This window comes from Mammaliicoccus sp. N-M50, from assembly GCF_022386995.1.
Lineage (GTDB): Bacteria > Bacillota > Bacilli > Staphylococcales > Staphylococcaceae > Mammaliicoccus > Mammaliicoccus sciuri_A.
Genome location: NZ_JAJNJA010000004.1, coordinates 57,672 through 115,342, shown reverse-complemented (window position 1 = coordinate 115,342; position 57,671 = coordinate 57,672). Strand labels below are relative to the sequence as shown.

Sequence of the window (57,671 nt, the reverse complement as noted above, 5' to 3'; positions counted from 1 at the left end):
CCACTATTTCAAAAATGATAAATGTACCAGTAGGCTTATTAATTTTAGATAATTATATTGAACCATATGAAGAAAAATTAGATTTTAGGACAATTAATTCATCTGATATTGAAGAGATGAGTAGTGAACTTAAAGATACGATTAAAGAAATGAGAGTTAAGCAAGATTTCTTGAAAGATGAAGTAGAAAATCATTTAGATTTTATAAACAAATTTAGTATCAATGATAATTATCAACATGTAGCAGAAGAGATTAGAAAATATTTAAATATAAATATTAATTACTTTGAAAATATCGATGATAATCCGTTTACTTATTTCCGTAATAAAATAAGTCAGATTGGTGTTTTTATTTTCTTGAATGGTAAGTATAAAGACAATACTCATAGAAATTTGAATATTAATGAATTCAGAGGATTTGTTTTAGCTGATCAAAAAGCACCTATTATTTTTATTAATCAAAAAGATTCTAAAAAAGGACAACTATTCACACTTGTTCATGAGCTTGTCCATTTATTTATAGGCTACGATGAAATATATAATATTAAAGAAATTAATGATAATAAATTTGATAAAGTAGAAGCCTTTGTAAATAAAGTTACAGCTGAAATATTAGTACCAAGTAAAATATTTGAGAATATAGGTGATAAGCCGGTAGATGAATTATTAAAAATATTTCCGGTTAGTGAATATGTCCTTATAAGAAGACAATACGATTTTAACTTTATTACGCATAATGAATATAAAGAACAGGTTAAAGTATTAGAAGAAAACTATCAAGAAATCAAGAATATTGTTAGAAATAAAGGTGGAAACTACAGAAATAACTTGAACTTTAGGATGGATAAAAACTTTTTTAATTATGTTGAAAATGCAGTTAAGTCAGATAAAATTTCGTATACAGATGCTTTTAAAATATTAGGAGTAGGATATAAAGGTTATAAAATATTAGAAGGAGAGAATAGCCTATGAAAAAATATATTCTTGATACCAATATCTATATTAATTTTTATGAAAGATATTATAACATTGACTATTTTCCTTCGTTTTGGCAAAATATCTCTCCTATATTAAATAAACATGTAATTGTCCCAGAAATTATTATCTCAGAGAATTATCAAGATAAGTGGTTTAGAGATTGGCTTGAAACTAACTATAAAGAAGATATAATCAATCACAAATTATATGCATCAGATTGGACTACAGTACTCCAACATGTTTCATTAAGTAATATGTATAGAAATGAAGCTTTAACCTCAGATAAGGGATGGGCTAAAGAATCGATTGCTGATCCATGGATTATTGCAATTGCTTTAGCAGAGAATTATACAATTGTGACTAATGAGAGAAAAAATAATGGATTAAACAGTAAAAATCCAAGTAAATCAGTTAAAATTCCTGATATATGTCAAGATTTGAATGTGAAATGTATAGATATGTTAGGATTCTTTAAAGATGTAAATTTAAGCGTATGACAACGGATTTCAACAAGTATAATATATTCCATAACCTTACAGACTAAAAGGGGACTTTTCGATGTACAAACATATTTTATTTGATTTGGACAATACGTTATTAGATTTTAATGCTGGTGAAAGGGAAGGGATTAAGGCGGTTTTTAAATCTGAGAGTATTGTGTTTAATGATTTGAATTTTAAGCAGTATCAGGATATTAATAAGCGTTTATGGTTAGATCTTGAGCAAGGCAAGGTTTCTAAGGATGATGTATTAACGAGTCGCTTTAAGGAATTCTTTGAGCTATTTGATTTAACTGTTGATGCGCGTGCTAAAGAGGCTATTTTTAGAAAGACGTTGAATGATAATCATGAGCTGGTTGATGGTGCGAAAGATATATTAAGTTATTTGAAAGAAGCAGGTTATCATCTTTATAGTGCTTCTAATGGTGTTTATGAAACTCAGATGAAACGCATGCATGATGCAGGTATTTTTGATTATTTTGATGATCATTTTATTTCAGAGAAAATTGGATTTGAAAAGCCTCATAAACAATTTTTTGATCATTGTTTAAGTGGTGTTAAAGACGACGATGTTGCACATTATTTAATGATAGGAGATACGTTAACATCTGATATTGCTGGTGCGCATGAATATGGAATTGATTCATGTTACTTTGACCATCAAAATCTTAGTAACGGCGATATTGCGACATATGTTATAAATCATTTAGAAGCGTTAAAGGATATATTGAAATAAGCTGAGACGTGATGTCTCAGCTTTTATAATGCTTATATTTAGTTCTCTTCGTTGATATACATTCTATAATAGAATCCTTGTTTCTCTATAAGTGTATCGTGATTACCAGATTCTATAATGCCTTCTTTTGTTAGGACGTATATGTTATCTGCATTTCGAATTGTTGATAATCGATGTGCGATAACGATAGTTGTGCGATTGAGTGTCAGTTGTTCCAATGATTGTTGAACGACTTTCTCACTTAAATTATCTAAAGCACTTGTGGCTTCATCTAAGATGACAACTTCTGGGTTTTTTAGAAACATTCTTGCGATACTAAGTCTTTGCTTTTGTCCGCCAGAAAGTTTAGCACCTTTTTCACCAATTTGTGTGTGATAACCATTTGGCAGTTGTTGAATAAATTCATGTGCATTGGCTAATTTAGATGCATGAATGATTTCATCCATTGAAGCTTCAGGATTACCATATTTAATATTCTCGTAAACGGTACTTGAGAATATATAGACATCTTGTTGAACGATACCTATTTTTTGTCTAAGTTCTTCAAGAGGGATCGTTCTAATATCTTGATGATTAATCGTTATGGATCCTGATGTGACATCGTAAAATCTTGGTAGCAGATTGGCGATGGTTGATTTACCTGAACCTGATGGGCCAACTATCGCAATATATGCACCGGGTTCGATTGTTAAATTTAAATTATGGATAATATATTCTTGGTCATATTGAAAGTAAACATGATCAAATTGAATAGCACCATTTGAATGTTGTGTTTGTTGTTGGTGAGTATTCTCTGAAGTTATATCCGGTTTAAGTTGCATTAATTTAAAGAAGCGGTTAAAACCTGAAATACCTTCATTATATTGAACAGACAGCTTAACAAGTACTTCAATAGGTGTTGCGATATTACCTACATACAGTACGAATGCTAACAAATCCCCAATAGAAATTTCTTTTTTCATAATTAGTAATGCACCAAGCACAATGATGATGACAGGCATTGCTTGAATGATGGACCCTATAATCTCATTATATAGAGCTTCATATTTATGAACTTTCTTTTTAATTTCAATTGCTTTTTTATTAAGTGATTTATACTGATTACTTTCAAATGATTCATTCGTAAAAGATTTTGTAACTTTAATTCCTGATATCGTATTTTCTAAAAATCCATGAATTTCAGCATTGGTAGCTTTATCTTGTTCATAGATAGAAGAGAGCTTTTTGATGTAATACCAATAAACCACAATCATAATAGGAATAAATAACATCATCACAATTGTTAATTCTACATTGATATACAAGAGAATGATGACAGCACCTATAAAACGAATAATGTACATTAAGATATCTTCAGGACCGTGATGATATAACTCTGATAAGTTCTCAAGATCACCCGTTAATCTCGACATTAAACCACCCGTACTATTTCGGTCGAAAAAGTGATGAGGTTGGCTTTGAATATGTTCATATAACTCTTCGCTCATATCTTTCTCCATCTTTGCACCCATAACGTGACCATAATAATCTATAAAAATATGGCACAAAAATTGAATCAATATGAGCAATACCATAGCAGCACCTAGTAAGTAAATTTCTTTAACATGCGCTACAGAGAAATGTTGAATTAAATTCTCTGTGATATAACGAATAATCAATGGTATTACAAGCGTTATAACCGTAACAAGTAATGAACAAATTAAAGTTAAACCGAAAATTCGTTTATAAGGTCTGTAGTATGATATGAATTTTTTAAATTTCACAATAATAGCTCCTTAAGTTTTATTGGTGTCGTTTACCAATAAACTTAATACATTTCACTTAAAGGTAAACGACCTCAGTGGCAGTAGTTAAAAGGATACGATTATTATTTTTTCTCATGGTAATCTCCCTCTCTAGTGTAAAATTACAGTAAAGACTGTTACTGAGAGTATAAGTTAAAAACGAGTAAAACTCAACACGGATGAGAAGTACTTGATATAACCCGTTTTTATCGAAAAACGATAATTTTTATTGATAAACAATAAAAAAGATGTTAAACTTTTATTGAAAAACGATAAAAAGGAGAGGTTTTGATGAGTAAAATTAGTAATACTGAAAAACGTGGTTACATGATTACATTAATTACAATGATCCTTAATATTTTGATACTAGGTGTTATTCTTGTGAAATTCTTTATCAAAGTTCCTGTAAGTACAGCATTTGATTTAAGGGATGGCGTATTCTATTACTTAATATGCTTTACTATTCAATCGTTGTTAACAATAGTTTTCTTTATATTTGTTCTAAGATTTGTAAAAAATATAAAGAAAAAGGACTTTTTTAATTCTGGGAATTATAATAAAATATTTTATTCTTCAATCATTATTATGATATATGCTACATTCAATTCAATGAAGAGTTTAATTGGTGTAGACATCATATATAAAGATTTATTAGATACTGCGCCGTTTACTACGGTATTATTGTTGAATATTGCTTTAATGATGTTAAACTTCCTTGCGATTTATGATGAATCTGAATCAATGAAAGAAGAACATGATTTGACTGTTTAAGGGTGACAAGATGATAAAAATTAAATTAGATGAAATATTAAAAGAGAGACATGTTTCTCTGACTGAACTTGCTCAAGAGGTAGATATTACGATTGCAAATTTATCTATTTTAAAGACTGGAAAAGCAAAAGCTGTTAGATTTAGTACACTAGAAGCAATATGTGAATACTTGGATTGTCAGCCTGGTGACATCATGGTTTATGAAAAGGATGCAGAGTGAAATTAAACTTTGTTATTTTTGCACTTGAATCATATATAGCGTATTCTAAATGTAATAAATGAATGAAGGTGATATATATGATTGAAAAGTTACATCAAGTCATGTTATATGTTGATGATCAAGAAAAAGCTGTTGAATTTTGGAAAGATGTAATGAACTTTGTTGTGAAGTCTGAAGATGAGTTGCCTGAAGGTTTCAAGTCTGTAGAAATTGCACCTAGTGAAGATGCTGAAACGTCATTTGTATTATTTGATAAAGCTTTTATTGAAAAGTACAGTCCTGAAGTGAGTTTAGAAACACCTTCTTTAATGTTTAAAGCTTCGAATTTTGATGAATTATATAAGTCGTTAAAAGAACAAGGATTAACTGGTCATGATATTATAGAAATGCCTGAGGGTAGAGTATTTAATTTTCATGATAAGCAAGGTAATTATTTTGCAATTACTGAGTAAAAACGGAGGGAATTGAAATGATAGAAACGCAGTTCCGAATTTCTTATAGTATGTTATCTGATGTTGTCAAAGATATAGATGAGAAACAAGCGGATTTTCAACTGGAGTTAGCGAACAATAATATTAAATGGCAACTTGGTCACGTAATTGTGGCAAATGAATCATTTGTCTTTGGTACAAGTGAAGAAGATAATATACTCGGTGAAAAGTTAGGTAAATCATTCTCACCAGGTACTTCACCACAAGATTTTACAGGTGTAGAACCAACTTTCCAAGAATTAAAAGGCATATTAAATCAACAACTAGAAAGAATATTAAATGCACTTGATGAACAAATGGACAAATCAAGAAAAGCACCGATAGCGAATATGGATACTTTTGCAGAAACAATTTCATTTGGCATATTGCATACGAATTATCATACTGGTCAAATTAAGTTGATGAAATCAATGTTAGATAAATTAGATCAAGGCGTATAAAAATATAGAGAGAAAAGAAACGATTATGTTTCTTTTCTCTCTTTTTCATTAGAACAGTCAAAGCATAATAATGTTTTGTCTTCTTGCACGACACCTTCTATAAAGCCACTATTACAATAAATATCTGTTTGGCATTTGGCACATTTACCTACGAATTCTTTTTCCATAGAATCACACCTTAAAATTCATTTTATGTACTTAAAAGTGATATGATAATTATGTATATACTAACATATTTTTATGGAGTGATAGAAATGGCTTTAGAGATGAAACCAAATTGCGAAAAATGCGGATATGAATTTCATAAGAAAAGTAATGCTTTTATATGTGTTCAAGAAACAACATACTGTAGAGAATGTGCGGAAAATTTATATTATGTATGTCCAGAATGTAATGGAGAACTTGTCGTTCGTCCGAAAGCAAAAGCTGATACTAAAACTGTAATGGGAGACCGTTAAGGATAAATGAGGTGATGGATTGAATATTCGAAGATTACAACTCAATGAGATAGAGAAAGTTGTTGCTGTATTTGATGACTATCGTGTTCATTTTGGACAACAATCAGATATAAAGATGACGTATGAATTTATATATAGAAATGTTTCTCGTGAAGATGCTGTTATATTTATAGCTGAAGCGAATGAGCAAGTGATAGGATTTGTACAGCTATACAAGATGTTGTCATCAATGAAAATGTCAAACCTACTTATTATTAATGATTTATTTTTAACAGCAGATGCGAGAGGTCAACGAATTGGTGAGCAATTAATGAACCAAGCATTTACTTATGGGAAAGAAAATGGATATGAGACAATATATTTAGAAACCGAAAAATCAAATAAAGCTGGTAATCGTTTATATCAAAAATTAGGCATGCAAATCGATGATGAACATAACTATTATCATAAACATTTATAAACAAGAGGTGACTTTTAGATGAAAGCAATTGGGTTTAGTAACAGTTTTGATTTGAAAGTATCAAATGAATTTGAAGAAAGAGATATACCAGTTCCAGAAGCTAAAGGAAGAAATCTTTTAGTGAATGTGAAAGCAGCGAGTATAAATCCTATAGATACGAAATCAAGAAATACATCAGATGGAGAATTTAAAATATTAGGGTATGATGCAGTAGGTGTTGTAGAAGCGGTTGGAGAAGAAGTAGAATTGTTCCACGTAGGTGATGAAGTATATTATTCTGGTACAAATACGAAGCAAGGATCGAATGCAGAGTATCAATTAGTTGATGAACGACTTGTGGGCATTAAACCAGAACACTTATCTTTCGTTGAATCAGCAGCTTTACCTTTAACTGCACTAACGTCATTTGAAGCATTATTAGAAGGCCTTAATATTTCATCTAACCCTGAAGATAATAAAGATAAGAAGTTACTAATTATTAATGGTGCAGGTGGTGTAGGTTCTGTAGCTACTCAAATTGCGAAACATTTGGGCCTAACAGTAATCACGACAGCTTCACGTAAAGAAACAAGAAGATGGTCAGAGAAAATGGGTGCTGACATCGTACTCAATCATAAACACCACTTACCAGATGAATTAAGAGCACATAAAATTAATCAAGTAGATTATATCTTTAATACACATAGTAGTGATGCATACTTTAATGTAATGGCAGAAATGATAAAGCCAAGAGGAAAAATCGTAGCACTTGTTAATTTTATGGATAAAGTAGATTTAAATTTATTAAAAGATAAAAGTGTGACATTCTCATTTGAATTTATGTTTACTAGACCAAAATATGAAACAGACGACATGATCGCACATCATGAATATTTGAGAAAGTTAACATATTTATTGGATAGAGGTACGATTAAAACGACAGTAAATAAGACACTAAAAGGATTAAGTGTAGAAACAATTACAGAGGCACATCGTTTAATAGAAGAAGGAAAAAGTATTGGTAAAATAGTTATAGAATATTAACAGTACTAATAGAAATGACGTTACGAACACTTCTGGTCAAATTTGTTCATAACGGGGGAGTTAATTACAAAAGTCGGCGGAAGTGTAACTATGGGGGTCTATAGTAACAAAAGTCGGCGGAAGTGTAACTAACGGCGCCGTCTCCAAATAAAATAATCTACAAAAAAGCACAACCTCACGCGAGGTTGTGCTTTTCTACATCTTAATAGTCGTTTTCGTTTGCGATACGTCTTAAGTGTGGATATTTAGAACGTATTACATATACAAGTAATGTTAGTGCTGCGAATACAATTGCGATAAGTCCTATAATAAGCATTGATTGTCCATAAGTTACGTCGCTTGTGAAGTTAAAGATATTTTCTCTTAATGCTTTAATTACATAACTCATTGGAGAGAATGGGTGTAAGTCTTGGAAGAACTTACCTGATAATTCTATTGGGAATGTACCTTCACTTGATCCTAATTGTAAGATCAATAGTATAATCGCTAAGAATTTACCGATATTACCTAATACAACTGTAAGGAATGTCACAATCATATATGCTGCAATACTCCATAAGATAAGTGTTAAAGTGAAGTGTCCTGGATTAGCGATATCAATTTCAAATCCGTATAAACATAGTACTGCTAGTGCTAATGCTGATCCTAAAGCTTGCATCATGAATATTGCAAACTTACTTAACCACCATTTGAATCCTGTAGAATCACCAATTCTTTTATCGATAGGGTAAACTGCTGAGAATGCAACTGCACCTACATATAAACTTAATGATAGGATATATGGTGCAAAGCTTTGACCATAGTTATTAACTTCTGTTAAATCATCTTCGTTTGATACGACTGGATTATTGATTGCTTTAACATTTTTATCTTCAAAGTATTTATCATCTGATTGTTTAATAGCTTTATCAATATTTGCTTTTAATTTGTCATTATTAGCTTGTAAATCACTTAAACCTTGAGATACTTTCATACTGCCTTGTAAAAGTTGTTGTCCTTCTGCGCCAGCCATTGGAGCAAGTTGTTCTAATCCAGATTCAACTTGTTTATTACCATCAATGAGTTGAGATTCTGCATCTGACATTTGTCCAAGTGCTTTAGAAGTATCTTTATAACCATCAGTTAATTTATTCATTCCTTTAAATGATTCTGAAATATATTTCTCACGAACAGATTCACTTAAATTATCTTCAACAGCTGTAATAGCTTTAGATGCGATTTGTGAACCAGTGTAACTATAACCAGGGTTCGTTTTGACATTTAAGTCGATTTTTTTAGGATTTTTGTCTAACATAGAACCTGCATTTTTAGTGGTTTCAGCTGGTATTGAAATGACAGCATAAGATTCACCATGTTCTAAATGTTTGTCTGCAGTTTCTTGAGAAACAAATTCCCATTTAAATTTATCATTGTCTTTTAATTTATCTACTACGTCTTTACCGATATCTGCCTTTTCACCATTGATTTTTCCACCGTTATCACTATTCACTACAGATATCTTTAATGAATCCGTCTTTCCGTATGGATCCCATAAAGAACCTACAAATACTGAACTATAAATAAGTGGAATAAGCATAATTGCTATAAGTGATACGAGTAGAAACTTATGTGTCCATAAATTTTTTATATCATCAAACATGATTAACATTGTCCTTTCCTGTTATAAGTTTATTTGCTTTCTCTAATTGTTTAACAAACGTTATAATTTCTTCGTCTGAAAAGTGAGAAGACAGTTTACGATTAAATGTTTCGTAAATAACATCTTCAGTACGCTTTACAAGTTCTAAACCTTTATCTGTAAGCAAAACAGATTTCTCTCTCTTATCTTCGCCTTGCTGAATAGCAATGAGGTCTAGATGCTTCAATTTATTAATTCTGTTTGATATTGCAGTCTTAAAGACACCTTGTTTAGAGGCAATAAAACTGTATGTGCATCTAGGAAAATCTTTAATAATTTTTAAAGTTTGATATTGTTCTTTAGAAACAACTTCATCTAACCCAGAATTATTTAAAATCTTTGCAACTTCACTGTGTATATTAATGATGGATTCTTGGAATAGGTTAAAAGCTTTTTTTAATTCTTCTTCCATGATTAGTACACCTCCTGTACTTAATACAAAGAGTATAGTACACCCTATGTACTATAATTGCAAGAGGTTTAACTCAAAAAAGATACAATCGTTTGCATGTAAAGGCTTTCTTTTGAAAATATATGGCTTATATTGTCGTAAATTATTAATGCAATCGTTTGCATAAAATTGTTGACTTTTTAACTTTTTACACATATGATAAATCTATATTAAATTTTGAAAGCGATTACAATTATGGAGGGTTTATCTATGGCTGAAATGAAATTAGAGAATATAAAGAAGACTTACGACAAAGGTAATACTGTAGTACATGATTTTAACTTACATATTAAAGATAAAGAGTTTATTGTTTTCGTTGGTCCATCAGGGTGTGGAAAGTCAACAACTTTGAGAATGATCGCAGGATTAGAAGACATTACATCAGGAAATTTTTTTATTGATGATCGAAGAATGAATGATGTCGCACCAAAAGATAGAGATATCGCAATGGTCTTTCAAAATTATGCTTTATACCCACATATGACAGTATATGACAATATGGCATTTGGACTTAAACTACGAAAAATGAATAAAAAAGAAATAGATAAAAGGGTTCAATACGCAGCTGAAATTCTTGGATTGAAGGAATATTTGCCAAGAAAACCTAAAGCTTTATCAGGTGGTCAAAGACAAAGGGTTGCATTAGGTCGAGCAATTGTAAGGGATGCGAAAGTATTCTTAATGGACGAACCTTTATCTAATTTAGACGCGAAATTAAGAGTTCAAATGAGAACAGAAATATTAAAGTTGCATGAACGATTACAAACTACAACGATTTATGTCACACATGACCAAACAGAAGCTTTAACGATGGCAACACGTATTGTTGTCTTAAAAGATGGCGATATTATGCAAATAGGTACACCACGTGAAGTATATGACGCACCAGAAAATGAATTTGTTGCACAATTCATTGGATCACCTGCAATGAATATTTTTGACGCAAAAGTTAATAAAGACGAGTTAGTGATTGGCAATCAAGTGATTAAATTAAATGAAAGTAAAGCACGCATGTTAAATCATAACGGCTATGATGGCAAGACGATACGATTCGGTATTCGACCAGAAGACATTCATGATGAACCTGTATTTATCAATGCTAATAAGGATGTAACTTTCAAGACTAAAGTACTTGTTAGTGAATTATTAGGTTCTGAAATTATGATTCACGGATTATTTAACGATGAAGAAATATGCGCCAAGTTAGATGCTAGAACAGTTATTCATCCAAATGATGAAATTGAGCTTGCTTTAGATTTAAATAAATGTCACTTCTTTGATAAAGAAACTGGAGAGAAAATTAAAAATTAATTGATTGAGTGAATTAACAATTAATGAAAGAAGGGGATTAGATGAAACATTTACTAAAAATTTGCTCAATATTACTCGTGACATTATTGCTTGCAAGTTGTGGTCCTAATCGAACACAAGAAGATATTGATAAAGCACTTAATGATGATGAAAAAACAGCCAAACCTAAGTCACTTACGATGTGGGTAGATGGCGATAGACAAATGGCTTTTTACAAGAAAGTAACGGAAGATTATACAAAAAAGACAGGTATTAAAGTCATTCTTAAAAATACAGCTCAAGATGATCAAGTAGATAACTTATCACTTGATGGTCCTTCAGGTAATGGACCTGACTTATTCTTCCAACCGCATGACCGTGCAGGAGATGCTTATTTACAAGGATTAGCGGCAGAAATTGATTTTACAGATGAAGAATTAAAAGGTTATTCCAAAGAAGCATTACAAGCTTTAAATTATGAAGGTAAACAGTTAGCATTACCCGTTATCGTAGAATCAACAGCTGTTGTCTATAACAAGAAACTCGTTAAGACACCACCAAAGACGATGGATGATGTTGAAAAAATCGCAAAAGATGTAACGGACAAAGATAAAAAGCAATATGGATTTATGTTTGATGCAAAAAACTTCTACTTTAATTATCCATTTTTATTCTCACAAGGCGGATACATATTTAAAGAAGAAAAAGATGGATTTAATACAAATGATGTTGCTGTAAATGATCCATCTGTCGTGAAAAATGGAGAGAGATTACAATCTTGGTATGACAAAGGTTATATTACGAAGTCAGCTAATCAAGATGTTATTGTAGGACTGTTTAAAGAAGGTAAAGTAGGCATGTTTGTAACAGGTCCTTGGCAAACGAATGAGTTTAAAGAAGCACTTGGCGATGATTTCGGAACTGCAACTTTCCCAACTGATAATGGTAAAGAAATGAAACCATTCTTAGGGGTAAGAGGTTGGTTTATATCCGAATATAGCGAAGAGAAGTACTGGGCTAAAAACTTAATGCTGTATTTAACAAATAAAGATAATATGCAGAAATATACAGATGAAATGCAAGAAATTACAGGTCGTACAGACGTTTCTTCTAAAAATGAATTATTAAAGCCATATGAAGAACAAGCTCAAAATGCCATTCCAATGCCAAACATTCCAGAGATGAGTCAAGTATGGGATCCGATGGGAAATGCAGCGACATTTATGTCCAACGGTAAAGACCCTAAAGAAGCACTTGATGAAGCGAAAAATGGTATTGATGAACAAGTAGAAATTATGAATGCATCTAAAAAATAAAAGAAGGTGTGAAAATGAGAAATCCAAAATTAGCAGCCATACTATCGATTATTCCAGGTATTGGCCAATTCTATAATAAAAGATATATAAAAGGTAGTATATTTATCGTATTTTTTATTAGTTTCATTTCAGTATTTTATCAATTTATGAATATTGGATTCTGGGGATTATTCACTTTAGGTACAGTGCCTAAACTAGATGATTCAAGGGTTCTATTAGCACAAGGTATCATTTCGTTATTATTAATTGCATTTGCGATCACTTTATATGTCGTAAATATCATAGATGCTTATCGTAATGCAGATCAATATAATAAAGGATTTGAAATTAAAGATCGTAAAGGTCGAATGACGGCAACATGGGATAAGACTTTCCCATATTTATTAATATCACCGGGTATCTTTTTATTAATCTTTGTTGTCGTATTTCCACTTTTATTCATGTGTTTTTTAGCTTTTACAAATTACAATTTGTATAATGCACCACCTAGACATTTATTAGAATGGGTAGGATTTGATAACTTTAAGTCTTTAGTTACAGTACCTATTTGGAAGACAACATTCTTTAACGTATTAACTTGGACGATTGTTTGGACTTTAGTAGCAACTACTTTACAAATCGCGTTAGCGTTATTACTCGCTATTATTGTTAATCATCCACTTATTAGATTTAAAAAGCTTATTAGAACAGTATTAATCTTACCTTGGGCAGTTCCATCGTTCGTGACAATATTAATCTTTGCGGCCATTTTTAATGATGATTTTGGTTCGATTAATAATGATATCCTACAACCATTATTCGGCATTGCACCAGCTTGGTTAAATGATCCATTCTGGGCAAAGGTTGCTTTAATCTTAATTCAAGTTTGGCTTGGATTCCCATTCGTATTTGCTTTATTCACAGGTGTTCTGCAAAGTATTTCATCAGATTGGTACGAAGCGGCAGATATGGACGGCGCATCAAGTTGGCAAAAATTTAGAAATATTACGTTTCCACATATTTTATTTGCGACTGCACCATTACTAATTATGCAATACGCAGGAAACTTTAATAACTTTAATTTAATTTACTTATTTAATAAAGGTGGTCCACCTGTTTCTGGTCAGAATGCAGGTAGTACAGATATCTTAATTTCATGGGTTTATCGATTAACATTTGATATGCAAAATTATAATATGGCTGCAACGATTTCATTAATTATTGGTGTGTTTATTGCCATTATTGCATTCTTACAATTTAGAAAGACAAGTACTTTTAAAGATGAGGGGGATATTTAATGAATAAGAAGAATAAAAATATATTAAGAGCGATTATCATGTATGGCATTTTGATTATTATGTTTATTATCATTATTTATCCATTACTGTGGACTTTAGGGTTATCACTGAACTCAGGTTCCAATCTTTATGGTTCTTCGATGATACCGAAAGATGCATCTTTGAAAAATTATATTTATTTACTAACTGATCCTTCAAGTGACTACCTTACTTGGTATAAGAATACTTTAATCGTGGCGACGGCTAATGCATTATTTTCAGTGATCTTTGTTGGTTTAACTTCATATGCATTTTCAAGATATCGTTTTGTCGGTAGAAAATACGGACTGATTGCATTTTTAATTTTACAAATGTTCCCTGTATTGATGGCAATGGTAGCAATTTATATCTTATTAAATACAATAGGCTTATTAGATTCACTATTCGGTCTTACGTTAATTTATATAGGTGGTTCCATTCCGATGAATGCTTTCTTAGTAAAAGGATATTTCGATACAATTCCTAAAGAATTAGATGAATCTGCTAAAATAGATGGTGCAGGACATATGAGAATATTTTTCACAATTATGTTACCGTTAGCTAAACCGATTCTAGCAGTTGTTGCATTATTTAATTTTATGGGACCATTTATGGACTTTATTTTGCCAAGAATTTTATTAAGAAGTCCTGAAAAATACACACTAGCAGTCGGATTATTTAATTTTATAAATGATAAATTCGGAAACAACTTTACAGTATTTGCTGCCGGGGCAATGATGATTGCAATACCAATTTCTATCGTATTCTTATTATTACAAAGATACTTAGTGACTGGTTTAACGGCAGGTGCTACAAAAGGATAATAAAGGAGTGATCTCGTGGTTACAATAAAAGATGTTGCGAAAGAAGCAAATGTTGCACCATCAACAGTATCAAGAGTGATTAGTGGGCATAAAAGTATAAGTGAAAAGACATCAAAGAAAGTAAAAGCTGTGATGAAGCAATTGGGCTATCAACCTAATATTGCCGCGAGAACACTTGTAACACAAAAATCTAAAACGATTGGTTTAATTTTAAAATCAGCTTCTAAAGAAATGACGCAAAATCCATTCTTTACAGATGTTCTGATGGGGATATCAATAGCCTGTAAACAAAGAGAATATTCAACGATTATGACAACGTCTGTTGAACAAGCTGACTTATTAGTTGAAGTAGAAAATCTCATTAAATCTAAATCGATAGATGGCTTTATTATGCTTTATTCAAAAGAGAATGATCCGGTTACACAACTACTCAAAAAATATCAATTTCCGTTTGTTGTTGTAGGTAAACAACTAGGCGAAAGAGAAATTATTCATATCGACAATGATAATGTCGAAGCAAGTCAAATGATTACAGAATTTATGATTGATAAAGGGCATGAGCATTTAGCTTTTATAGCTGAACCAGATTCATATGCTGTTGCATTAGACAGGGTAGAAGGCTTTAAGAAAGCTTGCGATAAACATGGTATTAACCAATATGACATTTACCATGCAAATCCTAACAGAGATGAAATATTAGCAATCATTAAAGAAATGAAAGAAAGTGCGACTTTTCCTACAGCGATTATTACATCAGATAGCATGATCAATATTAATTTATTAAGTGCATTATATGAACTTAATATAAGAGTGCCAGATGAAGTGATGACAGCAACTTTTAATGATTCATTTATTAATACTTTTGCATCACCACCTCAAACGGTCGTGAATATTTATCCTGAACATTTAGGTGAGGAAGCGGGTATAGCTTTAATTAAACTGATTGAGAATCCTAATATTTTAAGAAAAAATACGATTATTCCAACAGATATAATAGAGAGAAAATCAACGATAAAATAAGAGGTGACTGAATGATGGAGGAACGAATTTGGTGGAAAGAAGCGGTATGTTATCAAGTTTATCCTAGAAGTTTTAATGATTCTAACAATGATGGTATTGGTGACATAAACGGTATTAGAGAAAAGTTAGATTACTTGAAAGATCTAGGTATAGATGTGATTTGGGTTTCACCAATATTTAAATCACCTAATGATGATAATGGCTATGATATTAGTGATTATCAAGATATTATGGATGAGTTTGGAACGATGGAAGACTTTGAATTACTTTTAAAAGAGACACACGATAAAGGTATGAAACTCATATTGGATTTAGTCATCAATCATACATCAGATGAACATCCATGGTTTATCGAGTCTAAATCGAGTAAAGACAATCCTAAAAGAGATTGGTACATATGGCAAGAAGGAAAAGACGGCAAAGAACCTAATAACTGGGGAAGTATTTTCAACGGTTCAGCTTGGGAAAAAACTGAAGAAACTGATGAATACTACTTGCATATTTTCAGTAAAAAACAACCAGATTTAAATTGGGAGAATGAAGCGGTCCGCTCTGAATTATATAATATGATTAACTGGTGGTTTGATAAAGGCATCGATGGTTTCCGCGTAGATGCGATTACACATATTCAGAAATCATTTGAAGATGGCGACATACCAGTCGAACCAGGTGATGAGCAGTATAAAGCTGCATTTGAACGCTATACGAATAGACCAGGTATATTAAATCATTTACGTGAATTGAGAGATGAAACATTCAATAAATATGACATTATGACAGTAGGAGAAGCAAATGGTGTCAGTCCTGATGATGCGAATGATTGGGTAGGCTTTGATAATGGTATATTTAATATGATTTTTCAGTTCGAACATTTAGGATTATGGAATACTGAAGATAGTGGATTTGATGTTATTCAATATAAAAATATCATGTCTAAATGGCAAGACCAACTTGAAGGAGTTGGCTGGAATGCGCTATTTATCGAAAATCATGATCAACCAAGGCTCGTTTCAACTTGGGGAGATGATGAGCAGTATTGGTATGAAAGTGCAACAAGTCATGCGACAAATTATTTCTTACAAAAGGGCACACCATTTATTTATCAAGGACAAGAAATAGGGATGACGAACTATCCGTTCGAATCATTAGAAGATTTTAATGATGTTTCTGTTAAAAATGAAATTAAATTGAAAGAACAAAATGGAGAAGATACATCATCTTTATTAACTAATTTGAGTAAAGTAAATAGAGACAATTCTCGTACAATGATGCAGTGGGATAATCGTGCGTATGCAGGATTTTCAACAACAGAACCATGGTTCCACGTAAATCCAAATTACAAAACGATCAACGTAGCAGATCAGTTAGAAGATGAACATTCTGTATTAAATTATTATAAGCGCTTGATTCAATTGAAAAAAGATTACGACGTGTTTAATTACGGTAAATACGAACTAGTCGATAAAGAACATAAACAAATCTATAGTTATAAACGCATATTAGATAACGAAGAAGTTATTATTATGAGTAACTTAACAGGCGAACAAGCAACTATCACTTATCCACTTAATTTAGAAAAAAGTAAGTTATTATTACACAACTATACAACGATAGAAGATAAAAACATATTAGAACCATTTGAAACTAGAGTGTATCGAATAGAAGAATAATAGTGGGGATCCGAGACAACAGGCTTTGTCTCGGATTTTTTATTTATGTGTGGGAATGTAACTACCATAATTCAGAATAGTGGTAATAAGAAGGCGCTAACGACCATAATTCGGAAAAGTGGTAATAAGAATGCTGTAACTACCATAATTCAAAATAGTGGTAATAAGAATGCTGTAACTACCATAATTCAGAATAGTGGTAATAAGAACGCGCTAACTACCATAATTCAGAATAGTGGTAATAAGAACGCGCTAACGACCATAATTCGGAATAGTGGTAATAAGAACGCTGTAACTACCATAATTCGGGATTGTGGTAATAAGAACGTACCCTTGTTAGGGACATTATTCGGAATTCTGTCCGTAAGCCCCCTCGTTAGGGACATTATTCAGAATTCTGTCCCCAAGCCCCCTCGTTAGGGACATTTCTCGGAATTCTGTCCGTAAGCGCCACATACAAGCTCATTCCCAAATTATCATTTCTTATTAACTCATATTGTTAACGCTTACCTATCTAAACGTTTTATAATGGAATAGAAAACATAGAATTCAACGGGAGGTCATTATATGAAGAAATTAATGAATGAAAAAACAAACTTTGTAGCGGATATGCTTAAGGGAATCGAAGTGATGGATAACTCAGTTGAAATTATTAGCGACAATGTTGTCGTTCGTAAAAATGTTAAAAAGAGTGGTGTTGCTTTAGTTTCTGGTGGTGGATCTGGTCACGAACCTGCACATGCTGGTTATGTTGCTGAAGGTATGTTAGATGCAGCTGTATGTGGTGAAGTCTTCACTTCTCCTACACCAGATAAAATTCTCGAAGCGATTAAACATGTCGCGACTGATGAAGGTGTCTTATTAATCATTAAGAACTATGCCGGAGATGTTATGAACTTTGAAATGGCGCAAGAGATGGCAGAAATGGAAGGTATTTCTTGCCAATCCGTTATCGTACGTGATGATATTTCTATTGAAAATGAACAAGATAGAAGAGGTGTAGCGGGTACAGTTCTTGTACATAAGTATGCCGGCTATCTATCTGATAATGGATATAACTTAGCAGCTATTAAAGAAAAAGTAGAATCATTTATTGAAAATATTAGAACGATTGGAATGGCCATTTATCCTTGTTTAGTACCAACAACTGGTCAATACGGATTTGATTTAGATGATAATAAAATGGAGATTGGTATTGGTATACATGGTGAACGTGGTATTTATCAAGAAAATATTGAAACAATCGATAAAATCATTAACCGTTTAATGCATGAACTTGAAAAGGAAGTTTCTGATAAATCATTAATTGTTATGATTAATGGTATGGGTGCGACACCAGATTCAGAACTTGCAATCATCGCACATTATTTTAATGAATATGCAGAACAAAATGAATTAGAGGTTAAAAAATACTTTGTAGGCAATTATATGACTGCACTGGATATGCAAGGATTTTCTATTACATTAGTGCCTTATCAACAAGAAGTTGAAGAAGCATTTAATGCACCGACAGAAAGTAAATATTTTAAATAGGAGGCATTTTAAATGAACGCAGAAACATTGTTAAACAAACTTAAAGATTTAAGTCATACATTTGAACAAGAAGAACAAAATTTAACACAATTAGACAGAGCAATTGGTGATGGCGACCATGGTGTTAATATGTTACGCGGATTTAAAGCAGTAGACGAAAAAGTTACAGGAGATACAGTAAGTGATGTATTGAAATCTACAGGCATGACTTTAATGAGTTCAGTAGGTGGTGCATCAGGTCCATTGTATGGATTTAGCTTTGTTAAAATGGCAGGTCTAGATTATGACGAAATCAGTTCTGATAATTTATTAGAATATATCAATACTTTTAAAGATGCAGTTGCTGCTAGAGGTAAAGTAACAGGTGGCGAAAAAACAATGTATGATGTGTTGTTAAAAGCCTCAGATCATTTATCAAATGGAGAGTCATTATCTGAAGATATGTTGCAACAGTTCGCTGAAGATACGAAAGATTTAGAAGCAACTAAAGGTAGAGCAGCCTATTTCAAAAAAGATTCTATAGGACATATAGATCCTGGTGCTCAAAGTATGGTATACGTATTAAAAGCTTTAAGTGAGGATGTGTAAACATGGCGACAATAGGTATTATTAGTCATAGTAACGATATCGCACAAGGTGTAAAAGCATTATTGGAACAAATGTCTCCAAGTGTTACAGTTATCGCAAAAGGCGGTACAAATGAAGGTGGAATCGGTACAAGTATTGATACAGTTAATGAAGTGATTGATGCATTAACTGAAGATGCATTGTTATTTTATGATATTGGTTCATCTGAAATGAATTTAGAAATGGCGTTAGACTTATATGACGGCGAATATAAATTGTACAAAGTAGACGGTCCCATTGTAGAAGGTGCATTTTTAGCAAGTGTATCTTTATCAACAGGTGCAACATTAGAAGAAGCAATGGAAAGTATTAAAAGAGAATTTCATCAATAATTTAAATTCTTTAAGATGAAATATATTTTAAATGATATAATTGCTCTACTAATGATTTTAACAAGGTGGAGAAAGAAGAATGAAGATATCGAACAAGAAATTATACGAAAAAGTTGCAGATGTCATCATATTAGATATTAATGAAGGTCGTTTGAAAATAGGAGACCGCTTACCATCTATAAAGGCTTTATCTGAAAGTTTTGGGGTAGGACAAGCAACGATAAGAGAAGCATTGAATGCGTTAAGAGCAATGGGATATGTAGAAATTAAACATGGGCAAGGGACTTTCATCGTTGAAAGAGAAGAAGTTTATTTTAATATCGAAGCAATTAATGGAGACGTTAAAGATATTGAAAATTTACTAGAAGTCCGTAAAATTGTTGAAGTCGGTGTATCAAGACTTGCAGCTGAAAAAAGAACGGATGATGACTTGCATGCTATTGAATCTGCATTAAAAGATATGAAACAAGCCATTCAAGACAATGAATTAGGAGAAGCTTCTGATTTGAAATTTCATTTAGCTGTAGTAGAAGCGGCTAAAAATGATATGCTTAAACAATTATTGTTAAATGTATCTGAAATTATGAGACATACAATGAAAGAAACAAGAAGGATTTATTTATATACGAAAAGTAAATCAATCGAGAAGTTATATAACGAGCATAAAGAAATTTTTGAAGCTATTAAATCTCAAAATGCAGAGCTTGCGCAACATAAGATGGCATTTCATTTAGAAGAAGTAGAAAAAGTTGTACTCAGTAATATTAAAAAAACAGAACAATAATACTTGATAATCATAACTGCTATTAATCTCTAACAGAGACATGATAGCAGTTTTTTATTTTATGCAAAATTAAAAGCGATAAGCTTCAGGAGGCTTATCGCTTTAGGGTATGTAACCCCATCCGTTCCATTTCATAATCATATATAAAGACTTCTTACAGTTAATAATAAATTGCATGATGTCTATTCGAAAATGAAGTACATTTATTACAACTTATCATCTGTATACTTAGTATAAGGTCAACGGTGCACTTTATCAATGTTAATTCTTAAAAAAAGATGCCAAATTTACACTTAAATGCGATTTAAAATTTTAAATAAAGACTTGTTATCAAAACATTTGTAAAATTATCAGAACCTTCAAAAAATAAACACAGTTTGATATACTGTTTTTAATTTACTGATGGGAGGATAATATATGAATCAAACAAAAGAAAAAGTTTCAATCATTAATAGATTTCTTAATTTAATAGAAAGAGTAGGGAATAGACTACCCGATCCGAGTATACTATTTTTCTTCTTATGTGCAGCGTTAATATTTCTGTCTTGGTTTATTTCATTATTTCACATAAAAGTGGAAAGTCCTGCAACTGGGAAGACTGTAGAAGTTACAAATTTAATTTCTAGAGAAGGTTTTGGAAAGATTATTAGTGAATCTATCACGAATTTTTCAGAGTTTCCTGCGTTAGGCTTAGTACTTGCTGTTATGTTAGGGATAGGTGTTGCTGAGAAGACGGGTTATTTTGATAAGTTAATGATCCAAGTTGTTCAAAAAGCACCTAGAAAAATTATTGTTCCCATTATTATATTTGTAGGTATTATCGGTAATGCTGCAGGAGATGCAGCACCAGTTGTGTTACCGCCATTAACAGCGTTAGTATTTATAAAGTTAGGTTATCATCCGATTGCTGGACTTGCGATGGCTTATGCCTCAGCACTAGGTGCATTTGCTGCGAACGTTACGTTAGGTATGAGTGATGCGTTAGTATATGCGTTTACGAAACCAGCAGCTGAAATCATTGATAAAGACATCAGTTTAAATGTAGCAATGAACTGGTATTTTATTGCAGCATCAACAATCATCTTATTACCAGCAATTTATTATGTCAGTATGAAAGTCGTTATTCCACGTTTAGGTACATACAAACCTGATGAAGGTTCTGAGGATCAAAGAGATGATAATGAAATTAGTGCAAAAGAAAGTAAAGCATTGAAGTTTGCGAATATTAGTTTCTTTATTGTTGTAGCGTTATTACTTGCTTTAGCAATTCCTGAAAATGGATGGTTAAGAAATCCAAAGACAGGTAGTTTAATTGATAAAGCACCATTGATGGATGGTGTAGGTATCATTATATTAGTTATCTTTTTCGTGCCTGGTTTTGTATATGGTATTCTTTCAGGGAAAATCTCAAATACAAAAGATTTAGGAAAAATGTTATCAGATTCCATGTCCACAATGGGTAGCTTTATCGTTATTGTATTCTTTGCAGCTCAACTTTTAGCATATTTAGAATGGAGTAATCTAGGTATTGTCATTTCTGTAAAAGGTGCAGAATTATTACAAGGTCAAAATGGGGTCATCTTAATTATTGGATTTATCATTCTAAGTAGTTTGATCAATTTATTAATCGGAAGTGCTTCAGCTAAATGGGCAATATTAGCACCAATCTTTATACCAATGTTTATGTTATTAGGTTATCATCCAGCATTTACACAAATGGTTTATCGTATCGGAGACTCTATTACAAATCCGATTACACCAATGATGCCATACTTACCATTATTACTTTCATATGCTCAAAAGTATGATAAAAATATGAAACTAGGTACATTGATTTCAAGTTTAATGCCATATTCAATTGTGTTAGGAATCGTTTGGCCGTTATTCATGATTATTTGGTTCTTACTGGGCTTTCCATTAGGACCAGGTGGAGATATTCATTTGAATAAATAGTATTATACATTTTAATAATTATAAAATTATTAATAGTTATAAATTCAATCTATCTGTGTTATGAGTATTCCACAATATAGTGTCGTTATGGTACAATCACCATTGGTACATTAAAACGATTATAAAAATAAGTGGTATACAATATATAACAACAATTAGAAAAGGATGATTGAATGTCTCCATTAATTTTAAAGCCTGTATTCAAAGAACGTATATGGGGTGGTAGAAATTTAGAAAATATGGGATATAACCTGCCTGAAGGACGAATCGGTGAATGTTGGGGGATATCTGCACATGTAAATGGACCAAACGAAATCGCAAATGGTCCATATAAAGGACAAACTTTAGATGAAGTTTGGTTAAATCACCCAGAACTTTTCGGTAATCCTACAGAAGAAAAGTTCCCATTATTAACTAAGATTCTTGATGCAAATGATCAACTATCTGTACAAGTACATCCTGATGATACATATGCACATGAACATGAAAACGGTGAATTTGGTAAGACAGAATGTTGGTATATTATAGATGCTAAAGAAGATGCAGAAATTATATATGGTACATATGCAAATACAAAACAACAATTAGAAGAATTTATTCAGAACGAAGATTGGGATCATTTATTTAAACGCGTAAAAGTAGAAAAAGGCGACTTCTTCTATGTACCTAGTGGAACAGTTCACGCAATAGGTAGCGGTATTATGATTCTAGAAACACAACAAAATTCTGATACAACTTATAGAATTTATGATTATGACAGAATTGATAAAGACGGCAAGAAAAGAGAACTTCATTTAGATAAGAGTATCGACGTTATAACTGTTGGTGCACAAAGTCCAAATGTACCACCTAAAAAAATTGATGATGAAGACCAAAAAGGGACATTATTAATCGAAAGCGAATTCTTTACAGTTGCTAAGTGGGAAATTAGTGGGACATTTAATTTTAGAAAACCTAGAGATTATTGCTTAGTAAGTGTGATAGCTGGAAGCGGAGAAATCATTACAGATGGTAATGTATTTGAAGTAGAAAAAGGCGATCATTTAATCATGACAGCAGATGATTTAGATAATCACATAAATGGTGAATTAGAAGTCATCATTAGTTATGTGTAGATTGGGGTCTATCAAATGAAAAAATTTCTATATTTATCATTAGTATGTGCAGTTATTGCAGGATTAGGTTTGTTTTTCGGAATGCCTAAGTATCCAACGCCAGTCATTCCATTTATCATTGCGTTAATTGGTTTAGTACTTGCAATCTCTACATTAAAAGACAAAGAAATATCAGCAGGACTCAAAATAGGCGGCATATTAGTCAACTTTATGCCATGCTTAGCAGGGTTATCGTTGATCGTATAAAGCATAATAAATCAACAGTAGAAATTCTGTAAAAGAATTTCTACTGTTTTTATGTATGATAGGGTAATATCGCACGAAGACTCGGAGATATCGTGCGCTAGGGTACAAAATCAGGGTGTAACGCACGAAGACTCGGAGATATCGTGCGCTAAGGCACAAAATCAGGGTGCGTCGCACGAAGACTTGGAGATATCGTGCGCTAAGGCACAAAATCAGGGTGCGTCGCACGAAGACTCGGAGATATCGTGCTCTAAGGCAGAAAAACAGGGTGTCTCGCACGAACACTCACACATATTACCTTCCTACCCACGTCCAAATTATCTTGCGCTATTTATAATATGCGATTTATTATATTTGTTCATTTTCTAATTAATCTTTAAAAGTAATATACTATTATAGGATTAATGAAAATGAAATAAAACTGTAATATAAACGGTAAAGATTACGGTGTATAATTAATAAGAATTCATAAATAAACTGTAAGAAGATGGAGGTAAGTTATTTTGAAGAAAAAGACAATAGCGGCATTTGTTGGTGCTTCGGTTGCAGTTGCAGTATCTTCTCATCAAGCGGAAGCAGCAACTTATAAAGTTAAAAGTGGAGATTCTTTATGGCTGATTGCTGATAAGCATAATACGACGATTGCGAAAATTAAAAGCTTAAATAAATTAAGTTCAAATCTTATTTTCCCTAATCAAGTATTACAAGTTCCTGGTACTTCAAATTCATCAAGTACATCGAACACGAGCTCAAGAGCTACTTCAACTTCATCAACGACATATTACACAGTAAAATCGGGAGATACATTAGGGGTTATTGCTGGTAAATATGGTACGACGTATCAAAAAATTATGTCATTGAATGGGTTAAGTAACACGATTATTTATCCGGGACAAAAATTAAAAGTTAATGGAACAGCAAGTTCTAGTAGTAACACGGGTAGCTCTAGTAACAGTGGAGCGTCTAATGCTTCAGGTAGCACTTCTACTTATACAGTTAAGTCAGGAGATTCACTATCAGCGATTGCAGCTAGATATGGAACGACATACCAAAAAATTATGTCATTAAATGGTTTATCAAACTTTATCATTTATCCGGGACAAAAATTAAAAGTAAGTGGAACAGCATCAAGTTCAGGTTCTACTTCTAATTCAAATAACAACAGTGGTTACACATCACCGACATTCAATCATCAAAATTTATACGACTGGGGTCAATGTACATGGCATGTATTTAACCGTCGTAAAGCTATAGGTAAACCAATTAGTACTTATTGGTGGAATGCAAACAATTGGGCAAGTGCTGCTGCTAAAGATGGTTATGTTGTAAATCGTACACCTTCAGTAGGATCAATCCTTCAATCATCAGCTGGCTATTATGGTCATGTATCATTTGTTGAAAGAATTAATTCAAACGGAAGCCTTCAAGTATCAGAAATGAACTTTAGTTCATCACCAGGTGTACTAACATACAGAACGATACCAGCTTCTCAAGTTTCAAGTTATAATTATATACATTAATCATTGAAGAGTCTTGGACATTATGATGTGTCCTCGGCTCTTTTTTTATAATTGTAAACATAGACATGAGTGTGAATGTCTTATACAATGTTAATATTAATGTGTTGTTAAAAAAGTAAATTTTAAGCGTAATTTTTATATGAAAATAAAATTAAGATATCAAAGTAAACATCATTATGAAAATCGATCATTATAGATATTAAGGAGTATACATATGTCTGAAGAAAGAAACTACTTTTGGTTAAATTGTGGATATAATAGGTGGCGTCATACGGAACCATTAGAAGGCCAAACTGCAGTGTTTGAATCAGGTGCAAGCTTTAATCCAACGCAAGGTTATCATGCATTTAAGACAGCTAAACCAGGAGATAAAGTCATTTATTATCAAGTGCAAAATCAAGTCGGCTTACTTGGATTCGGTGAAATCTTACAAGTTCAAACGGGTGGCAATCAAAAAGTAAGTATCCAATTTAAGTTTGAGCAATCTTTAACAATGTTATCAATTGAATATTTAAAGAGAAGTGAACAATTAGAATCTAGAATTAAACAAATGACAGAACAATTGTTTAATCGCATTACGAAAGAAGAATTCGATTTAATTATAGGGTTAGGACAAGGCGCTATAAAAATTCCTAGGTATTTTTTACTTACAGAAGAAATTCAATTTGAACCAGATCAAACATATACAATATTTACACATACTGTAAATGGTATAAAGAGAAATGGTTATACGTACTATACTCAGTTAGAAATAGGAGACCAGATTATATTTTTAAGTAGAAATGCTAATCAGTCAATTATCGGAACTGGGGAAGTATCAGATAGTATACATAAGTTACCACCACAACCTGGTAGAACAGATTCTACATGTATTGAAGTTAAATATCATGAAGATATTAATCCTGTGAATATTGGCGAATTAAATAGACATCAAACGTTAAAGAAATTATATTTCTTACAAGATAGTTCGAAACAATCTATTGCTAATTTAACAAAAGCACAATATGATGCGATGTTAGATATGAGTAACGGGACGTACAAAGAAAGTTCTAGTAATCAATATGAGATGTCTGTTCAACGTGATCAGGAAAATGAACCTAAAAAAGATAAACCTATTATTTTAATGCTCTGTGACAATAAAGAAGACGGTTTGAAAAAAGCGAAACATTATGTTGAACGTGAACTTGCGAAAGGTATATATACAGTAGGTCATCCTGATTTCTCAGAAGAAATGTTATACGGTCGATATTTACCAAATGAAAGTGGCGCTTTATATTATAGAGAAGGTTTCATTACAGGACATATTACGAACTCAGAAAGAGAATGGCTTGTGATTGACCAGTTTGAAAGAATAGATCCAGAAATCTTTCAATTATTCTTAAATGTGCTTGATGGTCATGAAATGACATTACCAAGATATAATCATGAAGGTAAGATGGTGAAGTGGAGTTTAGAAAAAGACTCATTCTATCGTCATAATCCTAAATGGCGCATGATTGGTTTATGTTACGGCTCGATTGAAGACATAAAAGAACAATATTCACATCAATTCTTAAAACATTGTAGAGTATTACATGTAGGATAAAATAGACGGAATAAAATCTTAACACTTAAGATTTTATTCCGTTTTTATTTTTTTAAAGGTTTATAAATTGCTGAATATTCTGTAATATAGAATTATGCTTGGTTAATATTTCACAAATAAAATTGCAAAGGGGTCATTTTATGGAGAAAATCGTAGCATTCTCAGATTGGTTATGGGGGTATCCAATCGTCACACTTTTATTAGTATCAAGTTTATTTTTAACATTGTATTTAGGATTAATACAATTTAGACATTTTGGTTATATGATGAAACAAACTTTTGGAAGTATTAATAAAGAGCCTAAAGGTGATGGTACAATTACGCCGAGGCAAGCGTTAACGTCAGCTTTATCATCAACAGTAGGTGCGGCAAACATTGTCGGTGTACCTACAGCCATTATGATGGGTGGACCTGGTGCAGTATTTTGGATGTTAGTAATCGCATTTCTAGGAATGGCATTAAAATATTCCGAAAACGTACTAGGTATATATTATCGTGAGAAAAACGATAAAGGAGAATTTGTTGGTGGACCTACATATTATATGAAAAAAGGTTTCAAAAATAAAAAAGTCGGATTAGTATTTTCATTTGTATTTGCATTTGCTTTAATGCTTGAACTTATCCCAAGTATTATGGTACAAGGGAATTCAGCTGCAAGTACTGTTCAAGATACATTCGATATTCATATGGGTATAACAGGAATCGTGTTAGCTGTTATTGCTGCTTTAGTTGTATTTGGTGGTATTCAGCGTATTGCAACATTTACCGAAATGATCGTACCGGTTATGGTCGGTTTATATTGTATTATGGGATTCTTGATTATCATACTGAATATTCAACATGTGCCTAGTGTAATTGCGTTAGTTGTTGAGAAAGCATTTAATCCAGATGCAGCATTAGGTGGTAGTTTCGGTGCTGCTTTAGCCACAACAGTACGTTGGGGATTTGCACGTGGTATTTATTCAAACGAAGCGGGTCTTGGTACATCACCAATTGCGCATGCTGCTGCAAAGACAGACCATCCTGTAAGACAAGCATTCTGGAGTGTTAGTGAAATCGTTGTTGATACATTAATTATCTGTAGTACGACAGCATTTGTTGTTTTAGTATCTGATGTTTGGAAAGATAATGATGCTAAAGAACAATCCGCTGCACTTACAGCTCGTGCCTTTAATAATGCATTTGGAACATTTGGAAGTTGGATTGTTTCAATTTCTATGGTCTTCTTCGTATTCTCAACAATCATCGTTGTTATATACTATGGATCAAGAATGGCAGAATATTTATTTGGCTTAACAGCAGGCTTTATTATGAAGATTGTTTATGTACTCTCAATCGCGCTTGGTGCATTCGGTGCAGGTACACAACTTTGGAATTTATTAGATATCGCGCTTGCATGTATATTGATTCCGAATATTATCGCAGTCGTGATGTTAGCACCTAAAGTTAAAAGTTTAACAACAGAATTCTTTACAGGAAAAGAATTCTACTTAAAAGATAAAGCTAAAAAGTAAATATCTTCAATTAATTGAATACAAGAAAAAGATTATAACGATTACAGTTATAATCTTTTTTTATTTGTAAAATTATAGTACTTCTATATACTTTGTGAGTTAGTGATTTCGGTTTGATAATTAACCACGAGAAAAATACATAAATTGTCAAATATATATTTAAATTCCATATTGATGTTATTTAATTTTGTGTTAAAATTATTTTAAGAAAATCAAATTCACGGGAAACAGGAGGTAAAACTATGAAGACTCAATCTTATTCAGAAGCAATTTCAACATGTTCAGAATTTTTCGATCAGCAAAATAAAATTGATAATATCTTTTTAGTTATTGAACAAAAGTATGGTCTAAAGAAGCATGAATTTTTCTTTTTAATGAAATTAAACGAAGTGGAAGAAGTGCATCTTAAAGATGCTATTGAAAAAGGCTATATTAAACAAAATAAATCAGCGAGAGCGATTAAACGTTTATTTGAGAAAAGATACATATTAAAAAATCGCTTAAAATCAGACGAACGAGCAGTAATTTTACGTTTTAACAATGAGTTCAAAGAAGAATTCAATGAAATTATGCAAGAAGTCATATATATGTTAAATGAATAATTATATAAGTTATAAGTATGAGCCTGGTACAAAATAATTGTCCAGGCTTTGTCATTATGGGATTGTAATATGTTGCATAAACTATTAAAATTATAAATGTAAGCGCTTTATTATTAGGAGGTTATCTATGGAGAATAATAGTACATCTAAGAAAGAAATTAGTTTCTTTTGGGCCGTTGTGCCATTTTTATTTATGATTATCAGTATGTTATTTACGGTAGTCGTTTTAGAGCAAGCTCCGCACATACCGTTAATGATAGGAACAGCAATTGCTGCAATTGTAGCTTACTATCATGGGTATAGTTGGCAAGACATCGAAGAAATGATGTATAAAGGTATTAGACTAGCCTTACCAGCAATCGTCATTATCATTTTAGTTGGTTTAATCATTGGTGCTTGGATAGGTGGAGGCGTAGTAGCCACAATGATTTACTATGGATTAAAATTAATAACGCCGTCATTATTTTTAGTAACCATCGCAGTTATTTGTGCAATCGTAGCATTAGCTATTGGTAGTAGTTGGTCAACAATGGCAACAGTTGGTGTAGCTGGTATGGGAATTGGATTAAGTATGGATATACCAGCAGGCATGATAGCAGGTGCTATTATATCTGGATCATACTTTGGTGATAAGATGAGCCCATTATCAGATACGACAAACTTAGCAGCAGGTCTAACAGGTACAGATTTATTTGATCATATTAAACACATGTTCTATACGACAGTACCTGCCGTTATCATTTCATTAATTGTATTTTTTATTTTAGGACAACAATTTTCAGCTGGTAATATGGACCAAGCAAAAATTGATGCCATCAATAATGAAATGCTAGACAAATTTACAATTTCACCGTGGTTGTTGCTCGTACCTGTAATAGTTATTATATTAGTTGCATTTAAAGTACCTGCAATACCAGCATTAGTTGTCGGTATTGTTTTAGGATTTTTATCGCAAATATTTATTCAAGGTGGAAGTCTACATGACAGTGTGAAGACATTACAAACTGGATTTGTATTAGAATCTAAAAATGATTTAGTCAAAGAATTGTTCAATAGAGGTGGATTAGAATCCATGTTCTATACAATTTCAATGACTATCGTTGCGATGACATTTGGAGGCATTCTTGAATATTCAGGCATGCTAAAATCAATCATTACAAAAATCTTAAAAATCGCAAAAGGCACTGGTGGTTTAATAGCATCTGTTATTATTTCATGTATAGGTACTAACGCTTCATGTTCAGAACAATACATATCGATTGTAGTACCTTCAAGAATGTACATTAATACATTTTTAGAAAGAAGACTACATCCGAAAAACTTATCACGTGCACTTGAAGACGGTGGTACAGTAACATCCGTATTCTTCTTGTGGAATACATGTGGGGTATTTATTGCCCAAACATTGAATGTGAACGTATTAGATTATGGCATTTATGCAGTTTTCAACTATACGGTACCAATCATATCTGTCATCTTTGGATATGTAGGATTTAAAATTATCAAAATTAACGAAGAAGAATATAAAGCATTTAAAAAGCAAGCTGTTTAATAATAGAAATGATGAAGTGCTAGGACAGAAAAGTCCTAGCACTTTTTTGTTGTTAGGGACATTATTCAAAATTGTGTCCGTAAGAGCCACCGTTAGGGACATTATTCGAAATTGTGTCCATAAAACTTTTATTTATCATACTGTCGTGTTACGTTTAAGAAAATGATGATTGGAGTGATTGTTATCGCTATTGTTTATTATGATGGGGATTGTGGATACTGTAATCGTGCTGTGATGTGGTTAATTCATCATAAGATTTCACATCGTTTTCAATTTGCTCAACTGGAATCTTCATATGGTGATCATTTATTTGAAGCGCGACCTGATTTGCAAAATATAGATAGTATTATTGTTGTAGATGGCGACAAAGTATGGATTAAATCAAACGCGATTATTCATTTATTAGGCCAAATAAAAGGCTATCAATTTTTAGGATGGACTTTGAAATGGATACCGAAATTTGTACGAGATATTGGCTATGATGCATTTGCCAAAATCAGACATAAAGTGATTTTGAAAAATGCTTGTCGATTACCGACACCTGAAGAAAGAAAATATTTTTTAAATTAATATTGCATAAATAAAGATTGCGTGATATCCTTTTGTGTAAACGGTTACACAAAAGGAAGTTGAAGTATGGCAACAATTAAACAAGTTGCGCAACATGCAGGAGTATCTGTTGCTACTGTATCTAGAGCGCTGAATAAAAGTGGTTATGTTAAGAAGGAAACACAAGATAAAATTGATAAAGCAATTCAAGAATTAAATTATCGACCTAATGAAACAGCAAGAACTTTATATAAACGACAATCTAGAATGATAGGACTATTGTTACCAGATATGAGTAACCCTTTTTTTACAGTAGTTGCTAGAGGTGTTGAAGATGAAGCGATGGCGATGGGCTATCATATCATTATTGGAAATGGTGATGGTAATGATGAGAAAGAGCTTGCTTATTTAAATACATTTAACGTACATAATTGTAGTGGTATTATTGCTTCACAATTATCGAGTAAGGAAACTTTTGATTCATTTAAATCTTATAATATGCCTTTTGTTCTATTAGACCGTGTGTACGAAGATCATGAATTTGTTGAAACAAATCATTACAAAGGTGGACAACTTCAAGCTCAGGCAGTGATTAACGGTAAAGCACAATCTGTTCTTATTTTAGAACAAGATTTAAATTACAAATCATTTAGAGAGCGATTCAATGGTGCGAAGTTAATGTTAGATGAAGCGGGTATCACGTATGTTTCAGCTAATGAATTATCTTTAACAGAAGATGATTTGCTTAACTTAATTAAAGAACACGACATTGATAGCATTATTTGTAGTAATGATGTTGGCGCATTTAACGTCATGAGTATTCTTTATAATCATCAATACAAAGTGCCCGATGATATACAAGTGGTTGGTTATGATGATATACCGTTATCACGTACATATTCACCAAGTTTAACAACGATTCATCAACCTGCTTATTTAATTGGTCAAAAAGCATGCCAACAATTAATTAAACAGTTGGAAGGTAAACAAAGAGAACATCATCAAATATTAGATGTTACTTTAGTGGAAAGACAATCAACAAGGAGAGATTAATATGAAGAAAATAACAGTTATCGGAAGTATGTCTATAGATTTAGTTGTATCAGCGTCTAAAAGACCAGGTAAAGGAGAAACAATTCTTGGGGACGATTTCTTTACAACACCTGGTGGGAAAGGTGCAAACCAAGCAGTCGCAGCTGCAAGATTAGGGGATAACGTACATATGATTGGTAGAGTTGGTGATGATGATTTTGGTAAAGAAATATACGAAAATCTTCAAAAAAATCACGTTATTGTGGATGGTGTGGAACCCGTTACACAAATGCCATCAGGAACAGCACATATAACATTATCTGAACAAGATAATAGTATTATTGTCGTACCTTCAGCTAACAATGAAGTGACACCAGACTATGTTAAAAAACATTTAGAAGCATTGTCAGAAGGCGATATCGTTTTATTACAACAAGAAATTCCAAGTGAAACAGTTGAATTTGCGGTTAAATATTGTTCAGAACATGGTTTGATTTCAATTCTGAATCCCGCACCATATAGAGAAGTAAGCAACACTGTTATCGAAAAAGTTGATTACTTAACACCGAACGAAACAGAAAGTGATGAGATGTTTAAAGGTAAATTAGATGAAGCGTTAGCAACTTATCCAATGAAATTGATTGTAACTTTAGGCGATAAAGGTGCAGCTTATCATAATGGTAAAGAAAAAGTTCAAGTACCAGGTTATAAACGTGAAGTGAAAGATACGACTGGTGCTGGCGATACATTTAATGGTGCATTTGCAGTAGCGCTTCAAAAAGAATACAGCTTAGATGAAGCATTAGCATTTGCTAATTTAGCAGCAAGTCACTCAGTAACTGGATTAGGTGCACAAGGCGGAATGCCAACATTACAAGATATTGAAGGAGAATGGCATGTATAAGACAGGGATATTAAACAGTGAAATTTCTAAAGTATTAAGCGATCTTGGTCATACTGATCGTATTGTGATAGCAGATTGTGGTTTACCAGTACCAAAAGGCGTGCGAAAAATTGATTTAGCACTGTCTTTTGGTGTACCAAGTTTTGAAAGCGTTTACGATATTTTGTTAGAACATATGTCTGTACAGAAAATGATTTTTGCAGAAGAAATGAAGTCGGATAATTCAGCACTTTATGAAAAGATTCAAGAAACAGATGTTGAAAGAGAATTTGTATCACACGAAGCATTTAAAAAATTAACACACGATACTGTCGCAATTATAAGAACAGGGGAAGCAACACCATATGCAAACGTCATATTAGAAAGTGATGTTTTATTTTAAGGAGGGATTTCATGCTAGAAATGTCTGGTGTACATAAAGCGTTTGGCCAAAATAAAGTGTTAACTGGTGTAGATTTTAAATTAAAAGAAGCTTCAGTTCATGCACTTATGGGAGAAAATGGTGCAGGGAAATCAACTTTAATGAAGATTCTTGTTGGTATTCATGAAAAGGATGCAGGTCAAATTAATTATCACAATCAAGAAGTTGTCTTTAAAGATGCTCAAATGTCAGAAGAAGCAGGTATTACGTTTATACATCAAGAGCTTAATATTTGGCCAGAGTTAACAGTGCTTGAAAATTTATTTATCGGGAAAGAAATGCGCAATAAATTTGGCATATTAAATGAGAAGAAAATGAAGCAAGAAGCATTAAAAGTCTTTGAAAAATTAAACTTTAATATCTCATTGAAGAAAGTTGCAGGAAAATGTTCAATCGGTGAACAACAAATGATAGAAATTGCTAAAGCTTTAATGACCAATGCAAAAATTATCATCATGGATGAACCAACTGCAGCACTTACAGATAAAGAAATTACACAGTTATTTAAACTTATTAAAAATCTTCAAAATCAAGGCGTTTCATTCGTTTATATTTCACATAGAATGGCTGAGATATTTGAGATTTCTGATGAAATTACCGTTATGAGAGATGGTAAAACTGTATTATACAAACCTACAAGCGAAACCAATTACGATGAAATTGTTAAATCAATGGTAGGTAGAGACTTAACAGATCAGTTTCCAGAAAGAACCGTTGAACCAGGTGAAACATTGATGCATGTTAAATCACTTAATAATGATGAACAAGGCATCAAAGATATTTCATTCTCATTAAGAAAAGGTGAAATATTAGGATTTAGTGGTTTAATGGGCGCTGGTAGAACTGAGATTATGAGAAGTCTGTTCGGAATTGATAAAGGTCATAAAGATATAGACATTAATGGTAAATCCGTATTGATTAAGTCACCGGAAGATGCGATGAAACATGGTCTAGGCTTAATTACTGAAAATAGAAAAGATGAAGGACTGATTCTCGATTTCTCAATCGAACATAATATGGTTCTACCATCTCTTGAAAGCTTTTCAAATAAAGGATTTATTAAAGAACAAGCGACGCATGTGTTTGCAGATCAAATGAGCAAAAGGCTCAATATTAAGACGCCACGAAAAGCGCTAGTATCATCACTTTCAGGTGGTAACCAACAAAAAGTAGTATTAGCAAAATGGATTGGTACAGGTGCTCAAATATTGATTTTAGATGAACCGACAAGAGGAATAGACGTTGGTGCTAAGCGAGAAATTTATCAGTTGATGAATGAGCTAACTGAACGTGGTGTGTCGATTATTATGATTTCTTCAGAGTTACCTGAAGTTATCGGCATGAGTGATCGCGTTATTGTAGTTCAAGAAGGCAATATTAAAGGTGAAGTTGAAGGCGAAAATATAACAGAAGAAAATATTATGACATTAGCTACAGGAGGGGAATTACATGCAACAACTAACAGCTAAGACTTCATTAGTCGAAAAAATTATTCCATTTATAGGACTTATATTATTAATCGTCGTGATTAGTATTATGAACTCAGCATTTCTAGATTTATCGAATTTATTAAACTTATTAAGACAAGTTTCAATTAACGGGTTAATTGCTTTTGGTATGACATTTGTTATTTTAACTGGCGGCATAGACTTATCAGTCGGTTCGATACTCGCATTATCAAGTGCATTTACTGCAATCTTAATTACAAGTGGTTTAGATCCAATCGTAGCATTGATTGTCGGAGTACTTGGTGGCTTCTTATTAGGTGTATTTAATGGTGTATTAGTAACATTCGGGAGTATGGCACCATTCATCGCAACACTTGCAACGATGACAATATTTAGAGGTTTAACACTCGTTGTAACAGATGGTAACCCTATTACTAATTTAGGTGATAGTTATATGTTCCAACTATTTGGTAAAGGTTATTTCTTCGGAATTCCAGTACCAGCAGTCACAATGATTATTGTATTTATTATATTGGCGATTATTTTACAAAAAACAACATTTGGTAGACATACATATGCTATCGGTGGTAATGAAGTCGCTTCAAAAATTTCTGGTATTAAAGTAAACAGAGTGAAAATTTTAATTTATGGTATTTCTGGTTTAATGTCTGCATTAGCAGGTGCAATTTTAACATCACGTTTAAACTCAGCTCAACCTACAGCTGGTACTTCATATGAGTTAGATGCTATCGCTGCAGTTGTATTAGGCGGAACTTCTTTAACAGGCGGTAAAGGTAGAATTGTTGGAACGCTTATTGGTGTACTTATTATTGGTGTACTTAATAACGGTCTAAATTTATTAGGAGTATCATCATTTTACCAACAAGTCGTAAAAGGTATTGTTATTTTAATTGCTGTATTAATAGATAGAAAAAAATAATCAATTAGATTGAGGGGAAAACAAATGAAGAAATTATTAATACTATTAATGACAACTGTGTTATTTTTAGCGGCATGTTCACTTGAATCGCCTTTGAAAAAAGATAATGAAGGTAAAACAAATAAGAAAAAATCTGATATAACGATTGGTGTCAGTGTTTCAACATTAAATAACCCATTCTTCGTTTCAATTAAAGAAGGTATTGAAAAAGAAGCTGAAAAACAAGGTATGAAAGTAAAAGTAGTTGATGCAAGAGATGATTCAGCTAAACAAACAAATGATATAGAAGATTTAGTTCAACAACAAGTTGATTATTTAGTAGTCAATCCTACAGATTCTAGTGCAATTTCTAGTGCCGTTCAGTCAGCAAATAATGAAGGTATACCTGTTATTACATTAGATAGATCAGTTGATAAAGGTGATGTTGCAACATTTATCGCTTCAGATAACGTTGAAGGCGGTAAAATGGGCGGACAATTTATTTTAGATAAATTAAGTAAAAATGCTAAAGTTGCTGAATTAGAAGGTGTTCCAGGTGCAAGTGCAACAAGAGAAAGAGGAGAAGGCTTCCATAAAGTTGCCGACAAATCACTTGATGTCATTGCTAAACAAAGTGCTAAGTTTGATCGAGCAGAAGGATTAAACGTGACACAAAATATCTTACAAGCACATCCAGAAGTAGAAGCGATATTCTCACACAATGATGAAATGGCACTTGGTGCTATCGAAGCAATTGGTGATAAAGATGTAATCGTAGTTGGATTTGATGGTAATGAAGATGCAATGAAAGCAATTAAAAGTGGCAAATTAGATGCAACTGTCGCGCAACAACCTGATAAGATGGGTAAAGCTTCAGTAGACTCTATCAATAAATTGATGGACGGTAAGAAACTTGAGAAAGAAATTAAGATTCCACTTAAGCTTGAGAAAGCAGAATAAATGTTTATAAAACGATAAAGAAGGTATAAGTCTAATGTAGGCTTTACCTTCTTTTTTATGTAGATTTAAACTCTTATTTATAATTATTATAAATAAGTTGCTAAATATCGTTGACAGATTAGAATGATTATAATATAATAATTAATGTAATCAAGAAAAGATAACTACAGAGGAGTGTAAAATAAATGACAAATAATAAAGAAGTAATCGAAGCGTTAAATAAACAAGTAGCAGAGTGGACAGTATTATATACTAAATTACACAACTATCACTGGTATGTTAAAGGACCAAATTTCTTCTCACTACATGAGAAATTTGAAGAACTTTACAATGAAGCAAGTGTGTATGTTGACGATTTAGCTGAACGTATTTTAGCAATTGAAGGTAACCCAATCGCTACTTTAAGAGAAGCATTAGAATGGTCAGTTATTGAAGAAGCTGAGAAAAACTTAACTGCAAACCAAATGGTTGAACAATTATCTAAAGACTTCACAACTGTAATTGCTCAATTAGAAGAAGGTATTCAATTAGCAGAAAAAGTTAATGACGATATGACTGGTGATATGTTATTAGCAATGGTAACAAGTCTTGAAAAACACAACTGGATGTTAAAATCATTCTTAAAATAATATTGAATTATAAATACCTAATCCATGAACATATTGGATTAGGTATTTTTTAAATCATAAATGTAAACGTATTCACTTGAAATGAAAATTAAAGTAAACAGTGCTATCATGAATATAATTTCATATTGAGGGGGGATAACATGGAAGAACTCTATCATGCTTTAAAGAAACATTTAGATAATGGGCGCGTTTCTAAAGAAGTAGCGGATCTTTCAAGTTATAGTTTTGATGCTTCTTTCGGTGAATATATGCCTGATATTATTTGTCAGCCAATGTCTACTGAAGAAGTCGTGCATATTGTAAAGTTAAGTAATCAATATGACGTACCAATTTATCCGAGAGGTAGTGGTACAAGTTTAAGTGGGGGACCACTTGCTGTTCATGGTGGCATTGTGTTGGATTTTTCAAGATGGGACAATGAAATAACAGTTTACGAAAATGATTTAATGATGGAAGTTTCACCAGGCGTTATCACTGAGAAAATTCATAAAGTTGCTGAATCATATGGACTGATGTATCCACCTGATCCATCCAGTTCTCGTGTTTCAACAATTGGGGGCAACTTGGCTGAAAATGCAGGTGGACCAAGATGCTTAAAATATGGTGTCACGAAAGACTATGTTGTTGGATTAGAAGTTGTAACGGCCAACGGAGACATTATTCACTGTGGTGGACGCACAGTAAAAAATGTAACAGGTTATGATATGACGAAATTAATCGTAGGGTCAGAAGGTACGCTCGGTATTATTACAAAAGCTACTTTACAATTGATTCCTAAGCCGATTGATACAAAGACGGCAATGTTGCAGTTTGATGATTTTATTACGTCAGGTGAAGCGGTATCCAAAATTTTAAGATCAGGTATATTACCTTCTAAAATCGAAATTATGGATAAATATTGTGTTGATGCTGTATTGTCGACACACCCAATTGAGAATGTGACGGCTGATGCTGAGTCGGTATTGTTAGTCGAATTAGATGGCCATCCTTTAGCACTTGAAGCAGAAATGAAGATAATTGAAGAAACATGTGCTGCGTTACCTGGCTGTAAAGTCATCATTGCTGAAGATGAAAAACAGGCATCCGAACTTTGGGAAGTGCGTAAACTTGTGTCACCAGCTATCGTGAAATTTGGACCGACAAAGATAAGCGAAGATACAAGTGTGCCCGTCAGTCAAATTCCAGCTTTCTTTGAAGAAATTGAAAGAATCCGACAAACTTATCAATTAAATTTAGTTGTGTTTGGGCATGCTGGAGATGGCAATTTACATCCTAATATCATTACTGATAAACGTAAGCCAGAAGAAATGAAATGAGCTGAAGAAGCAGTTGCTGAAATTTTTAAAGCTTCACTGAAATTAGGCGGTACATTAAGTGGTGAACATGGTATTGGATTGTTTAAAAAGCCATTTATGTATAACGAATTTGATGAAGCAGGCATGAAATTTATGAAAGATGTAAAACAGGCATTGGACCCTAATAATCGTCTGAATCCAGGTAAAATCTTTCCAGACGAGCATGAAAGGTTTGTGTTAGTCCATGACGAATAATCTAATCGAAAAATTAGCTTATGATGCGACTTTTGATTGTGTTCAATGTGGCTTTTGTTTACCGTCTTGCCCTACATATTTAACGATGAAAGAAGAAAAACATTCTCCACGAGGTAGAATCAATCTTGTTAAATATGCAGTTGAAGGTAAAGCTGAACTTAAAGATTTAGAAGAAGCGATTGATTTATGTTTAGGCTGTAGACAATGTGAAACAGTTTGTCCAACGAATGTTCAGTATGGAGACATTTATGAATCGGCAGTCGAAGTATTACGAGAAAAGCGAAATAAAAAATTAGACACGCAAATTATGTCTGTATTTTTAGAACGTCAATATATGATAGATGCGATGTATAAAGGCTTGAAGCTCTATCATACGTCATTTGTTTCAGGGATTTTAAGTAAGACAAATGCATTGAAATTACTACCTGAAAGATTAGGGAATATGGCAATGATTTTGCCACCAGTTCAAAAAGATAAACGACCTTATCAAACACCTTTTAGAACGAAAAAAACAACAATTGGCTTTTTCAGAGGTTGTATGATGGATTCATTTTTCTCACATATCAACGATCTTGCGATAAAAATTTTAGAAGCGCATAATATTCAAGTTGTAGAAATTAAACAACAAACTTGTTGTGGCGCACTTCAACATCACGCAGGAGAAATGGATAAAGCAAGAAAATTAGCCAAATTAAATATTGAAGCGCTAGAAAAATACGATGTAGACTATTATGTCAATGCTATTGGTGGTTGTGGTGCTTCGTTAATAGAATATGATCATTTGTTGAGAAATGAAGCGGAGTGGAAAGCTAGAGCAGAACAGTTTGTTGATAAAGTGAGAGATATTTCAGTTATGTTAGAAGATATTGACTTGAACTTAGAACACCCGATTAATATACAAGCCACATATCAGCCATCATGTCATTTGCAAAACGTACAACATGTATTCAATGAACCTGAAAAAGTAATCAATCAAATAAAAGGATTAACATATAAAGTATTACCTGAAAAAGACATCTGTTGCGGTTCAGCAGGAATATATAATATCGTGAATTATGATGCATCGATGGAAATTTTAAATCGAAAAATGAGTCACGTAAAAGAAATAGAACCACAATTAATCATCACGTCAAATCCAGGATGTCACTTGCAAATGTTGCTAGGTGTTAAAAATGAAGGATTAGAAGATAAAATACAAGTCAAACATATTGTGGAAGTCGTTGCAGAAGCGTGTGGTATAGAATAATGAGGATGTCGAGATGAAGGTGAGAGATAATTGGTGCGGGTGTTAGGGACAGAATTCTGAGAAATGTCTCTAAGTGAGCGCCCACCTAATTACCAGAATTCAGAATAATGAAAGTTACAGCATTCTAACTACCACAATTCGAAATAATGGAAGTTAGCGACATCTAATTATCTAAATTCTGAAACCTAACGCAATCTATATTACTCCTTCACTTTCACAAATGAAAAGAGCTGAGACGGTAATCATCGTCTCAGCTCTCTTTTTATAATTATTCTGCGATTTCTAATGCAATTTCCATCATTTGTGTAAATGAATTTTGTCTTTCTTCTGCTGTTGTTGCTTCATCTCTTAATAAGTGGTCACTTACTGTGAAGATACCTAATGCTTTTTTACCAGCTGCTGCGGCATTTACATATAATCCTGCTGATTCCATTTCTACGCCTAAGATACCTAATCTAGCCCATTTGCTTGTTACTTCTGAGTCTGCATTATAGAAAATATCACTTGAGAAGATATTACCTACGTGAGATGTTGCGCCTATTTCGTCTGCTTTGTTTTTAGCGCTTGCTACTAAACCGAAGTCTGCGATTGGTGCGAAGTAACCTGGTACGTTGAATTGGTCAACATAACGAGAGTTCGTAGATGCACCTTGAGCGATAATAATATCGTATAAGTTGATATCTTCTTGCATAGCACCACATGATCCGATACGAATAATTGTGTCTACGTCAAAGAAATTATAAAGTTCATAAGAATAAATTCCGATTGAAGCGATACCCATACCTGAACCCATAACAGATACTTCTTTACCTTTATAAGTTCCTGTGTAACCTAACATATTTCTTACATCGTTGAATTGTTCTACATTTTCTAAAAAGTTTTCAGCGATAAATTTAGCACGTAATGGATCTCCCGGCATTAGTACTGTTTTTGCGATTTTTACACCATTTGGTTGAATATGTGGTGTTCCTTGAGTCATAACTATCTTCTCCTTTAAATAAAATAAAAGTTTTTTCATCTTAAAGATAACATTTGTTTAAATTTTTTGCGAATTTTTGTACGATAAGAGTGAAAGAAAGTGGTGAATAGGGATGGATTTACAAAAGAACAAGGATAGTATCAAGATTGCAAAGCTTTATTATCAAGAAGGTTTGAGCCAAGAAGCGATTGCGAAAAAGTTAAATATTTCAAGACCAACGATATCAAGATTATTAAATCATGCTAAAAATCAAGGCTTTGTGACGATTAAAATAGATGACCCTTATCAAGATGCAGAAAGTTTAGCTTCACTTTTAAAGGCGAAATACAATTTAAAAGATTGTGTTGTTGAACATGCATCTTATAACGATTATTCAAATATTCAAACGGCTATTGGTAAAAAGACTGCTGAATATTTAAATAAAATTGTGAAAAACGGGGATAATATTGGTATAAGTTGGGGTAAAACGATGTATCAAGTTTCTCAGTATCTAGAACAAAGTCATTTTAATGATATTGGTATTATCCAGTTGAAGGGTGGCATTAGTTTTTCAGATGTTGATACGAGAAGTCATCAAATTCTAGAAAGATTTGCTCAAGCTTATAATGCGACACCGAGAGATTTACCGTTACCCGTTATTTTTGATGTAAAAGAAGTTAAAGATATGGTTGAAAAAGACCGACATATTAAATCCATACTCGATCAAGGTAGACAAGTTGATGTTGCGATTTTTACTGTAGGAACAGTAAGAGATTCTGCCCTATTATTTAAACTTGGATTTTTGAGTGAAGAAGAAAAAGACCGACTTAAAAAATCAGCAGTAGGAGATATTTGTTCAAGATTTTATAATAGCAAAGGTGAAGTAGCAGACGAAGCTATTAATAATCGTACAATAGGTATTGATCTTGATGCGTTGAAAGGCATAGAACATTCAGTATTAGTTGCTGGAGGTGAGCATAAAGTCGCTTCTATTAGAGGTGCACTTGAAGGTAAATTGAGTAATATTTTAATTACAGATCAATACACTGCACAGGCGTTATTAGATTAGTGAACAATATTTCAGTTATCGTTTTACAAATGTTCAACAACGTTATATAATAGAGTTAATCAAAAAATATTAGGAGGATTCAACATGTCATTAGCTAAATATATCGATCACACAGCACTAAAACCAGATACGACTTTGGAACAAATTGATGCTTTATTAAGTGAAGCGAAAGAATATGGATTCAAATCAGTATGTGTCAATCCTACACACGTTGCACATGCCAAGAAAGCATTAGAAGGGACAGATGTACTTGTATGTACAGTAATCGGATTCCCTCTTGGAGCAAACACAAGTGAAGTTAAAGCATTTGAAACAGAAGATGCAATTAAAAAAGGTGCTCAAGAAGTAGATATGGTTATCAACATTGGCGCATTAAAAGACGGCAGAGATGAAGATGTTAAAAAAGATATCGAAAGTGTTGTTTCAGCAGCTAACGGTGTAACAACTAAAGTTATCATTGAAACTTCTTTATTAACAGATGCTGAAAAAGTGAGAGCATGTGAACTTGCTGTTGCAGCAGGTGCTGATTTTGTTAAAACTTCAACAGGATTTTCAACTGGTGGTGCAACTGCAGAAGATATTAAATTAATGCGTGAAACAGTTGGTCCTGATTTAGGCGTAAAAGCTTCTGGTGGTATCCGTTCATACGAAGATGTTAAAACAATGATAGATAATGGTGCAACACGTATCGGTGCTTCAGCAGGCGTTAAAATTTTAAAAGGTGAAGCGTCAGATTCAGATTACTAAAAATTAATGGTACTTGAAATAGTACCTTTAATTTTTCAAATTAAGGTAAGCGTATTCATACAAAAATTGGAGGGTATTAACGATGAGAATGGTTGATGTAATTGCAAAGAAACGTGACGGGAAAGAATTAACGAAAGAAGAAATTGAATTTTTTGTTAAAGGATATACTGCAGGCGATATTCCGGATTACCAAGCGTCTAGCTTAGCAATGGCTATATATTTTCAAGATATGACAGATGAAGAACGTGCAAACTTAACAATGGCTATGGTTGAATCAGGCGATCAAATTGATTTATCTGAAATTGAAGGCATTAAAGTTGATAAGCACTCTACAGGTGGTGTAGGTGATACAACAACACTTGTACTTGCACCTTTAGTAGCAGCATTAGACGTACCAGTCGCAAAAATGAGTGGACGTGGTTTAGGTCATACAGGTGGTACAATTGATAAACTTGAAGCGGTTGAAGGTTTCCATGTTGAAATCAGTGAACAAGAATTTATCGATTTAGTGAATAAAGATAAAGTAGCAGTAATCGGTCAAACAGGTAACTTAACACCTGCAGATAAAAAGCTATATGGCTTACGAGATGTTACAGGTACAGTCAATTCAATTCCATTAATTGCATCTTCAATTATGAGTAAGAAAATTGCAGCAGGTGCAGATGCGATTGTCTTAGATGTTAAGACTGGTGCAGGTGCATTTATGAAGACGATTGAAGATTCTGAGTTACTTGCGCATGCAATGGTTAAAATCGGGAATAATGTAGGTAGAAATACAATGGCAATTATTTCTGATATGAGCCAACCTTTAGGAAGAGCAATTGGTAATGGCTTAGAAGTGAAAGAAGCGATTGAAACATTAAAAGGTGAAGGTCCAGAAGATTTAACTGAACTTGTATTAACTTTAGGTTCTCAAATGGTTGTATTAGCTAAGAAAGCTGAAACTTTAGATGAAGCGAGAGAAAAACTTTTAGAAGTGATTCAAAATGGTAAAGCATTAGAAAAATTCAAAGTATTCCTTGAAAATCAAGGTGGAGACGGTTCTGTAGTAGATGACGTTACGAAGTTACCACAAGCACAATATACTTTTGAAGTTAAAGCTGAAACTTCAGGTTATGTATCACACATCGTTGCAGATGAAATTGGTGTTGCTTCAATGCTTTTAGGTGCAGGTAGAGCAACAAAGGATGATATAATTGACTTGGCAGTTGGTTTAGTATTAAATAAAAAAGTTGGCGATAAAGTTGAAGCGGGTGAATCGTTAGTAACGATTTACGCAAACCAAGAAGATGTTAAAGATGTAGAAGCTAAAATTTTAGAAAACATCACAATTTCTGACGAACAAGTTAAACCAACATTAATTCATAAAGTGATTACAGATTAGGAGTGTGTCAAATGACAAACCGATTTAAACGTATTCATTTAATCGTAATGGATTCAGTAGGTATTGGTGAAGCACCAGATGCTAAAGCATTCGGTGATGAAGGTTCTCATACATTAAAACATACACTTGAAGGTTTTAATGAAACATTACCAAACTTAGAAAAGTTAGGTTTAGGTAATATAGCAGACTTACCAGTAGTTCAAAAAGTTTCAAATCCAGAAGCATTCTATACTAAATTAAGTGAAGCTTCAGTTGGTAAAGATACAATGACAGGACATTGGGAAATCATGGGTCTAAATATTGATAAACCTTTTAAAGTCTATCCAGAAGGTTTTCCAGAAGAATTGGTAAAAGAAATTGAATCAATCACTGGTAGAAAAGTTGTTGCAAATAAACCAGCATCAGGTACTGCAATTATCGATGAATATGGTAAGCATCAAATGGAAACTGGAGATTTAATTGTATATACATCTGCAGATCCAGTGCTACAAATTGCAGCACATGAAGATATCATTCCTTTAGAAGAATTATATGATATTTGTGAGAAAGTAAGAGAGCTTACGAAAGATCCTAAATATCTAATAGGAAGAATTATTGCACGTCCATACGTTGGCGAGCCAGGTAACTTCACTAGAACATCAAACAGACATGACTATGCATTGAAACCATTTGGTAAAACAGTTATGAATACTTTAAAAGATGCGGATTACGATGTCATTGCAATCGGTAAAATTAATGACATTTATGATGGCGAAGGTGTTACGAAAGCTATTAGAACGAAAGATAACATGGACGGTATGGATCAATTAATCGATGTTGTGAAAAGTGATTTCACTGGAATCAGCTTCTTAAACTTGGTTGATTTTGATGCATTGTATGGTCACAGAAGAGATAAAGAAGGTTACGCACAAGCTATTAAAGACTTTGATAACCGATTAGAAGACTTACAAGCAGTATTAAATGAAGATGACTTAGTCATTATTACAGCAGACCACGGTAACGATCCAACTGCTCCAGGTACAGATCATACACGTGAATATGTACCATTATTAATGTATAGTCCAAGCATTAAAGAATATCATGAACTATCAGGTGATGATACATTTAGTTCAATTGGTGCAACAATTGCAGATAACTTTAATGTGACGCTACCTGAATTCGGTAAAAGCTATTTAAATGAGATGGGGATTAAGTAATGAATATAGTTAGACGATTATTTGGAATAGGATTTTCATTTGCAGGTGTGATGCATTTCGTAAGATCAGAAGGTTTTGAAGCAATCGTTCCAAACTATTTACCATTTAAAAAAGCGATTGTTTGGATAACAGGTGTGATGGAAATCGTATTTGGTATCATGTTAATGATCAAAAAGCCAAGTAGCTTAATGAAAAAATTAATCGAATGGTTCTTAGTAGCTGTATTTCCAGCGAATGTTTATATGGCGCAAAAGAACATCCCATTAAACGGTAAACAATTACCAAAATGGGCGTTGTGGGGTAGATTACCACTACAATATGTAATGATTAAACTAGTAAGAAAAATGTAATTTTTATATAGAGAGAGTTTGGGATATCGTATCCCAAACTCTTTTTTAATTTGTGGGTGAGCGTGATGGAGGGAATAGATGAATATTATGTTGGGGGAGTTGGGTGTTAGGTGTCGTTATTAGCAAGTTTGGCTGAAGGTGCAAATAGTGGGTGCGTTATTAGCAAGTTTGGTAAGAAGTGCAAATAGTGGGTGCGTTATTAGCAAGTTTGATAAGAAGTGCAAATAGTGGGTGCGTTATTAGCAGTTTTGGAGAGAAGTGCAAATAAGGAGCTCCTTGTTTACAGTTCAGCCGAGATTTGTAATTAAGGCGGCCCATAGTAACACTTCGGGCGAGTTTTGTAACTAAGGCGGCCCATAGTAACACTTTAGACGAGTTTTGTAACTAAGGCGGCCCATAGTAACACTTTAGGCGAGTTTTGTAACTAAGGCTATCCATAGTAACACTTCGGCCAAGATTTGTAACTAAGGCAGCCCATAGTAACAGTTCAGCCGAGATTTGTAACTAAGACTGTCCATAGTAACACTTCGGGCGAGTTTTGTAACTAAGGCGGCCCATAGTAACACTTCAGGCGAGTTTTGTAACTAACACCCCCGTTATGAACAAGTTTGGGCGAAAGTGTTCGTAAGACCCCCGTTATGAACAAGTTTGGGCAGAAGTGTTCACAACGCCCAGCGCCATTCCAACATAAAAAAGCCCAGGTCATATCCTGGGCTCTCCTTATTAATCTTCTTTAAAGATATTTTTCCAATTATCGCGTTCTGCTAAAAATTCTGTTGCTAGTTGTTGTGCGCCTTCTAATGAATGGCTTGCTGCCCATCCGCATTGTACTTCGTTACATGCTGGGACTTCTGTTGCTTGTTCTACGTCTTTAAGTGTTGCTTCTAATATAGCAAGTACGTCATCATAATCGTCATGATTGATGAATGAAGCATAAAATCCTGTTTGACATCCCATTGGACTTACGTCTACCACTTTGTCTGTATGGTTTCTAATGTTCTCAGCCATTAAATGTTCTAAGGAATGTAATGCAGGCATTTCCATATGTTCTTTGTTAGGTTGTTTAAATCGAATATCATATTTATGAATAACATCACCATTTAGTCCTTCTTTGATTCCCGCAAGTCTCACAAATGGTGCGTCTACTATCGTATGATCTAAATTAAAACTTTCTACATTCATTTTTGTCATGAAGATTCCTCCTTTGATTTCGGCATCATTATATCAAGTTAATTTTGAAAAAACAATCAATTCAGATTTCTTTTACTTTCTTTCTATGTTACTTTATAAGATAATATTAATAAATTATTCTGAAATTAGGTGATGAGATGGAGCGTTTACGTGTAGTCCCTTACGACAGTATATGGCAACACCTTTTTCTTGAAGAGAAAAAATATTTACAGTCGTTATTGAAAGAACATAGTATCAGCATTGAACATATAGGATCAACGGCTATTCCTGGATTATCTGCGAAGCCGATTATAGATATATTAATAGTTGTCAAAGATAGTAAATCAATTGATGAATTTACACATGAATTATCAGCTTTAGGATATGAATCTAAAGGAGAACGTGGTGTTATTGGTAATCGATATTTCAAAAAATATGATCATTACGGTGCAGTTTCTCACCATTTACATATTTATGATGAAGGTAGCCCACATATTTTAAGATTATTGTCCTTTAGAGATTATTTAAGAGCTTTTAATGGAGAAAGAGAAAGATATAGTCGTCTCAAGCATGACTTAGTCATTGAATTTCCTGATGACAGTGAACAGTACTATAAAGGAAAAGACAGCATGATTAAAGAATTCGAGAAAAAAGCAGAAAAATGGTACTTAAATTCCAATGATATTGCAACAAATCATTGACATATCCGAGTTAGACAGTTAGAATTAAATTCAAATTTCATACGAATTATCAAGAGAGACTGAGGGAAGGGCCCGATGAAGTCCAGCAACCTCCCATAATGGAAAGGTGCCAATTCCTACAGTTTGTTACTGGAAGATAAAAGAACGATTGGCGCACTCCTTACAAAGTAGTGCGCTTTTATATTGGAAAGGTGAATCATTAATGAGTAACTTATCGCAAAATATTATTAATTATATAGAACAAAATAGACATTTATATTTATCAATGAGTCATCAAATTCATGAACGTCCTGAGTTAGGAAATGAAGAAGTATTTGCATCACGATTATTAAGCGATCAATTAAAGAGTCATCATTTTAAGATAGAGAAGAATATTGCGAAACATCCAACAGGTTTCATTGCAACGTATGACTCAGGAAAAGAAGGTCCAACTATTGCATATTTAGCAGAATATGATGCATTACCAGGTCTCGGTCATGCGTGTGGTCATAATATTATTGGGACATCAAGTGTGTTAGCAGGTATCAGTTTGTCTAAAGTGATTGATCAAGTCGGAGGAAAAGTTGTCGTATTAGGTTGTCCTGCTGAGGAAGGGGGTATTAATGGTAGTGCAAAAGCAACTTATGTGAAAGCTGGTATTATCGATAATATTGATATTGCACTAATGGTCCATCCTGGCCATGAGACGTACGTGACAGTGCCTTCATTAGCTGTAGATGTATTTGATGTTAAATTCTATGGACGAAGCGCTCATGCCTCTGAAAATGCTTTTGAAGCGGTTAATGCGTTAGATGCTATGTTATCTTTCTTTAATGGGGTGAGCATGTTAAGACAACAAATTAAAAAGACAGATAAAGTGCATGGTGTCATATTAAATGGTGGTGAGGCAGCGAATATTATTCCTGACTTTACTCATGCACGTTTCTACACGCGTGCCACTTCTCGAAAAGAACTAGATATTCTTACTGATAAAGTGAGAAAAATAGCTGAAGGGGCAGCTATACAAACAGGCGGTACATATGAATTAAGACCAATCCAAAATGGTGTAAATGAATTCGTGATTAATAAACCACTAGACGAATTATTTAGAAAGCACGCTGAACAAGTTGGGGAAGAAGTAATTGATGACGATTTTGGTTTTGGTTCTACAGATACGGGGAATGTAAGTCATATCGTACCGACTATACATCCACACATTAAAATTGGACCATCTAATTTAGTCGGTCATACGAAAGAATTTTGCCAAGCTGCTGCAAGTACAAAGGGTGATAAGGCATTAATTAACGGTGCGAAAATATTGGCATCAATGGGATTAGAACTTATAGAGAATGTATCCCTTAGAAATGAAATCATTGAGCATCATCAAACATTAAGGGAGAACTTGTTATGAACAAAGAATATAGGAAACCACTCAATTTAACGTTAAGAGATTTATATGAAGAAGGTATTGTATATAATGCAAGACCTTCTTATGAAGATAATCCTTGGTTAAAAGCTGAAGAAGCACAATCTAATTTTTTAACAGCAAGAGAAATGATTATTAGTAATATGCCAATGATCGTTCATGAAGCGTGTTTAACAGATAATGTTAAACGAATTTTAAAATTAGTAAATGTGGATATTCCGAGCAATATATATACTTTTAAAGATAGAACGCAATATGAACATTTACTACAACAGTTAACATCTGACAATAAAAAAATATTCTTCCAATACATACATGGTCAACATTTATGTAAAGACGAAGAATATGCCGTTTATAAACCTAAATTTATAGATTTAAATAATAAATCTAAAATTGAACAATGGACGGGTGGTAAATATTTACCGAAACGTGAAATTGTGAAAGCAGAAGAATTTGAACAAGCTATTCAAAACTGGGATTTACCATTAGTCATTAAACCGGGAGACGAGTTACCTACAGCAGGTGGGTATGGTGTAATGATTTGTTATAATAAAGCGGATTTAAAGAAAGCAACAAATAGAATTAAAGAAGCATCAGATACAAAATACATTATCATCGAACAATTCATTGAAGAAATTGATAATTATTGTGTTCAATACGTATATAGTGAAAAGACGGGTATACAATATATAGGTGCTGTTAAACAGCTTACAGATGAATATGGCTTCTACAATGGTAATGTGAATTCAAATCATGTACCACAAAGTGTTATAGATGCTGGGTATGAAATTATGAAAAATGGTGTTGAGCATGGTTATAAAGGTGTATCAGGGTTTGATCTTCTCGTAGATAAAAACCATGACGTTTATGCAATTGATTTAAACTTCAGACAAAATGGTTCAACAAGTATGTTATTACTTAAAGATCGTTTACATGAAGGTTTTCATAAATTTCTAAGTTATCATTCAAAAGGAGATAACACGCATTTCATCAATACAATAGAACAATTCATCAAAAATGGCCACCTCTATCCACTTGCATACTATGATGGTGACTATTTCGGAAAAGACAACGTAAAATCAAGATTTGTTGGAATTTGGCATGCAAAAACTGAAGAAAAGGCATTAGAACAAGAGCAACTTTTTCTAGATGCATTAAGTAGTCAAAATAAATAAAAAATTTTTTACAATTTAACTTCTTTTATATTGACTTATACCTAATACGTATAATATATTTTATTGGGATTAAATATAAAGAAAAGGGTGGTAGAATGGCTATCCAGGATATGTCTAAATTTAAACAAATATTAACAAAAGAAAGATTTTATGTTGTGCTGAATGACCGTAAAATCTTAAGAGACGGCGATACTGATTTTCGTCTAATTTGGTCAACGAAAGAAAGTGCAGAATCATATTTGAAATCGTATGAAATTACTAAATACGATAAAATTATGGAGTTAGATTTAGATAGATTTGTTACATACGAAATGGATGATATCCTTGATGAAGGCGATCAATTCATTGTGGACAAATCAGCAGAAGATAACGGAATAAAAGTAGAAGCAATTCCATTCATAGAAGAAATCATGAGTGAACTAGATGATATCCGAATAGATGAATTTGCAGAAGACATTTGTAACGAAAACTATGTTTACGGGTTAACAGTAAAAGGACAAAAACAATTCATTATCGTATCAGAAGAAGATGCAAGTCTACCAAACATGATGACAGTATGGAGTACACGCAAATTAGCAGAAAAAGTACACCGTGATGACTTCGAAGAATACGATATTATTGAAGTAGAAACAGAAGTCTTCGAAGAATGGTTAGAAGACTTGAAACAAGAAGACATCGCATTAGGAATCAACTTAAAATCAGGCATGATCGGTACAGTAACAGATCCAAAAGCCATTTTAAACGCAATGCCTTGTTAAATTATTAAATAAATAATTGTAATTACAAAAGACGCTCGCTATAAAGCAAGCGTCTTTTTTTGTCTTTCGAATTAATTGCAATTAATTAATAATATAATATTATTCGATTGTTGTAAAAATACTAACTGGAGGTTATAATAAATCAAAAAATGGTAAATTATAGTAATTGGAGGCGATTGATATGCTTAAGCACTTAAAATTAATCATTTATAAATGGCAATTTATAATTTCTTTTCTACTTTTATGTTCAATATCCATTATTCATTTGTGGAATGTCAAAATAGAGCATGGAGAACATCAACTACTAGAGTATACGCCTTACACAGAAAATATCATGATTAATGGTGGCTCATTATTATCTATTTTATATGTATGGATTATGCCATTGCTCATTTCAATTGGCGTTAGTACGTTATTTTATAAACTAAATTTGAAATCAAAGTTTAAAACATTAATTTATTCGAGTGTTGTATCGTTTATTATGGTAACTATACCACTTTTAATAAATTTTTTAGGAATGTTTATGATTTTACCGAATATAAAACCTGATATTGTATTTAAACAATTCGGTGGCATTTTTTCAGATAATCCAATGATCATTTCTATGTATTATGATTATCCAACAATATTTATATTATCGTTAATTGTGTTTGTAGGTTTATGGGGCATAGTAACAAACGTATTCTCAATATCATTACTATTATATTTTGGTGAGAAGGTTATTGTTAAGTTCATACCTTTCATTCTTCAAACACTATTTTATGCAATCACAGAATTCATGATAGTCGATATAATTGTATCGCCTATACATTTCTTATTAATATCATATGGTATATATAATTCACAATTTTTACCGAGTTTATTCTGTATATCGATTTATCTTGTATTGATTACATACATATATAGATTAAGCAGCGAAGAAAAAGTCATCAAAGTAGGTGAATAACTATGAAAAAAACACTCATCATTACCGTTTTAGTCGTTCTATTTTTAAGTATTGGTTCAGTAGGGTACCATCAATATGTAAAGGCAAATGAAAAATTTACAGATTACGAATTAAAAAAAGAGGAGATTCAATTAAATCATAATCATGAAATAAGTGTAGGCAAGTTAAAAATCAGTAATTTAGATGCGTATACTGTTAGTAATGAAATAACAATAGATATGGATATGACGATTTTAAAAAATAAAGGATCAAAATATGAATTTGAAAAAAACATAGATGGAGCTTTCATTTTACTTGTTGATGATTTATATGATACAAGTAGCGGAAAATATGAATTGAAAAATAGTAAATATAAAACAGCTAGTGAGACTTATGATAAATACGAAGCTCGTTTAAGTTTTAGCACTAACCTTGATAATATTAAAGGTAAACATAAATTGGAAGTCGTTTATCTCGACCGCAATGGTCATAAGTTGAAGAAATTATATTTGCCGATTCGTGTTGACGGTGGGAAGATTGTTTGATACATTATTAGTAACTACTAAGGTAGTTACTACATCCCAACGTAGTAAAATCATTTATCCCAAATAATAACCCTTAAGAGAAAAAGGTTTTTCTCTTAAGGGTTATTTCGTCTTCTATATCTTCTTCAAATTTACTAATATATTTATTGACTAAGACGTCATGCCAAATGTAGTCTTTCATCATTTTTATTTGTGTATGGTCATAACTGATATAAGCGCGCATATTTGATTCTGCTGTTTGTCCGTAAATCATGTGTTCATCGTCTACGATTACGACAAATGGTTTAAGTGCTAATGAACTTTTGACGTAGTTTGTATAACGGTGATTAATGAGATCATAGCCGGGTTGGTCGACTTGGAATGTAATCCCTTGAATATGAATATCTTCTGAGACATGATTTGTTAAGATGTCATATAAGTCTGGCCATATTGAAACGGTGATTTGTCTTTTAGCTTGTTTAATGGCAGATGTTACGGCATCGATGATTGTTGATTCATTTGTTAAGACTTCTATTTGAATAGGCGCATTGTCTGTTACGATATTTAATTTATTGATTTCTTGTTCGAGTTGAAGGAGTTCTTCATTTTGCTTTTTTTCAAATAGTTGAATGGTTTGTTTTGGTGATAGGGCATAGTAGTATTTCTTTTGGTCTTGTAAATTGAAATAAGCGAGTCCTTGTTCATCAAGTTTATTGAGTGCTTCATAAATTTTTGAACGTGGTACGCTTGATATTTCACTTAGTTTATAAGCTGTTATGCCTGGATTTTGAACAAGGGCGATATAAGCTTTAGAGCCATACTCACTTAATCCAAAGCGTTTTAAAATGTCTATCATTTGATTCATAGTGTCACCTTCTAGTTTGATGTTACTTTAACCCCGAATAACGGAAGTATATCATATGCTTGATATTCAGAAACTGTTGCACCTTTTAAGTCATTAGGTTGTACAACAAGTTGTTCGATTGTATTGGACGATAAATCAATGTCTTTTAGTGATGTTTCAACGACTTCAAGAGATTCTAATGCACATCTTTCAATTGCGACAGATTTTTGAGTACAGAATGAAAGGTAAGTTTCTGACATTTGATTATCGTTAAATAAAACGTGATCTAAGTTACAATTTTGAAATTGACTCATTTTTAACTGACAATTAGAAAATTGTACATGCTTGAGTTTAACGTCTGTAAAGTTAGCACCAATCATACGACAATCTTTGAAGTGCACTCTATTAAGAGAAGCTTCACTGAATATACAGTTTGAAAGGTCGCATCCTTTAAATATAATATCTAATTCGTGAATTTTAGTGAAATCAACAGATTCAAATGTACATTGATTGAAATACATTGTATCGATTTGACTCGTTTCTTCATCTAATTGAATTAATGCTTTATCAAAGTACAAGTCATACGAAGACTGATAGAGTGTTACGTCTTTTTCTTCTTCATATTCAAAATCATTGTGTAGTTTAGGTTCTATAATTTTCATATTAATACTCCTTAATGTTTAACAATATATTGAACCGAGCGCTCCTGAATATTCACCGTTTTCAATGAAGTATGGTTTTAGACCTCTTAAAATCGTGTAATCAACGACGATATTTTTGAGTAGTTCATTTTTAACAAATGAAGATCCTATAAACACAACGTTTTCTGTATTATACTCTCTTGCGGCATGAATGGATACGGTTGTGACTGTTTCTCCTACAATACCCATTACAGCTGCTAATCGATCAGCATTTGGAAATGCATCGTTCATATGTTGTAATACATGTCCAAAGTTAGCAGCAGTTAATTCTCCAGAAATAGGCGTGTTATCACCTTTATAAATATGTTTAACTTTTAAATCTATTTTATCTCGATCCCCATTTAAAGCTGTTTGAACAAGTTCATCATAATCACTAATTTGAGTCAGTAAATAACTTAAACCTTGTATCATACCGCCACCAGCTCCTGTACCGCCTGCACGTTCTTGATGATCAGTAGTAGCATAATGGATAGAAGTACCAGTACCGACATTCGAGAATATATATGTTTCAAGGTCTATATTGTTTTCTTTTAAAAATATTTGAATCCCTTTATAAGTCGCATCAAATTCAATACTACGTTTCGCTTGATGTTTAATGCATGAGTCTAAGTATTGTGCTTTACCACCTGTAATCGATACTTCAACATCATCTAATTGATTTAACCAAACTGCAACTTGATCAATGTCAGTTGCTAACCATTTTTGATACGTTCTTTCTTTATTTAATTCAGTTACGACTTTAATTAAAGTACCACCTGCATCAATACCAATTTTCACACGAACACCTCATCTAGAAAAGTAAATAATTATCGTTATTATACTATAAAAAATTGTATATGATAAATTAATGATTTTTAGAAATATATTGTAAAAATTGTATAATTACATGATAAGATGATAACAAGTATAAATGAGGGAGGTTATATTTTGATTAGTATATATGAAATAAAACCGAAATTTCAGCAACTATTAATGCCTATCGTTGACTGGATGAGAAAAATCGGTATGACCCCAAATCAAGTTACAATATTAGCACTACTGCTCTCTATCGTAACGGGAATTATTATAAGTATATTTCATGAAAACAAATGGATTTATATTTTAATGCCTATCGTGATGTTTGTGAGAATGGCTTTAAATGCAATTGATGGTGTAATGGCAAAAAAATATCAAATGAAATCTCATTTAGGGTTATTGTTGAATGAATTAGGGGATGTTATAAGTGATTTATTTCTATTTATACCATTCGTGTTTATTGCTGAAGATTATGGAATAGGTATTATGTTGTTTATCAGTTTATCAATCATAAGTGAAATGGCTGGTGTGACTGTTCAAGTGATAGGTAATTCAAGAAGATATGATGGTCCGATGGGTAAAAGTGACCGAGCATTTATTGTAGGTTTCATCAGTTTCTTGATTTTTGTTCATTTAAATATCATTCCTTATTTACATTTTGTGTTTTATGGTTGTTCAATACTCATGTTAATCAATATTTATAATCGAATAACAAAAGGATTAAAGGAGGTTAAATCATGAACTTAGGGAAGATATCTTCAGAAATGCTGATTGTTATGATTGGGGTATTTATCGTACTCGTATTATCCAGTTTGATTAGTATTTATTTAACGAAACGATATCCTGAAAAAGACTTCACTGAAATTAGATTGAGAATTAAATCATGGTGGAGTATGTGTATTATCTTTACAATTGCCTTAGTCATTCACTCTACTGTGTCATTGATTTTTCTTGGCTTACTTTGTTTTTTAGCTTTGAAAGAGTACTTTTCTTTAATACCTACGAATCGTAGTCATAGAGCTGTATTATTCTGGGCGTACTTATCTATACCAATTCAATTTACATTTATCTATTTTGGATTTTATGGCATGTTTATTATTTTTATACCAGTATATATGTTCTTATTTATACCGATTCAAGCAATATTGATAGGTGAAACAAAAGGGTTTTTACAATCAATGGGATCTGTACAATGGGGCATGATGCTGATGGTGTTTAGTTTAAGTCATTTAGCATACTTAATTGTCTTACCTGGCGAAAAAAGTTCAGTACCCGGTGCGAGCCTTGTTTTATTTTTAGTTATATTAACGCAAGCAAATGATGTCTTTCAATTTCTGTTCGGTAAAGCATTTGGTAAACATAAAATTGTACCTAAAGTAAGTCCGAACAAGACTTGGGAAGGTTTTGTTGGAGGGATTATTTCAACGACAATTCTATCTTTATGTTTAGCACCATTATTAACGCCGTTCACATTATTAGGCATGATTGTAGCAGGTTTATATATTAGTATTATGGGATTTGTGGGAGATGTGAATATTTCAGCTTTAAAAAGAGATTTAAATATTAAAGATACTTCTCAAACAATACCTGGTCATGGCGGTATTTTGGATAGAGTAGATTCTTTAACATACACAGCGCCACTCTTCTTCCACTTTGTAAGGTTCTTTTACTTTTAAGGGGTGAACCGATATGTTAAGACTCATTATATTTACATGTATCATTAAGCCAATTATTTTAATTGTTCTAGGATTAAATATACGTAGACGAGAATGGTTACCTAAAAAAGGTCCTATCGTGATTATTGCCAATCATAATTCACATTTAGATACACTTGTACTACTTTCATTGTTTCAAGGAGAAGGGTTTAAGAAAGCACGACCTGTAGCTGCAGGTGATTATTTTCTGAAAAACAAACTATTAAAATGGTTTTCTATGAATATTATGAGAATTATACCAATAGAGCGAAAAATGACGCGAGATATTAAAGGATTATTTGAACCAATTGTAGATGCTTTAGATGAGGGCAGTATTATCATCTTGTATCCGGAGGGAAGTAGAGGCGAACCTGAAAAGTTATCAAAATATAAATCCGGGATTTATTATTTAATGAGAGAACGTCCAAGCATTCCGATACAACCTTTGTTTCTACATGGTTTAGGCAAGTCATTACCGAAAGGCTCAAAACTATTTGTACCATTCTTTATTGATATTTTTGTAGGACGTCCATTTTTATTTAATGAGAATAGAAAAGTATTTATGGATGAGCTTAATGAACGAATGAATGAACTCAGAAATGAAGGTGATTTTAAAGAATGGTAATCATATTTATATGGGCTTTTCTTGAAGCAATTGTATTCTTTATTATCCCTGATGTAGCTTTAACTTATTATGCAATCAAACAAAAAAGTAAATTTAAATTATTATGTGCAAATTTGATTGCAATTATAGGTGCAGTTCTAGGTGGTATCATCGTTTACATTATTTCAATTCAACATTTGAACTTTGTTGAAATGATCATGGTTAAGATTCCTGGTATTCATCCTT

General features: G+C 32.6%; 61 protein-coding genes, 1 pseudogene and 1 riboswitch (2 of these 63 cut by a window edge). Of the genes and pseudogenes, 53 read left to right on the top strand and 9 right to left on the bottom strand.

Annotation, left to right across the window (positions count from 1 at the left end):
• The 3 genes from LQ622_RS07895 to LQ622_RS07885 form a co-directional block, all read left to right on the top strand.
• Nucleotides 1-971, top strand: the 3' portion of a protein-coding gene (locus LQ622_RS07895; RefSeq protein WP_239774917.1) for an ImmA/IrrE family metallo-endopeptidase. It extends 145 nt beyond the left edge of the window; 971 of the gene's 1,116 nt are visible here — the last part of the coding sequence; its start codon lies off the left edge, out of view; the stop codon is at nt 969-971.
• Nucleotides 968-1,474, top strand: a complete 507-nt coding sequence (locus tag LQ622_RS07890) for a DUF4411 family protein (RefSeq protein ID WP_239774915.1) — start codon at nt 968-970, stop codon at nt 1,472-1,474. Before LQ622_RS07895 ends, LQ622_RS07890 begins: the two co-directional genes overlap by 4 nt.
• Nucleotides 1,475-1,535: 61 nt before the next feature.
• Complete coding sequence (locus LQ622_RS07885) at nt 1,536-2,213, top strand: YjjG family noncanonical pyrimidine nucleotidase (RefSeq protein WP_239774913.1); 678 nt, start codon at nt 1,536-1,538, stop codon at nt 2,211-2,213.
• A gap of 38 nt (nt 2,214-2,251) precedes the next feature.
• Here LQ622_RS07885 and LQ622_RS15165 read toward each other — a convergent pair whose 3' ends face one another.
• Nucleotides 2,252-3,976 (bottom strand): ABC transporter ATP-binding protein, encoded by a 1,725-nt coding sequence (locus LQ622_RS15165; protein ID WP_239774911.1) that lies wholly within the window; start codon nt 3,974-3,976, stop codon nt 2,252-2,254.
• 312 nt (nt 3,977-4,288) lie between these two features.
• Between LQ622_RS15165 and LQ622_RS07875 the strand changes: the two genes are divergently transcribed.
• The 4 genes from LQ622_RS07875 to LQ622_RS07860 all read left to right on the top strand — a co-directional run bounded on the left by LQ622_RS07875 (nt 4,289) and on the right by LQ622_RS07860 (nt 5,919).
• Nucleotides 4,289-4,768 carry a hypothetical protein gene (locus tag LQ622_RS07875; protein WP_239774909.1) on the top strand — a complete coding sequence of 160 codons (480 nt, stop codon included), beginning with the start codon at nt 4,289-4,291 and terminating at the stop codon, nt 4,766-4,768.
• A 10-nt stretch (nt 4,769-4,778) separates the two neighbouring features.
• Nucleotides 4,779-4,988 (top strand): helix-turn-helix domain-containing protein, encoded by a 210-nt coding sequence (locus LQ622_RS07870; RefSeq protein ID WP_025906456.1) that lies wholly within the window; start codon nt 4,779-4,781, stop codon nt 4,986-4,988.
• An 80-nt stretch (nt 4,989-5,068) separates the two neighbouring features.
• On the top strand, nt 5,069-5,440 hold the full coding sequence (locus LQ622_RS07865) for a VOC family protein (RefSeq protein ID WP_025906454.1): 372 nt from the start codon (nt 5,069-5,071) through the stop codon (nt 5,438-5,440).
• Between the two features lie 17 nt (nt 5,441-5,457).
• Complete coding sequence (locus LQ622_RS07860; RefSeq protein WP_239774907.1) at nt 5,458-5,919, top strand: DinB family protein; 462 nt, start codon at nt 5,458-5,460, stop codon at nt 5,917-5,919.
• Nucleotides 5,920-5,942: 23 nt separating this feature from the next.
• Here the strand turns inward: LQ622_RS07860 and LQ622_RS07855 are convergent, their stop codons facing one another.
• Nucleotides 5,943-6,086, bottom strand: a complete 144-nt coding sequence (locus LQ622_RS07855; protein ID WP_167739975.1) for a hypothetical protein — start codon at nt 6,084-6,086, stop codon at nt 5,943-5,945.
• Between the two features lie 87 nt (nt 6,087-6,173).
• Here LQ622_RS07855 and LQ622_RS07850 point away from each other — a divergent pair, with 87 nt between their 5' ends.
• From LQ622_RS07850 to LQ622_RS07840, 3 genes are read left to right on the top strand one after another with little or no spacing between them, the layout of a single operon-like run.
• Nucleotides 6,174-6,377 (top strand): DUF1272 domain-containing protein, encoded by a 204-nt coding sequence (locus tag LQ622_RS07850; RefSeq protein WP_037589002.1) that lies wholly within the window; start codon nt 6,174-6,176, stop codon nt 6,375-6,377.
• Between the two features lie 19 nt (nt 6,378-6,396).
• Entirely contained in the window at nt 6,397-6,837 is a 441-nt protein-coding gene (locus LQ622_RS07845; RefSeq protein WP_191836470.1) for a GNAT family N-acetyltransferase, read from the top strand.
• Between the two features lie 18 nt (nt 6,838-6,855).
• Nucleotides 6,856-7,860, top strand: a complete 1,005-nt coding sequence (locus LQ622_RS07840; RefSeq protein WP_239762097.1) for a zinc-binding alcohol dehydrogenase family protein — start codon at nt 6,856-6,858, stop codon at nt 7,858-7,860.
• 202 nt (nt 7,861-8,062) lie between these two features.
• Here LQ622_RS07840 and LQ622_RS07835 read toward each other — a convergent pair whose 3' ends face one another.
• Complete coding sequence (locus LQ622_RS07835; RefSeq protein ID WP_025906449.1) at nt 8,063-9,499, bottom strand: YhgE/Pip domain-containing protein; 1,437 nt, start codon at nt 9,497-9,499, stop codon at nt 8,063-8,065.
• Entirely contained in the window at nt 9,492-9,950 is a 459-nt protein-coding gene (locus LQ622_RS07830; protein ID WP_025906446.1) for a MarR family winged helix-turn-helix transcriptional regulator, read from the bottom strand. Before LQ622_RS07830 ends, LQ622_RS07835 begins: the two co-directional genes overlap by 8 nt.
• Nucleotides 9,951-10,199: 249 nt before the next feature.
• On the opposite strand from LQ622_RS07830, the gene LQ622_RS07825 reads away from it, so the two are divergent.
• From LQ622_RS07825 to LQ622_RS07690, 28 genes and pseudogenes are all read left to right on the top strand, one after another.
• Nucleotides 10,200-11,300, top strand: coding sequence for an ABC transporter ATP-binding protein (locus tag LQ622_RS07825; RefSeq protein ID WP_058611907.1), 1,101 nt, complete (start codon nt 10,200-10,202; stop codon nt 11,298-11,300).
• A gap of 41 nt (nt 11,301-11,341) precedes the next feature.
• Nucleotides 11,342-12,595: an extracellular solute-binding protein gene (locus LQ622_RS07820; protein WP_037588998.1), complete on the top strand. Its 1,254-nt coding sequence runs from the start codon at nt 11,342-11,344 to the stop codon at nt 12,593-12,595.
• A gap of 8 nt (nt 12,596-12,603) precedes the next feature.
• Nucleotides 12,604-13,872, top strand: coding sequence for a sugar ABC transporter permease (locus LQ622_RS07815; RefSeq protein ID WP_107609238.1), 1,269 nt, complete (start codon nt 12,604-12,606; stop codon nt 13,870-13,872).
• On the top strand, nt 13,872-14,714 hold the full coding sequence (locus LQ622_RS07810; RefSeq protein WP_025906438.1) for a sugar ABC transporter permease: 843 nt from the start codon (nt 13,872-13,874) through the stop codon (nt 14,712-14,714). Before LQ622_RS07815 ends, LQ622_RS07810 begins: the two co-directional genes overlap by 1 nt.
• 15 nt (nt 14,715-14,729) lie before the next feature.
• Nucleotides 14,730-15,734, top strand: coding sequence for a LacI family DNA-binding transcriptional regulator (locus LQ622_RS07805; protein WP_037588996.1), 1,005 nt, complete (start codon nt 14,730-14,732; stop codon nt 15,732-15,734).
• A gap of 14 nt (nt 15,735-15,748) precedes the next feature.
• Nucleotides 15,749-17,404, top strand: a complete 1,656-nt coding sequence (locus tag LQ622_RS07800; protein WP_239774941.1) for an alpha-glucosidase — start codon at nt 15,749-15,751, stop codon at nt 17,402-17,404.
• Between the two features lie 567 nt (nt 17,405-17,971).
• Nucleotides 17,972-18,937 (top strand): dihydroxyacetone kinase subunit DhaK, encoded by a 966-nt coding sequence (gene dhaK / locus LQ622_RS07795; protein WP_075578131.1) that lies wholly within the window; start codon nt 17,972-17,974, stop codon nt 18,935-18,937.
• A 12-nt stretch (nt 18,938-18,949) separates the two neighbouring features.
• Nucleotides 18,950-19,525: a dihydroxyacetone kinase subunit DhaL gene (gene dhaL / locus LQ622_RS07790; protein WP_239762098.1), complete on the top strand. Its 576-nt coding sequence runs from the start codon at nt 18,950-18,952 to the stop codon at nt 19,523-19,525.
• A 2-nt stretch (nt 19,526-19,527) separates the two neighbouring features.
• Nucleotides 19,528-19,896, top strand: a complete 369-nt coding sequence (dhaM, locus tag LQ622_RS07785; RefSeq protein ID WP_025906428.1) for a dihydroxyacetone kinase phosphoryl donor subunit DhaM — start codon at nt 19,528-19,530, stop codon at nt 19,894-19,896.
• A 79-nt stretch (nt 19,897-19,975) separates the two neighbouring features.
• Nucleotides 19,976-20,680, top strand: a complete 705-nt coding sequence (locus tag LQ622_RS07780; RefSeq protein WP_025906426.1) for a FadR/GntR family transcriptional regulator — start codon at nt 19,976-19,978, stop codon at nt 20,678-20,680.
• Between the two features lie 417 nt (nt 20,681-21,097).
• Nucleotides 21,098-22,633, top strand: coding sequence for an AbgT family transporter (locus LQ622_RS07775; RefSeq protein WP_239774905.1), 1,536 nt, complete (start codon nt 21,098-21,100; stop codon nt 22,631-22,633).
• Nucleotides 22,634-22,806: 173 nt separating this feature from the next.
• Nucleotides 22,807-23,748, top strand: a complete 942-nt coding sequence (gene manA / locus LQ622_RS07770) for a mannose-6-phosphate isomerase, class I (RefSeq protein WP_025906422.1) — start codon at nt 22,807-22,809, stop codon at nt 23,746-23,748.
• A gap of 15 nt (nt 23,749-23,763) precedes the next feature.
• On the top strand, nt 23,764-23,994 hold the full coding sequence (locus tag LQ622_RS07765; protein WP_159315429.1) for a hypothetical protein: 231 nt from the start codon (nt 23,764-23,766) through the stop codon (nt 23,992-23,994).
• A 503-nt stretch (nt 23,995-24,497) separates the two neighbouring features.
• Nucleotides 24,498-25,514, top strand: a complete 1,017-nt coding sequence (locus tag LQ622_RS07760) for a LysM peptidoglycan-binding domain-containing protein (protein ID WP_126477241.1) — start codon at nt 24,498-24,500, stop codon at nt 25,512-25,514.
• Between the two features lie 214 nt (nt 25,515-25,728).
• A complete protein-coding gene (locus tag LQ622_RS07755) occupies nt 25,729-27,099 on the top strand; it encodes an EVE domain-containing protein (protein WP_126477242.1) in 1,371 nt (456 codons plus the stop codon).
• 140 nt (nt 27,100-27,239) lie between these two features.
• Entirely contained in the window at nt 27,240-28,613 is a 1,374-nt protein-coding gene (locus tag LQ622_RS07750; RefSeq protein WP_239762099.1) for an alanine/glycine:cation symporter family protein, read from the top strand.
• Between the two features lie 242 nt (nt 28,614-28,855).
• On the top strand, nt 28,856-29,215 hold the full coding sequence (locus LQ622_RS07745; RefSeq protein WP_037588985.1) for a transcriptional regulator, SarA/Rot family: 360 nt from the start codon (nt 28,856-28,858) through the stop codon (nt 29,213-29,215).
• A 127-nt stretch (nt 29,216-29,342) separates the two neighbouring features.
• Nucleotides 29,343-30,767 carry a Na+/H+ antiporter NhaC gene (nhaC, locus tag LQ622_RS07740; RefSeq protein ID WP_126477244.1) on the top strand — a complete coding sequence of 475 codons (1,425 nt, stop codon included), beginning with the start codon at nt 29,343-29,345 and terminating at the stop codon, nt 30,765-30,767.
• Nucleotides 30,768-30,929: 162 nt separating this feature from the next.
• Nucleotides 30,930-31,337, top strand: a complete 408-nt coding sequence (locus LQ622_RS07735) for a thiol-disulfide oxidoreductase DCC family protein (protein ID WP_239762100.1) — start codon at nt 30,930-30,932, stop codon at nt 31,335-31,337.
• Between the two features lie 66 nt (nt 31,338-31,403).
• Nucleotides 31,404-32,369 (top strand): LacI family DNA-binding transcriptional regulator, encoded by a 966-nt coding sequence (locus LQ622_RS07730; protein WP_025906408.1) that lies wholly within the window; start codon nt 31,404-31,406, stop codon nt 32,367-32,369.
• A gap of 1 nt (nt 32,370) precedes the next feature.
• A complete protein-coding gene (gene rbsK / locus LQ622_RS07725; protein ID WP_239762101.1) occupies nt 32,371-33,252 on the top strand; it encodes a ribokinase in 882 nt (293 codons plus the stop codon).
• Nucleotides 33,245-33,634 carry a D-ribose pyranase gene (gene rbsD / locus LQ622_RS07720; RefSeq protein WP_204188446.1) on the top strand — a complete coding sequence of 130 codons (390 nt, stop codon included), beginning with the start codon at nt 33,245-33,247 and terminating at the stop codon, nt 33,632-33,634. The genes rbsK and rbsD overlap by 8 nt, the downstream gene beginning before the upstream one ends.
• An 11-nt stretch (nt 33,635-33,645) precedes the next feature.
• On the top strand, nt 33,646-35,142 hold the full coding sequence (locus tag LQ622_RS07715; protein ID WP_204188447.1) for a sugar ABC transporter ATP-binding protein: 1,497 nt from the start codon (nt 33,646-33,648) through the stop codon (nt 35,140-35,142).
• Nucleotides 35,123-36,061, top strand: a complete 939-nt coding sequence (locus LQ622_RS07710; protein WP_037588979.1) for an ABC transporter permease subunit — start codon at nt 35,123-35,125, stop codon at nt 36,059-36,061. The genes LQ622_RS07715 and LQ622_RS07710 overlap by 20 nt, the downstream gene beginning before the upstream one ends.
• 24 nt (nt 36,062-36,085) lie before the next feature.
• Nucleotides 36,086-37,000, top strand: a complete 915-nt coding sequence (locus LQ622_RS07705) for a D-ribose ABC transporter substrate-binding protein (protein ID WP_191836466.1) — start codon at nt 36,086-36,088, stop codon at nt 36,998-37,000.
• A gap of 185 nt (nt 37,001-37,185) precedes the next feature.
• Nucleotides 37,186-37,629, top strand: coding sequence for a Dps family protein (locus LQ622_RS07700; RefSeq protein ID WP_025906400.1), 444 nt, complete (start codon nt 37,186-37,188; stop codon nt 37,627-37,629).
• 140 nt (nt 37,630-37,769) lie between these two features.
• Nucleotides 37,770-39,179 (top strand): annotated as a pseudogene (locus tag LQ622_RS07695) (FAD-binding oxidoreductase).
• Nucleotides 39,169-40,425 (top strand): (Fe-S)-binding protein, encoded by a 1,257-nt coding sequence (locus LQ622_RS07690; protein WP_239762102.1) that lies wholly within the window; start codon nt 39,169-39,171, stop codon nt 40,423-40,425. Before LQ622_RS07695 ends, LQ622_RS07690 begins: the two are co-directional and overlap by 11 nt.
• Before the next feature lie 268 nt (nt 40,426-40,693).
• Here the strand turns inward: LQ622_RS07690 and deoD are convergent, their stop codons facing one another.
• On the bottom strand, nt 40,694-41,404 hold the full coding sequence (deoD, locus tag LQ622_RS07685; protein ID WP_025906394.1) for a purine-nucleoside phosphorylase: 711 nt from the start codon (nt 41,402-41,404) through the stop codon (nt 40,694-40,696).
• A 112-nt stretch (nt 41,405-41,516) separates the two neighbouring features.
• On the opposite strand from deoD, the gene LQ622_RS07680 reads away from it, so the two are divergent.
• The 5 genes from LQ622_RS07680 (at nt 41,517) to LQ622_RS07660 (ending at nt 46,129) form a co-directional block, all read left to right on the top strand.
• Complete coding sequence (locus LQ622_RS07680) at nt 41,517-42,452, top strand: sugar-binding transcriptional regulator (RefSeq protein WP_126477248.1); 936 nt, start codon at nt 41,517-41,519, stop codon at nt 42,450-42,452.
• 84 nt (nt 42,453-42,536) lie between these two features.
• A complete protein-coding gene (gene deoC, locus LQ622_RS07675; RefSeq protein ID WP_159315422.1) occupies nt 42,537-43,199 on the top strand; it encodes a deoxyribose-phosphate aldolase in 663 nt (220 codons plus the stop codon).
• 82 nt (nt 43,200-43,281) lie between these two features.
• Nucleotides 43,282-44,583, top strand: coding sequence for a pyrimidine-nucleoside phosphorylase (locus LQ622_RS07670; RefSeq protein ID WP_037589816.1), 1,302 nt, complete (start codon nt 43,282-43,284; stop codon nt 44,581-44,583).
• Between the two features lie 11 nt (nt 44,584-44,594).
• Entirely contained in the window at nt 44,595-45,779 is a 1,185-nt protein-coding gene (gene deoB, locus LQ622_RS07665) for a phosphopentomutase (RefSeq protein ID WP_025906387.1), read from the top strand.
• The gene (locus LQ622_RS07660) at nt 45,779-46,129 is read left to right on the top strand and encodes a DoxX family protein (RefSeq protein ID WP_025906386.1); all 351 of its coding nucleotides are present in this window, start codon (nt 45,779-45,781) and stop codon (nt 46,127-46,129) included. The genes deoB and LQ622_RS07660 overlap by 1 nt, the downstream gene beginning before the upstream one ends.
• 723 nt (nt 46,130-46,852) lie before the next feature.
• Here the strand turns inward: LQ622_RS07660 and LQ622_RS07655 are convergent.
• The gene (locus tag LQ622_RS07655; protein ID WP_025904442.1) at nt 46,853-47,320 is read right to left on the bottom strand and encodes an S-ribosylhomocysteine lyase; all 468 of its coding nucleotides are present in this window, start codon (nt 47,318-47,320) and stop codon (nt 46,853-46,855) included.
• Nucleotides 47,321-47,457: 137 nt separating this feature from the next.
• Here LQ622_RS07655 and LQ622_RS07650 point away from each other — a divergent pair, with 137 nt between their 5' ends.
• The 6 genes from LQ622_RS07650 (at nt 47,458) to LQ622_RS07625 (ending at nt 52,808) form a co-directional block, all read left to right on the top strand.
• Nucleotides 47,458-48,000 carry a GrpB family protein gene (locus LQ622_RS07650; protein ID WP_025904443.1) on the top strand — a complete coding sequence of 181 codons (543 nt, stop codon included), beginning with the start codon at nt 47,458-47,460 and terminating at the stop codon, nt 47,998-48,000.
• Between the two features lie 43 nt (nt 48,001-48,043).
• Nucleotides 48,044-48,143, top strand: a riboswitch (SAM riboswitch).
• Between the two features lie 59 nt (nt 48,144-48,202).
• A complete protein-coding gene (locus LQ622_RS07645; protein ID WP_037589813.1) occupies nt 48,203-49,390 on the top strand; it encodes a M20 family metallopeptidase in 1,188 nt (395 codons plus the stop codon).
• Entirely contained in the window at nt 49,387-50,580 is a 1,194-nt protein-coding gene (ldmS, locus tag LQ622_RS07640; RefSeq protein WP_239762104.1) for an L-aspartate--L-methionine ligase LdmS, read from the top strand. Before LQ622_RS07645 ends, ldmS begins: the two co-directional genes overlap by 4 nt.
• Nucleotides 50,581-50,675: 95 nt before the next feature.
• A complete protein-coding gene (locus LQ622_RS07635; protein ID WP_025904446.1) occupies nt 50,676-51,338 on the top strand; it encodes a DUF2750 domain-containing protein in 663 nt (220 codons plus the stop codon).
• Nucleotides 51,339-51,519: 181 nt separating this feature from the next.
• Nucleotides 51,520-52,284, top strand: a complete 765-nt coding sequence (locus LQ622_RS07630) for a hypothetical protein (RefSeq protein WP_196307587.1) — start codon at nt 51,520-51,522, stop codon at nt 52,282-52,284.
• A gap of 2 nt (nt 52,285-52,286) precedes the next feature.
• Nucleotides 52,287-52,808 carry a hypothetical protein gene (locus LQ622_RS07625; RefSeq protein ID WP_196307586.1) on the top strand — a complete coding sequence of 174 codons (522 nt, stop codon included), beginning with the start codon at nt 52,287-52,289 and terminating at the stop codon, nt 52,806-52,808.
• Between the two features lie 73 nt (nt 52,809-52,881).
• Here the strand turns inward: LQ622_RS07625 and LQ622_RS07620 are convergent, their stop codons facing one another.
• Genes LQ622_RS07620 through coaW form a run of 3 tightly spaced genes read right to left on the bottom strand, consistent with a single transcriptional unit; the run spans nt 52,882 to nt 55,109 of the window.
• Nucleotides 52,882-53,652: a TrmB family transcriptional regulator gene (locus tag LQ622_RS07620; protein WP_107576511.1), complete on the bottom strand. Its 771-nt coding sequence runs from the start codon at nt 53,650-53,652 to the stop codon at nt 52,882-52,884.
• A gap of 11 nt (nt 53,653-53,663) precedes the next feature.
• The gene (locus LQ622_RS07615; RefSeq protein WP_239762105.1) at nt 53,664-54,293 is read right to left on the bottom strand and encodes a pentapeptide repeat-containing protein; all 630 of its coding nucleotides are present in this window, start codon (nt 54,291-54,293) and stop codon (nt 53,664-53,666) included.
• Between the two features lie 18 nt (nt 54,294-54,311).
• A complete protein-coding gene (gene coaW / locus LQ622_RS07610) occupies nt 54,312-55,109 on the bottom strand; it encodes a type II pantothenate kinase (protein WP_239762106.1) in 798 nt (265 codons plus the stop codon).
• A gap of 150 nt (nt 55,110-55,259) precedes the next feature.
• Here coaW and LQ622_RS07605 point away from each other — a divergent pair, with 150 nt between their 5' ends.
• The 4 genes in view from LQ622_RS07605 to LQ622_RS07590 are tightly spaced (at most 13 nt apart) and all read left to right on the top strand, a layout consistent with a single transcriptional unit that may run on beyond the window.
• Nucleotides 55,260-55,868 carry a CDP-alcohol phosphatidyltransferase family protein gene (locus LQ622_RS07605; RefSeq protein ID WP_239774903.1) on the top strand — a complete coding sequence of 203 codons (609 nt, stop codon included), beginning with the start codon at nt 55,260-55,262 and terminating at the stop codon, nt 55,866-55,868.
• Nucleotides 55,865-56,803, top strand: coding sequence for a phosphatidate cytidylyltransferase (locus tag LQ622_RS07600; protein ID WP_025904453.1), 939 nt, complete (start codon nt 55,865-55,867; stop codon nt 56,801-56,803). The genes LQ622_RS07605 and LQ622_RS07600 overlap by 4 nt, the downstream gene beginning before the upstream one ends.
• A 13-nt stretch (nt 56,804-56,816) precedes the next feature.
• Entirely contained in the window at nt 56,817-57,446 is a 630-nt protein-coding gene (locus tag LQ622_RS07595; protein WP_239762107.1) for a lysophospholipid acyltransferase family protein, read from the top strand.
• Nucleotides 57,440-57,671: the start of a YqaA family protein gene (locus tag LQ622_RS07590; protein ID WP_126477258.1), read on the top strand. Its footprint extends 305 nt past the window's final position; the window shows 232 of its 537 coding nt (coding positions 1-232); the start codon lies at nt 57,440-57,442; the stop codon falls past the right edge of the window. Before LQ622_RS07595 ends, LQ622_RS07590 begins: the two co-directional genes overlap by 7 nt.

Excerpts from the sequence above, each read along its gene's own strand:
- LQ622_RS07735 (WP_239762100.1), top strand. The coding sequence starts at position 30,930 with ATGATGATTGGAGTGATTGTTATCGCTATTGTTTATTATGATGGGGAT.
- LQ622_RS07830 (WP_025906446.1), bottom strand. The coding sequence starts at position 9,950 with ATGGAAGAAGAATTAAAAAAAGCTTTTAACCTATTCCAAGAATCCATC.
- deoB (WP_025906387.1), top strand. The coding sequence starts at position 44,595 with ATGACAAACCGATTTAAACGTATTCATTTAATCGTAATGGATTCAGTA.
- LQ622_RS07820 (WP_037588998.1), top strand. The coding sequence starts at position 11,342 with ATGAAACATTTACTAAAAATTTGCTCAATATTACTCGTGACATTATTG.
- LQ622_RS07650 (WP_025904443.1), top strand. The coding sequence starts at position 47,458 with ATGGAGCGTTTACGTGTAGTCCCTTACGACAGTATATGGCAACACCTT.
- LQ622_RS07630 (WP_196307587.1), top strand. The coding sequence starts at position 51,520 with ATGCTTAAGCACTTAAAATTAATCATTTATAAATGGCAATTTATAATT.
- LQ622_RS07800 (WP_239774941.1), top strand. The coding sequence starts at position 15,749 with ATGGAGGAACGAATTTGGTGGAAAGAAGCGGTATGTTATCAAGTTTAT.
- LQ622_RS07835 (WP_025906449.1), bottom strand. The coding sequence starts at position 9,499 with ATGTTTGATGATATAAAAAATTTATGGACACATAAGTTTCTACTCGTA.
- LQ622_RS07595 (WP_239762107.1), top strand. The coding sequence starts at position 56,817 with ATGTTAAGACTCATTATATTTACATGTATCATTAAGCCAATTATTTTA.
- LQ622_RS07885 (WP_239774913.1), top strand. The coding sequence starts at position 1,536 with ATGTACAAACATATTTTATTTGATTTGGACAATACGTTATTAGATTTT.
- dhaM (WP_025906428.1), top strand. The coding sequence starts at position 19,528 with ATGGCGACAATAGGTATTATTAGTCATAGTAACGATATCGCACAAGGT.
- rbsK (WP_239762101.1), top strand. The coding sequence starts at position 32,371 with ATGAAGAAAATAACAGTTATCGGAAGTATGTCTATAGATTTAGTTGTA.
- LQ622_RS07875 (WP_239774909.1), top strand. The coding sequence starts at position 4,289 with ATGAGTAAAATTAGTAATACTGAAAAACGTGGTTACATGATTACATTA.
- LQ622_RS07775 (WP_239774905.1), top strand. The coding sequence starts at position 21,098 with ATGAATCAAACAAAAGAAAAAGTTTCAATCATTAATAGATTTCTTAAT.
- nhaC (WP_126477244.1), top strand. The coding sequence starts at position 29,343 with ATGGAGAATAATAGTACATCTAAGAAAGAAATTAGTTTCTTTTGGGCC.
- LQ622_RS07745 (WP_037588985.1), top strand. The coding sequence starts at position 28,856 with ATGAAGACTCAATCTTATTCAGAAGCAATTTCAACATGTTCAGAATTT.
- manA (WP_025906422.1), top strand. The coding sequence starts at position 22,807 with ATGTCTCCATTAATTTTAAAGCCTGTATTCAAAGAACGTATATGGGGT.
- deoC (WP_159315422.1), top strand. The coding sequence starts at position 42,537 with ATGTCATTAGCTAAATATATCGATCACACAGCACTAAAACCAGATACG.
- LQ622_RS07690 (WP_239762102.1), top strand. The coding sequence starts at position 39,169 with ATGACGAATAATCTAATCGAAAAATTAGCTTATGATGCGACTTTTGAT.
- LQ622_RS07635 (WP_025904446.1), top strand. The coding sequence starts at position 50,676 with ATGGCTATCCAGGATATGTCTAAATTTAAACAAATATTAACAAAAGAA.
- LQ622_RS07730 (WP_025906408.1), top strand. The coding sequence starts at position 31,404 with ATGGCAACAATTAAACAAGTTGCGCAACATGCAGGAGTATCTGTTGCT.
- LQ622_RS07700 (WP_025906400.1), top strand. The coding sequence starts at position 37,186 with ATGACAAATAATAAAGAAGTAATCGAAGCGTTAAATAAACAAGTAGCA.
- LQ622_RS07615 (WP_239762105.1), bottom strand. The coding sequence starts at position 54,293 with ATGAAAATTATAGAACCTAAACTACACAATGATTTTGAATATGAAGAA.
- LQ622_RS07810 (WP_025906438.1), top strand. The coding sequence starts at position 13,872 with ATGAATAAGAAGAATAAAAATATATTAAGAGCGATTATCATGTATGGC.
- LQ622_RS07620 (WP_107576511.1), bottom strand. The coding sequence starts at position 53,652 with ATGAATCAAATGATAGACATTTTAAAACGCTTTGGATTAAGTGAGTAT.
- LQ622_RS07710 (WP_037588979.1), top strand. The coding sequence starts at position 35,123 with ATGCAACAACTAACAGCTAAGACTTCATTAGTCGAAAAAATTATTCCA.
- LQ622_RS07645 (WP_037589813.1), top strand. The coding sequence starts at position 48,203 with ATGAGTAACTTATCGCAAAATATTATTAATTATATAGAACAAAATAGA.
- LQ622_RS07625 (WP_196307586.1), top strand. The coding sequence starts at position 52,287 with ATGAAAAAAACACTCATCATTACCGTTTTAGTCGTTCTATTTTTAAGT.
- LQ622_RS07750 (WP_239762099.1), top strand. The coding sequence starts at position 27,240 with ATGGAGAAAATCGTAGCATTCTCAGATTGGTTATGGGGGTATCCAATC.
- LQ622_RS07715 (WP_204188447.1), top strand. The coding sequence starts at position 33,646 with ATGCTAGAAATGTCTGGTGTACATAAAGCGTTTGGCCAAAATAAAGTG.
- LQ622_RS07755 (WP_126477242.1), top strand. The coding sequence starts at position 25,729 with ATGTCTGAAGAAAGAAACTACTTTTGGTTAAATTGTGGATATAATAGG.
- ldmS (WP_239762104.1), top strand. The coding sequence starts at position 49,387 with ATGAACAAAGAATATAGGAAACCACTCAATTTAACGTTAAGAGATTTA.
- LQ622_RS07780 (WP_025906426.1), top strand. The coding sequence starts at position 19,976 with ATGAAGATATCGAACAAGAAATTATACGAAAAAGTTGCAGATGTCATC.
- LQ622_RS07840 (WP_239762097.1), top strand. The coding sequence starts at position 6,856 with ATGAAAGCAATTGGGTTTAGTAACAGTTTTGATTTGAAAGTATCAAAT.
- LQ622_RS07825 (WP_058611907.1), top strand. The coding sequence starts at position 10,200 with ATGGCTGAAATGAAATTAGAGAATATAAAGAAGACTTACGACAAAGGT.
- deoD (WP_025906394.1), bottom strand. The coding sequence starts at position 41,404 with ATGACTCAAGGAACACCACATATTCAACCAAATGGTGTAAAAATCGCA.
- LQ622_RS07870 (WP_025906456.1), top strand. The coding sequence starts at position 4,779 with ATGATAAAAATTAAATTAGATGAAATATTAAAAGAGAGACATGTTTCT.
- LQ622_RS07670 (WP_037589816.1), top strand. The coding sequence starts at position 43,282 with ATGAGAATGGTTGATGTAATTGCAAAGAAACGTGACGGGAAAGAATTA.
- dhaK (WP_075578131.1), top strand. The coding sequence starts at position 17,972 with ATGAAGAAATTAATGAATGAAAAAACAAACTTTGTAGCGGATATGCTT.
- LQ622_RS07705 (WP_191836466.1), top strand. The coding sequence starts at position 36,086 with ATGAAGAAATTATTAATACTATTAATGACAACTGTGTTATTTTTAGCG.
- LQ622_RS07655 (WP_025904442.1), bottom strand. The coding sequence starts at position 47,320 with ATGACAAAAATGAATGTAGAAAGTTTTAATTTAGATCATACGATAGTA.
- LQ622_RS07860 (WP_239774907.1), top strand. The coding sequence starts at position 5,458 with ATGATAGAAACGCAGTTCCGAATTTCTTATAGTATGTTATCTGATGTT.
- rbsD (WP_204188446.1), top strand. The coding sequence starts at position 33,245 with ATGTATAAGACAGGGATATTAAACAGTGAAATTTCTAAAGTATTAAGC.
- dhaL (WP_239762098.1), top strand. The coding sequence starts at position 18,950 with ATGAACGCAGAAACATTGTTAAACAAACTTAAAGATTTAAGTCATACA.
- LQ622_RS07855 (WP_167739975.1), bottom strand. The coding sequence starts at position 6,086 with ATGGAAAAAGAATTCGTAGGTAAATGTGCCAAATGCCAAACAGATATT.
- LQ622_RS07680 (WP_126477248.1), top strand. The coding sequence starts at position 41,517 with ATGGATTTACAAAAGAACAAGGATAGTATCAAGATTGCAAAGCTTTAT.
- LQ622_RS07765 (WP_159315429.1), top strand. The coding sequence starts at position 23,764 with ATGAAAAAATTTCTATATTTATCATTAGTATGTGCAGTTATTGCAGGA.
- LQ622_RS07660 (WP_025906386.1), top strand. The coding sequence starts at position 45,779 with ATGAATATAGTTAGACGATTATTTGGAATAGGATTTTCATTTGCAGGT.
- LQ622_RS07890 (WP_239774915.1), top strand. The coding sequence starts at position 968 with ATGAAAAAATATATTCTTGATACCAATATCTATATTAATTTTTATGAA.
- LQ622_RS07850 (WP_037589002.1), top strand. The coding sequence starts at position 6,174 with ATGGCTTTAGAGATGAAACCAAATTGCGAAAAATGCGGATATGAATTT.
- LQ622_RS07600 (WP_025904453.1), top strand. The coding sequence starts at position 55,865 with ATGAACTTAGGGAAGATATCTTCAGAAATGCTGATTGTTATGATTGGG.